Source organism: Vreelandella sulfidaeris Esulfide1, assembly GCF_054072535.1.
Map to the genome: position 1 here is coordinate 2,290,417 of NZ_CM133364.1, position 56,985 is coordinate 2,347,401.

General features: G+C 52.2%; 58 protein-coding genes and 2 tRNA genes (2 of these 60 cut by a window edge). 17 read left to right on the forward strand and 43 right to left on the reverse strand.

All coding sequences use genetic code 11. The features are described from left to right. A protein-coding gene (gene lexA / locus ACW44H_RS10695) for a transcriptional repressor LexA (protein ID WP_113269671.1) crosses the window boundary here: on the forward strand, positions 1-100 show its 3' portion. Its footprint begins 578 nt before the window's first position; only the last 100 of its 678 coding nucleotides appear in the window; the start codon falls outside the window, past its left edge; it ends in the stop codon at positions 98-100. An 8-nt stretch (positions 101-108) separates the two neighbouring features. On the opposite strand, the gene ACW44H_RS10700 is transcribed toward lexA, so the two are convergent. Continuing rightward, positions 109-780 carry an energy-coupling factor ABC transporter permease gene (locus tag ACW44H_RS10700; protein ID WP_113269670.1) on the reverse strand — a complete coding sequence of 224 codons (672 nt, stop codon included), beginning with the start codon at positions 778-780 and terminating at the stop codon, positions 109-111. Between the two features lie 24 nt (positions 781-804). Then, entirely contained in the window at positions 805-1,659 is an 855-nt protein-coding gene (gene purU / locus ACW44H_RS10705) for a formyltetrahydrofolate deformylase (RefSeq protein WP_113269669.1), read from the reverse strand. 242 nt (positions 1,660-1,901) lie between these two features. Here purU and ACW44H_RS10710 point away from each other — a divergent pair, with 242 nt between their 5' ends. After that, a complete protein-coding gene (locus tag ACW44H_RS10710; protein ID WP_457508999.1) occupies positions 1,902-3,494 on the forward strand; it encodes a ribonuclease J in 1,593 nt (530 codons plus the stop codon). On the opposite strand, the gene moaE is transcribed toward ACW44H_RS10710, so the two are convergent. The 10 genes from moaE to ACW44H_RS10760 form a co-directional block, all read right to left on the reverse strand. Continuing rightward, positions 3,491-3,946: a molybdopterin synthase catalytic subunit MoaE gene (gene moaE / locus ACW44H_RS10715; RefSeq protein WP_457509001.1), complete on the reverse strand. Its 456-nt coding sequence runs from the start codon at positions 3,944-3,946 to the stop codon at positions 3,491-3,493. The genes ACW44H_RS10710 and moaE overlap by 4 nt on opposite strands. Before the next feature lie 14 nt (positions 3,947-3,960). Next, a complete protein-coding gene (gene moaC / locus ACW44H_RS10720) occupies positions 3,961-4,758 on the reverse strand; it encodes a cyclic pyranopterin monophosphate synthase MoaC (protein ID WP_457504449.1) in 798 nt (265 codons plus the stop codon). A gap of 94 nt (positions 4,759-4,852) precedes the next feature. Further along, the gene (gene mobB, locus ACW44H_RS10725) at positions 4,853-5,389 is read right to left on the reverse strand and encodes a molybdopterin-guanine dinucleotide biosynthesis protein B (protein ID WP_457504450.1); all 537 of its coding nucleotides are present in this window, start codon (positions 5,387-5,389) and stop codon (positions 4,853-4,855) included. An 84-nt stretch (positions 5,390-5,473) separates the two neighbouring features. After that, on the reverse strand, positions 5,474-6,706 hold the full coding sequence (locus ACW44H_RS10730) for a uracil-xanthine permease family protein (RefSeq protein WP_457504452.1): 1,233 nt from the start codon (positions 6,704-6,706) through the stop codon (positions 5,474-5,476). An 87-nt stretch (positions 6,707-6,793) separates the two neighbouring features. Beyond that, a complete protein-coding gene (gene upp / locus ACW44H_RS10735; RefSeq protein ID WP_113269665.1) occupies positions 6,794-7,423 on the reverse strand; it encodes a uracil phosphoribosyltransferase in 630 nt (209 codons plus the stop codon). Between the two features lie 93 nt (positions 7,424-7,516). Beyond that, a complete protein-coding gene (gene ung / locus ACW44H_RS10740; protein ID WP_196238090.1) occupies positions 7,517-8,200 on the reverse strand; it encodes a uracil-DNA glycosylase in 684 nt (227 codons plus the stop codon). Positions 8,201-8,202: 2 nt separating this feature from the next. Beyond that, positions 8,203-8,682 (reverse strand): xanthine phosphoribosyltransferase, encoded by a 480-nt coding sequence (gene gpt / locus ACW44H_RS10745; RefSeq protein ID WP_113269663.1) that lies wholly within the window; start codon positions 8,680-8,682, stop codon positions 8,203-8,205. A gap of 5 nt (positions 8,683-8,687) precedes the next feature. Continuing rightward, on the reverse strand, positions 8,688-9,233 hold the full coding sequence (locus ACW44H_RS10750; protein ID WP_113269662.1) for an adenine phosphoribosyltransferase: 546 nt from the start codon (positions 9,231-9,233) through the stop codon (positions 8,688-8,690). Positions 9,234-9,288: 55 nt separating this feature from the next. Then, positions 9,289-10,587 carry an NCS2 family permease gene (locus ACW44H_RS10755; protein ID WP_113269661.1) on the reverse strand — a complete coding sequence of 433 codons (1,299 nt, stop codon included), beginning with the start codon at positions 10,585-10,587 and terminating at the stop codon, positions 9,289-9,291. Between the two features lie 207 nt (positions 10,588-10,794). Then, entirely contained in the window at positions 10,795-11,421 is a 627-nt protein-coding gene (locus ACW44H_RS10760) for a riboflavin synthase subunit alpha (RefSeq protein WP_457504453.1), read from the reverse strand. Between the two features lie 607 nt (positions 11,422-12,028). On the opposite strand from ACW44H_RS10760, the gene ACW44H_RS10765 reads away from it, so the two are divergent. From ACW44H_RS10765 to ACW44H_RS10780, 4 genes are all read left to right on the forward strand, one after another. After that, positions 12,029-13,087: a methionine ABC transporter ATP-binding protein gene (locus ACW44H_RS10765; protein WP_113269659.1), complete on the forward strand. Its 1,059-nt coding sequence runs from the start codon at positions 12,029-12,031 to the stop codon at positions 13,085-13,087. Continuing rightward, on the forward strand, positions 13,068-13,721 hold the full coding sequence (locus ACW44H_RS10770; RefSeq protein WP_457504454.1) for a methionine ABC transporter permease: 654 nt from the start codon (positions 13,068-13,070) through the stop codon (positions 13,719-13,721). The genes ACW44H_RS10765 and ACW44H_RS10770 overlap by 20 nt, the downstream gene beginning before the upstream one ends. A gap of 104 nt (positions 13,722-13,825) precedes the next feature. Beyond that, positions 13,826-14,617, forward strand: coding sequence for a MetQ/NlpA family ABC transporter substrate-binding protein (locus ACW44H_RS10775; protein ID WP_113269657.1), 792 nt, complete (start codon positions 13,826-13,828; stop codon positions 14,615-14,617). A gap of 161 nt (positions 14,618-14,778) precedes the next feature. Further along, positions 14,779-15,264 carry a GAF domain-containing protein gene (locus tag ACW44H_RS10780; protein WP_457504456.1) on the forward strand — a complete coding sequence of 162 codons (486 nt, stop codon included), beginning with the start codon at positions 14,779-14,781 and terminating at the stop codon, positions 15,262-15,264. Positions 15,265-15,318: 54 nt separating this feature from the next. Here ACW44H_RS10780 and ACW44H_RS10785 read toward each other — a convergent pair. Both ACW44H_RS10785 and ACW44H_RS10790 read right to left on the reverse strand, forming a co-directional pair. Beyond that, positions 15,319-15,395 (reverse strand) — tRNA-Val (locus tag ACW44H_RS10785). Between the two features lie 23 nt (positions 15,396-15,418). Beyond that, positions 15,419-15,495, reverse strand: a tRNA-Val gene (locus tag ACW44H_RS10790). A 211-nt stretch (positions 15,496-15,706) separates the two neighbouring features. Between ACW44H_RS10790 and ACW44H_RS10795 the strand changes: the two genes are divergently transcribed. Continuing rightward, complete coding sequence (locus tag ACW44H_RS10795; RefSeq protein ID WP_457504457.1) at positions 15,707-16,777, forward strand: endonuclease/exonuclease/phosphatase family protein; 1,071 nt, start codon at positions 15,707-15,709, stop codon at positions 16,775-16,777. A 13-nt stretch (positions 16,778-16,790) separates the two neighbouring features. Here ACW44H_RS10795 and ACW44H_RS10800 read toward each other — a convergent pair whose 3' ends face one another. Then, the gene (locus ACW44H_RS10800; protein WP_457504458.1) at positions 16,791-18,167 is read right to left on the reverse strand and encodes a class II fumarate hydratase; all 1,377 of its coding nucleotides are present in this window, start codon (positions 18,165-18,167) and stop codon (positions 16,791-16,793) included. A gap of 382 nt (positions 18,168-18,549) precedes the next feature. Here ACW44H_RS10800 and ACW44H_RS10805 point away from each other — a divergent pair, with 382 nt between their 5' ends. After that, positions 18,550-18,924, forward strand: coding sequence for a phasin family protein (locus ACW44H_RS10805; protein WP_457504459.1), 375 nt, complete (start codon positions 18,550-18,552; stop codon positions 18,922-18,924). A gap of 83 nt (positions 18,925-19,007) precedes the next feature. Here the strand turns inward: ACW44H_RS10805 and hda are convergent, their stop codons facing one another. Further along, a complete protein-coding gene (gene hda / locus ACW44H_RS10810) occupies positions 19,008-19,715 on the reverse strand; it encodes a DnaA regulatory inactivator Hda (protein ID WP_457504460.1) in 708 nt (235 codons plus the stop codon). Further along, positions 19,712-20,857, reverse strand: coding sequence for an AI-2E family transporter (locus ACW44H_RS10815; protein ID WP_457504461.1), 1,146 nt, complete (start codon positions 20,855-20,857; stop codon positions 19,712-19,714). Before ACW44H_RS10815 ends, hda begins: the two co-directional genes overlap by 4 nt. Positions 20,858-21,102: 245 nt before the next feature. On the opposite strand from ACW44H_RS10815, the gene purM reads away from it, so the two are divergent. After that, positions 21,103-22,170, forward strand: coding sequence for a phosphoribosylformylglycinamidine cyclo-ligase (gene purM / locus ACW44H_RS10820; protein WP_113269708.1), 1,068 nt, complete (start codon positions 21,103-21,105; stop codon positions 22,168-22,170). Beyond that, positions 22,167-22,922 carry a phosphoribosylglycinamide formyltransferase gene (purN, locus tag ACW44H_RS10825; RefSeq protein WP_457504462.1) on the forward strand — a complete coding sequence of 252 codons (756 nt, stop codon included), beginning with the start codon at positions 22,167-22,169 and terminating at the stop codon, positions 22,920-22,922. The genes purM and purN overlap by 4 nt, the downstream gene beginning before the upstream one ends. Positions 22,923-23,047: 125 nt before the next feature. Here purN and dcd read toward each other — a convergent pair whose 3' ends face one another. From dcd to cobA, 4 genes are all read right to left on the reverse strand, one after another. Further along, on the reverse strand, positions 23,048-23,614 hold the full coding sequence (gene dcd / locus ACW44H_RS10830; protein ID WP_035579668.1) for a dCTP deaminase: 567 nt from the start codon (positions 23,612-23,614) through the stop codon (positions 23,048-23,050). A gap of 11 nt (positions 23,615-23,625) precedes the next feature. After that, positions 23,626-24,426 (reverse strand): iron-sulfur cluster carrier protein ApbC, encoded by an 801-nt coding sequence (gene apbC / locus ACW44H_RS10835; RefSeq protein WP_457504464.1) that lies wholly within the window; start codon positions 24,424-24,426, stop codon positions 23,626-23,628. A 159-nt stretch (positions 24,427-24,585) separates the two neighbouring features. After that, positions 24,586-25,818, reverse strand: coding sequence for a kinesin (locus ACW44H_RS10840; protein ID WP_457504466.1), 1,233 nt, complete (start codon positions 25,816-25,818; stop codon positions 24,586-24,588). Between the two features lie 194 nt (positions 25,819-26,012). Next, positions 26,013-26,843: a uroporphyrinogen-III C-methyltransferase gene (gene cobA / locus ACW44H_RS10845; RefSeq protein ID WP_457504467.1), complete on the reverse strand. Its 831-nt coding sequence runs from the start codon at positions 26,841-26,843 to the stop codon at positions 26,013-26,015. 241 nt (positions 26,844-27,084) lie between these two features. Here cobA and ACW44H_RS10850 point away from each other — a divergent pair, with 241 nt between their 5' ends. The 4 genes from ACW44H_RS10850 to ACW44H_RS10865 all read left to right on the forward strand — a co-directional run bounded on the left by ACW44H_RS10850 (position 27,085) and on the right by ACW44H_RS10865 (position 31,170). Continuing rightward, positions 27,085-27,987, forward strand: a complete 903-nt coding sequence (locus ACW44H_RS10850) for a sensor domain-containing diguanylate cyclase (RefSeq protein WP_457504468.1) — start codon at positions 27,085-27,087, stop codon at positions 27,985-27,987. 31 nt (positions 27,988-28,018) lie between these two features. Then, positions 28,019-28,357, forward strand: a complete 339-nt coding sequence (locus ACW44H_RS10855; protein WP_113269647.1) for a 4a-hydroxytetrahydrobiopterin dehydratase — start codon at positions 28,019-28,021, stop codon at positions 28,355-28,357. Then, positions 28,358-29,548: an amino acid aminotransferase gene (locus ACW44H_RS10860; protein WP_457504470.1), complete on the forward strand. Its 1,191-nt coding sequence runs from the start codon at positions 28,358-28,360 to the stop codon at positions 29,546-29,548. It abuts the gene before it with no gap. Positions 29,549-29,685: 137 nt separating this feature from the next. Continuing rightward, complete coding sequence (locus ACW44H_RS10865; protein WP_457504471.1) at positions 29,686-31,170, forward strand: NCS2 family permease; 1,485 nt, start codon at positions 29,686-29,688, stop codon at positions 31,168-31,170. Here the strand turns inward: ACW44H_RS10865 and ACW44H_RS10870 are convergent. From ACW44H_RS10870 to leuC, 18 genes are all read right to left on the reverse strand, one after another. Then, entirely contained in the window at positions 31,167-32,501 is a 1,335-nt protein-coding gene (locus ACW44H_RS10870) for an MATE family efflux transporter (RefSeq protein ID WP_457509004.1), read from the reverse strand. The two genes, ACW44H_RS10865 and ACW44H_RS10870, sit on opposite strands and share 4 nt — an antisense overlap. A 107-nt stretch (positions 32,502-32,608) precedes the next feature. Continuing rightward, complete coding sequence (locus ACW44H_RS10875) at positions 32,609-33,208, reverse strand: YceI family protein (RefSeq protein ID WP_457504472.1); 600 nt, start codon at positions 33,206-33,208, stop codon at positions 32,609-32,611. Between the two features lie 93 nt (positions 33,209-33,301). Beyond that, positions 33,302-33,874: a cytochrome b gene (locus ACW44H_RS10880; protein ID WP_457504473.1), complete on the reverse strand. Its 573-nt coding sequence runs from the start codon at positions 33,872-33,874 to the stop codon at positions 33,302-33,304. Between the two features lie 261 nt (positions 33,875-34,135). Next, positions 34,136-35,338, reverse strand: coding sequence for an O-succinylhomoserine sulfhydrylase (locus ACW44H_RS10885; RefSeq protein WP_457504475.1), 1,203 nt, complete (start codon positions 35,336-35,338; stop codon positions 34,136-34,138). A gap of 12 nt (positions 35,339-35,350) precedes the next feature. Beyond that, entirely contained in the window at positions 35,351-36,871 is a 1,521-nt protein-coding gene (purF, locus tag ACW44H_RS10890) for an amidophosphoribosyltransferase (RefSeq protein WP_113269640.1), read from the reverse strand. 82 nt (positions 36,872-36,953) lie between these two features. Next, positions 36,954-37,529, reverse strand: coding sequence for a CvpA family protein (locus ACW44H_RS10895; RefSeq protein WP_457504476.1), 576 nt, complete (start codon positions 37,527-37,529; stop codon positions 36,954-36,956). 3 nt (positions 37,530-37,532) lie between these two features. After that, entirely contained in the window at positions 37,533-38,252 is a 720-nt protein-coding gene (locus tag ACW44H_RS10900) for an SPOR domain-containing protein (protein ID WP_457504477.1), read from the reverse strand. Beyond that, positions 38,239-39,597 carry a bifunctional tetrahydrofolate synthase/dihydrofolate synthase gene (folC, locus tag ACW44H_RS10905; RefSeq protein ID WP_457504479.1) on the reverse strand — a complete coding sequence of 453 codons (1,359 nt, stop codon included), beginning with the start codon at positions 39,595-39,597 and terminating at the stop codon, positions 38,239-38,241. The genes ACW44H_RS10900 and folC overlap by 14 nt, the downstream gene beginning before the upstream one ends. Next, positions 39,575-40,594: an acetyl-CoA carboxylase, carboxyltransferase subunit beta gene (gene accD, locus ACW44H_RS10910; protein WP_457504481.1), complete on the reverse strand. Its 1,020-nt coding sequence runs from the start codon at positions 40,592-40,594 to the stop codon at positions 39,575-39,577. Before accD ends, folC begins: the two co-directional genes overlap by 23 nt. 94 nt (positions 40,595-40,688) lie before the next feature. Then, positions 40,689-41,492 (reverse strand): tryptophan synthase subunit alpha, encoded by an 804-nt coding sequence (gene trpA / locus ACW44H_RS10915; protein ID WP_113269636.1) that lies wholly within the window; start codon positions 41,490-41,492, stop codon positions 40,689-40,691. A 23-nt stretch (positions 41,493-41,515) separates the two neighbouring features. Next, a complete protein-coding gene (gene trpB, locus ACW44H_RS10920; RefSeq protein ID WP_447045680.1) occupies positions 41,516-42,703 on the reverse strand; it encodes a tryptophan synthase subunit beta in 1,188 nt (395 codons plus the stop codon). Between the two features lie 162 nt (positions 42,704-42,865). Continuing rightward, positions 42,866-43,504, reverse strand: a complete 639-nt coding sequence (locus tag ACW44H_RS10925; RefSeq protein WP_457504482.1) for a phosphoribosylanthranilate isomerase — start codon at positions 43,502-43,504, stop codon at positions 42,866-42,868. Then, positions 43,501-44,439 (reverse strand): tRNA pseudouridine(38-40) synthase TruA, encoded by a 939-nt coding sequence (truA, locus tag ACW44H_RS10930; protein WP_457504484.1) that lies wholly within the window; start codon positions 44,437-44,439, stop codon positions 43,501-43,503. The genes ACW44H_RS10925 and truA overlap by 4 nt, the downstream gene beginning before the upstream one ends. A gap of 9 nt (positions 44,440-44,448) precedes the next feature. Further along, positions 44,449-46,578, reverse strand: a complete 2,130-nt coding sequence (locus tag ACW44H_RS10935; protein WP_457504485.1) for a type IV pilus assembly protein FimV — start codon at positions 46,576-46,578, stop codon at positions 44,449-44,451. Positions 46,579-46,761: 183 nt separating this feature from the next. Beyond that, on the reverse strand, positions 46,762-47,874 hold the full coding sequence (asd, locus tag ACW44H_RS10940; protein ID WP_113269631.1) for an aspartate-semialdehyde dehydrogenase: 1,113 nt from the start codon (positions 47,872-47,874) through the stop codon (positions 46,762-46,764). Between the two features lie 70 nt (positions 47,875-47,944). Beyond that, a complete protein-coding gene (gene leuB, locus ACW44H_RS10945) occupies positions 47,945-49,024 on the reverse strand; it encodes a 3-isopropylmalate dehydrogenase (RefSeq protein ID WP_457504486.1) in 1,080 nt (359 codons plus the stop codon). Between the two features lie 35 nt (positions 49,025-49,059). Then, complete coding sequence (leuD, locus tag ACW44H_RS10950) at positions 49,060-49,707, reverse strand: 3-isopropylmalate dehydratase small subunit (protein ID WP_457504487.1); 648 nt, start codon at positions 49,705-49,707, stop codon at positions 49,060-49,062. 3 nt (positions 49,708-49,710) lie between these two features. Then, positions 49,711-51,162 carry a 3-isopropylmalate dehydratase large subunit gene (gene leuC, locus ACW44H_RS10955; RefSeq protein WP_457504488.1) on the reverse strand — a complete coding sequence of 484 codons (1,452 nt, stop codon included), beginning with the start codon at positions 51,160-51,162 and terminating at the stop codon, positions 49,711-49,713. A gap of 159 nt (positions 51,163-51,321) precedes the next feature. On the opposite strand from leuC, the gene ACW44H_RS10960 reads away from it, so the two are divergent. Then, positions 51,322-52,206, forward strand: coding sequence for a LysR family transcriptional regulator (locus ACW44H_RS10960; protein ID WP_113269627.1), 885 nt, complete (start codon positions 51,322-51,324; stop codon positions 52,204-52,206). Positions 52,207-52,245: 39 nt separating this feature from the next. Here the strand turns inward: ACW44H_RS10960 and ACW44H_RS10965 are convergent, their stop codons facing one another. Beyond that, a complete protein-coding gene (locus ACW44H_RS10965) occupies positions 52,246-52,791 on the reverse strand; it encodes a macro domain-containing protein (RefSeq protein WP_457504489.1) in 546 nt (181 codons plus the stop codon). 97 nt (positions 52,792-52,888) lie between these two features. Beyond that, positions 52,889-53,497, reverse strand: a complete 609-nt coding sequence (locus tag ACW44H_RS10970; RefSeq protein ID WP_457504490.1) for a hypothetical protein — start codon at positions 53,495-53,497, stop codon at positions 52,889-52,891. Positions 53,498-53,627: 130 nt separating this feature from the next. On the opposite strand from ACW44H_RS10970, the gene rlmF reads away from it, so the two are divergent. Beyond that, the gene (rlmF, locus tag ACW44H_RS10975; RefSeq protein WP_457504491.1) at positions 53,628-54,572 is read left to right on the forward strand and encodes a 23S rRNA (adenine(1618)-N(6))-methyltransferase RlmF; all 945 of its coding nucleotides are present in this window, start codon (positions 53,628-53,630) and stop codon (positions 54,570-54,572) included. 224 nt (positions 54,573-54,796) lie between these two features. On the opposite strand, the gene ACW44H_RS10980 is transcribed toward rlmF, so the two are convergent. Both ACW44H_RS10980 and ACW44H_RS10985 read right to left on the reverse strand, forming a co-directional pair. Then, positions 54,797-55,099 (reverse strand): type II toxin-antitoxin system RelE/ParE family toxin, encoded by a 303-nt coding sequence (locus tag ACW44H_RS10980; protein ID WP_457504492.1) that lies wholly within the window; start codon positions 55,097-55,099, stop codon positions 54,797-54,799. After that, the gene (locus ACW44H_RS10985; protein ID WP_022990189.1) at positions 55,087-55,344 is read right to left on the reverse strand and encodes a type II toxin-antitoxin system Phd/YefM family antitoxin; all 258 of its coding nucleotides are present in this window, start codon (positions 55,342-55,344) and stop codon (positions 55,087-55,089) included. The genes ACW44H_RS10980 and ACW44H_RS10985 overlap by 13 nt, the downstream gene beginning before the upstream one ends. Positions 55,345-55,866: 522 nt before the next feature. Between ACW44H_RS10985 and ACW44H_RS10990 the strand changes: the two genes are divergently transcribed. Further along, positions 55,867-56,985: the 5' portion of a hypothetical protein gene (locus tag ACW44H_RS10990; RefSeq protein ID WP_457504494.1), read on the forward strand. The gene runs 195 nt beyond the window's last position; 1,119 of the gene's 1,314 nt are visible here — the first part of the coding sequence; the start codon lies at positions 55,867-55,869; its stop codon lies beyond the right edge, outside the window.

Consider the following 56,985-nt stretch of genomic DNA (forward strand, 5'->3'; position numbering starts at 1 on the left):
CTTTGCGCCAATCGAAATAGATCTGCGCTTCCAGTCACTCGATATCGAAGGCGTCGGCGTCGGTGTCATTCGCGGTGGTAACGGGCAGGCGCTCGGCTAAAACAGGCGTTACTGCAGGTCGATATAGCGGTGGTCATTGAAAGTGGCCACCCAATCAGGATGGTAAACTAGCAGAATACTAAGCAACATGCCGGTTAGTAACGCCTCGGATGGCATTAATAGCGGTAGGAAGCGCGCATACTCCTGAGCCAAATAGACAGCATCAGGATCAGTACCCGCGACGACTATCAGCAACACTGCAGCTAACCCTCCTCCCAGCGTTGCCAATGCAGAGCCGAAAAAGCCGCAGACAAAAAGAAATACCATCAGGTTATCCGGTAGGCGCCGATCTACCAACCGCCATACCGTGCCAATGATCGCAGCAGGCACTATTCCGGTGACAAGAATATTAGCTCCCAGCAGCATCCACTCATTGCGACCGATCAATACCATAGCAATATTGATAAGTACGTTACTGATCAGCGCTAGGGGCGCCTTAAACACAAGTGTTAGCAATACCGTAAAGACCAGGTGCAACGTTAGCCAATCAACCGCCTGAGCACGCAGTTGCCACATCAACACCACCGCCAGCGTCGCGCCTAGCCAACGGTGCTGAAGCGCGACGTCTCCCCTCAAGGCCTGCCACGGCCGCCGACTAATTACCCAAGCAACAACTCCTAACGAGAGGAGCGAGGTAAGCAGCAGCATCCAGGGCGCTAATACACTTTGCGCAAATGACATGGTGGCCTCTCGGTTCAATAACTATTAACTAAACACCACAGTTTTGTTGCCATGGACCAGTACCCGATCCTCTAAATGCCACCGCAATCCCCGAGCGAGCACCGCTTTCTCCACATCACGGCCGAAGCGTACTAAATCGGTGGGCGTATGACAGTGGCTAACGCGATGAATATCCTGTTCGATGATAGGACCTGCGTCGAGTTCCTCCGTTACGTAGTGGCAGGTAGCTCCAATCAGTTTAACTCCCCGCTGGTAAGCCTGGTGATAAGGCTTAGCGCCAGCGAACGAGGGTAAGAAACTGTGATGAATATTAATTACTCGCCCCGCATAACGCGTGCATAATTCAGGTGGCAAAATTTGCATATAACGCGCCAACACGATGCAATCAGCACGCGCATTGTCAATTTCAACCTGTACCTTCGCAAACGACGCCTGTTTGTTTTCAGGATCAACCGGAACATGATGGTAGGGAATGCCATACCATTCAGTCAGTGAACGCATATCGTCATGGTTAGAAATAACACCGACAATATCGCAATCCAGCTCACCCGCTTGCCAGCGATAAAGCAGATCTACCAAGCAGTGCGACTCTCGCGACACCATTAGCACCACTCGCCGTCGCTTCTGGGTATCGACCAGTGACCACTGCATATTGAATTCGCTGGCCACCGGTTCAAATGCAACACGTAACGCTTCTATCGACATGCCCACGGAATCCGCCAATATTTCGTAACGCATAAAAAAACAGCCAGTTTCTAAATCTGAATGCTGACTTGCTTCAGTGATGGACCCACCCTGCTGGGCAATAAAACTCGATACTCGCGCAACAATACCCACCCGATCAGGACAGGACACAACTAAACGATAATAATGAGACATGTGAGCTACTCTTGACCTGCTTCTAAGGTAATTATTACAAACCAGCGGCTTAGGATGTTAACCAGACTGCATAGTGTATCGGAAGGCCATGGATGATTGTTAGCCGCCCCTGCCTTCCCGTATAGTTAAGGCACTACTTTTTAGGCTTTTCATAACTAATGCATTCACCACGCGTTCAAATTCGTCCCCGTCGTCGTCCGCCGCTGCGCATGCTGCCGCTGGGGGGATGCGGTGAGATTGGTATGAATCTAACGCTATACGGCTATGACGATCACTGGATTGCCGTTGACTGCGGCATGATGATTCGCCAAGACCTCCCCGACTCGCCGCTCCAGGTGCCCAATGTTGATACACCGAAGGCACTGGGCATCGTGCCGAAAGCACTGTTTATCACTCATGGACATGAAGATCACATTGGCGCTGTTGCTTGGCTATGGCCGCTGTGGAACTGTCCCATTTATGCCACCCCGCTTGCGGCAGGGCTGTTACGGCTTAAATTTGCTGAACATCAACTCAGCAGCGCCGCTATCCAGGTCATCGAACCGGGCGAGGCGTTAGAAAGTGGCCCGTTCACGCTGCGCTATTTACTTTTAACGCATTCAATTCCCGAAAGCTGTGCGCTGATGATGATGGCCGGTGGCTATCGCATTTTACATACCGGTGACTGGAAACTCGATCCCGAGCCACTCATTGGCATGCCGATGAACGCAGCCCAATTCAAAGCGCTTGCCCCCATTGATTTAGTCGTGGGCGACTCCACCAACGCCCCTATGCCTGGTCACTCTGGCAGTGAAGGGGATGTTGCTCGAGCACTCACAAAGACCCTCAGCAACTGCCAGGGCCGTGTGGTAGTTTCTTGTTTTGCTAGCAACCTTGCCCGAGTGCTTGCAATAGGACGCGCAGCCCAACAGTCTGGTCGCCGTATTAGCTTAATGGGCCGCTCTATGGAGCGCATGGTCAGTGTCGCCCGCGGGCTTGGCTATATGGATGATTTACCGCCGCTGGTACCCAATCATGACCTTGGGTATTTACCCCCCAATGAAGTAGTGATTATTGCTACCGGCAGCCAGGGCGAACCCCGCGCCGCGCTACAGCGTCTTGCTCAGGGACGTCATCCTTTTGTCGATCTTCAACCAGGCGATAACGTCATATTTTCGGCTAAAGCTATTCCAGGCAACGAGCGTCCTATTGAGCAACTCAAAAAGCGCTTAACGCATCTAGGTGTCAGTATCTATGACGAGTTCAATCACCCTGAGCTGCACGCCACCGGACATCCCGCTCAAGACGAGCTCATTAAGCTTTATCAGTGGGTTAGGCCAAAACATCTTATGCCTGTGCATGGCGAAGCCCGCCATCAGCAGGCTCATCAGTCGATTGCTGGCCAGCTAGGCATTAGTGCTCCGTTGACACCCGTCAACGGCGATCTAATCTGCTTTGATAGTCATGGATTACGCTGCGAAGCACGATACCCACAGCCGCCCTGTATTGTCAGCCAAAACAGTGTAGTGCCTCATCCCGGCTTGGAAGTGAGCGACGCCAGTACGACTCGCCATGGCAGCTTGTACCTGGCACTGCCAGTAACAGCCACAGCCACAGGCTGGGCGCGTATCGGTCGTTTGATGCTGGACGCATCAGGTGCTAGCCCGCTGGATGAAGATAGCTTTAGCGACTGGCTAGATGATCAGCTTGATGAAATTGCTGCTGATACGCTTGCCGATCTGCGCCATGCGTTACAGCCTCGCCTAATTCACTGGCTAGCAGAACATATGCAGCACCTGCCCGGCGTGCACCTACAAATTATGGCCGCAGAAATGCCTGAGCTCTCCAGTCGTTAGGCCCAGCGCGCCGCGTCCTGCTGGTCGGAATGCCGCTCTTTAACCCAGTACTCGCCTTGAGTAGAGTGCTCTTTTTTCCAGAAAGGCGCCTGGGTTTTTAGGAAGTCCATTATAAAATCGCAGGCTTCAAACGCTTCACGGCGATGGGCGCTGGCAACCAGTACGCGCACAATCGGGTCGCCCGGCCCAAGATAACCCACCCGGTGGATAATACGCACTGCCTGTAACGACCAGCGCTGCCATGCCTGTTCACCTATGTCGGTCAGGGTGCGCTCGGTCATTCCTGGATAGTGCTCTAGCGTTAATCCTGTCACGTCAGGTGTTTCGTTAAAATCACGCACCAATCCGGTAAAACTCACCACTGCGCCAACATCACTGCGTCCTGCTAGCGCATCGTCATACCCATAACTCATCGAGAAAGGCGCTGCTTGAATCGCCACCTTAATATCCATCTTAGTATTCACACTCAGCCCCCTGTGACCGGTGGAAAAAACGCCACCTCATCATCGTCGGTCACTAGTGCATCATCGTTTGCCATCACTTGGTTAATGGCGCATAGCGTACGCTGATCGGTAAGCAGTTTGAACCGACCATCGCGCTCAGCCAGCGCTGCTTTTAAACCACTGATATCGCGGCTAGTAAGCTGATCCAGACCGACGATCACTTCGCTTTCGCCTACTCGCTCGCGTAATTCGGCCAAAAACTTAACCCGCACGCAGGGTGACGGGCAACGCTCACCTAAACTAACCTCTCCCGACATACCATCACCAGTGACAATTGGCGCCTGCACACTCATGCGCTGGTAATCACCGCGCTGGCCGCCCTGTTTACTGTCGAGTTGAATGGCCTCTATACACATGCCTTTATCGACCGCTTTGCACATATCATAAAGAGTCAAACAGGCCACCGAGACGGCGGTAAGCGCTTCCATTTCAACGCCGGTGCGGCCATTCAAGCGGCACAAAGAGGTTACATGAACACAAGACCCAGCCATGTCGATCTCGAATTCAACCGATACCTTTGACAGTGCTAATGCATGGCAGAGGGGAATCAGCTCATGGGTACGCTTTGCTGCCTGGATACCCGCAATACGCGCAGTGGCCAGTACATCCCCTTTGGGCAAGCCACCTTCACTAAGCAGCTTCAGCGTCTCAGGCTGCATGACAATACGTCCCGAGGCGACCGCTTCGCGGCGTGTCTCTTGTTTATCGCCGACATCCACCATATTGGCTTCGCCACGTGTGTTGAGGTGGGTTAGATGCATGTTGGTCACCTTTCCTTTTGGAAGCCAGAGTACTTATGAGCGCAGAGTTCTTATGGGCAGAGTTCTTAATTGCACGGCCCTTAAAGCAAGCGTGTTACTTTTTCGTGCTTACCCAGTCCACTATCCAGCGCGCTATTGCGTCGCTATCGTCAAGGTTTAACTGAGTCACCCCAGTGGCCAAATTGATAGGCGTTGGCGCATTCAGCGCGACCGCCTTAACCCATGGGCCGGTTAAAATGGCCTGGTCCCCAATGCCTTCACGGTAAAGCACCAGCTTAGCAATCGGCCACTCTTTAAAGCCTTCGACAATCACCAAATCTGGATTATGCGGCGCCATCATGGCCACTAACTGGGCTAAATCAGGTTCTTCAAGGCCGGGGGTCTCCTGCATTAACGCAAAGCGCTGGCGGGAGGCTATTAAAACCGGTGCCGCGCCGGCACTGCGCAGCTTATAACTATCTTTACCTGGCTGATCGACATCAAACGAATGATGCGCATGTTTAATGACAGCCACTTTTAAACCTTGCTCGCGCAAGCGTGGCAGCAGTTGCTCTAGTAGCGTCGTTTTACCCGTACCACTCCAGGCGGCAATCCCCAGAATGGGAAAGGATGCGGTTAGTTCATTAGCCATACAGCCGGCACTCCTTATTCTATTTGAGCGCTATCCTGTCAACGATACCATGCACACAATGCACAAGCGCTAAAGAGGACGACGTCACTCGCCCTCTTTTTCCTGAGGCAACAGCCAGTTCAACACAATCCCCACGAGCGCAGCCAAGCTCACGCCTTGCAGCGTAAACTGACCGCCACCAAACTGCATACCGCCAATTCCGAATACCAATATCAGCGAGACGACCACTAAATTGCGGGGTGCTGTCAGCGATTGCCCTGCGCGTACAAGCGTGTTCATACCAACGACTGCAATAGAGCCAAATAGCAGCGTCATGATACCCCCCATCACCGGGCCAGGAATGGTTTGCAGTAGCGCGCCAAGCTTAGACACAAATGCGAGCACAATCGCAATAATCGCTGCCACGACCATGTACTTGGGGTTGAACGCTCGAGTCAGCGTAACGGCTCCAGTAACTTCAGAATAAGTCGTATTGGGCGGCCCGCCGAACAGCGCAGCCACGCTGGTAGCCAACCCATCGCCTAACAGGGTGCGATGTAAGCCGGGTTTCTCCAGATAGTTTTTGCGGGTCACCGACCCTATCGCCACCATGTCACCAATATGCTCCACCGCCGGGGCAATGGCGACCGGGATCATAAATAGGATAGCGGCCCAGTGAAAACTAGGTGCGGTAAAACTGGGCACTGAAAGCCATGCCGCTTCGCGCACTGGCGTAAAGTCCACTACTCCCATCACTAGTGCTAAAACGTAGCCGGTGACAATACCGCCCATAATCGGGATTAGGCGTATTAGACCACGCCCAAAAACGGCCAGCACCAGCGTGACTAGCAAGCTGCTCATGGAGAGAAAAATCGCCGAACCATAACCTATGTTGTCACTGGTTTCACCTGTTGCCATGCTGACCGCTACAGGCGCAAGCGCCAAGCCAATGACCATAATGACCGGTCCGACCACCACGGCCGGCAGTAAGCGATGCAGCCATGCGGTTCCTTTTAATCGCACCGCTTGCGAGATAGCCACATACACTAACCCTGCCGCCATTAGGCCCCCCATCGTGGCCGACACGCCGAAACTCGCCGCCGACCCTTGAATAGGCGCAATAAAGGCAAACGATGAAGCCAAAAAAACGGGCACGGTCTGCTTAGTGACTGCATGAAATATCAACGTACCAGCACCGGCGGTGAAGAGGGCGACACTGGGGTCAAGGCCAGTCAAAAGGGGCACTAATACCAAAGCCCCAAACGCTACAAACAGCATTTGTGCACCGGTTAACACTACTTTTGGCCACGACTCAGCCTGGCTGGTAGCTTCACGCATCAGAGAATTCCTAGTGATTTTTAGATAAAGGGTGTGCAAAAAAATGCCCCTAACGCAAAGCGTAAGGGGCAAGATTAAAAAGGACGCTTAGCGCGTTCCGAAGATCTTATCGCCAGCATCCCCTAACCCAGGGACGATATAACCATTTTCATCGAGTCGATCATCGACCGAAGCAGTGTAAATTTCGATATCGGGGTAAGCGTCCTGCACCCGCTTAATTCCTTCAGGAGCGGCAACCAGGACAATGACCTTCATATGTTCGCAGCCGCGCTCCCGCAGCATATCTAGCGTGGCCACCATTGAACCTCCGGTTGCCAGCATCGGATCAATCACGATCGCCATACGCTCTTCGATATCATTGGCAAACTTAGCGAAGTAAGGAACCGGCTGAAGCGTCTCCTCATCGCGGTATAGCCCAACGACACTGACGCGTGCACTAGGGATCAAGTCCGTTACGCCTTCAAGCATGCCAAGCCCAGCGCGCAAAATTGGCACGACGGTCACTTTTTTCCCTTTCAGTCGCCGCGTTGCAATCGGCTCTCCATTCCACCCCTGGATTTCATGATCCTCTAGCTCCAGGCCTTTGGTTGCTTCGTAGGTCAACAGCTTGGCGACTTCACCTGCCAGCTCACGAAAGCTCTTGGTGCTCAAATCAACTTCGCGCATCAGTCCCAGCTTATGTTGAACAAGCGGATGGTTAATGGCGTAAACACTCATAGGACTTCCTCACTGCAGGGCGTTAGAATGGCAACCTGGGGTATATCGCTAGGCGCAAAATTGCGCATATTCTACCCACAACCACTGGCGAGGTTAAGGGTTTTCCGGCAATTGCCAATCGATGGGTGCTCTTCCCTGCGCTTGTAGAAATTGATTTGCTTGGGAAAAATGCCGTGTACCGAAGAAACCACGATGCGCGGAGAGCGGTGACGGGTGCGGAGCCTCAAGGATTAAATGGCGCCTTTGGTCAATCAGCGCTTTCTTCTGGCGCGCATGGCTTCCCCAAAGGAGAAATACACTGGGAGGCGCGTGTTCGCTGACGGTTTCAATTGCACGGTCGGTGAACGTCTCCCACCCCTTGCCGCGGTGAGAGCCAGCGTTGCCCTGCTCCACTGTTAAAGACGTGTTTAACAGTAGGACACCTTGCTTTGCCCATGATTCTAAATGGCCGTGCTGTACCGGTTTAAAACCTACATCAGTTGCCAACTCTTTATAGATATTGACCAAGGATGGCGGCACTTTTACACCAGGTTGCACGGAAAAGCTGATGCCGTGCGCCTGATGGGGGCCGTGATAGGGATCTTGCCCCAAAATGACAACTTTCACTTCCTTCAGAGGGGTCAATTCAAAGGCACGAAACCAATGAGATGAGTGCGGATAAATGGTTTTTTTAGCGGCTTTCTGCTCCGCTAAAAATTCTTTCAGCGCTAACATATAATCAGCCTGAAATTCATTACCCAACCACTGACGCCAATCTTCGGGAAGTGGGTTATTCATCATTACCTCTTCATTTGGTCGACAAGTGGCTCAACGTAAGCAATACCCATATCCCAAGGAAATTGAATCCAGCACTGCTGAGCGACTTCTGTCAGGTATTGATCCACTAAAGGGCGACCATCCGGCTTGGCATAAATAGTGACAAAATGGGCCTTAGGCAGCATCTTGCGTACCGCACGAGCCGTTTTGCCGGTATCCACCAAATCATCAACAAGCAACCAGCCTTCACCGTCATGATCGACGCCCTTCATAATATCCAGGCCACCCTGATCCATGTGGTCATAGCTTTTGATGCAGACAGTATCGATCAGGCGGATATTAAGTTCCCGTGCGATGAGCGCAGCAGGAATTAAACCGCCACGAGTAATCGCCACAATGCCTTTAAAATCGCGTTCGATCATTTGATGACAAAGGGTACGAACATCACGGTGCAGCTGATCCCAGGAGACAGTGAAATGTTGATGATAACGATCGCTGCTCATAGGGATTACTCGTTTTCGTTGAAAGAACAAACGGCGAACACACTGTAGCCCGCATCGCGAATTTTTTGAGAGCCGCCCAGCTCTGGCAAATCAATAATAGTCGCGGTTTCCACTACCTGACCACCGCTGCGCTGGATAAGGTTGGCCGCGGCCAGCATAGTACCGCCGGTTGCGATCAAGTCATCCATTAGCAGGATACGATCATCTTTCTGGAAAGCATCTGAATGTAGCTCAACTTCAGAATGGCCATATTCCAGCGTATAAGTCTCGCTAATAGTCTTGAACGGCAGCTTGCCCTTCTTACGCACCGGCACAAAGCTACATCCCAATTCGTAAGCTAGTGGCGCGCCGATAATGAAACCGCGGGCATCAATCGCCGCGATGGCATCCAGGTTCATTTCTTGATAGCGGTGTACGAAGCTATCGATCAACTTGCGAAAGGCAGCGCTATTTTGCAGCAAAGGGGTAATATCACGAAAATTCACGCCCTGCTCAGGCCAATCGGGAACCGTGCGAATAACGGACTTAATGTAGTCGCCGTAGATGCTCATCGCGTCTCTCATCGAATAGTAAAAAAGTTAAGGGGCAAGCAGATGCAAAGCCCGATCAAATTAAGAATAGGTATCTTGTTGCAAACAGCAGCGACAAAATAATGACGGCCGGATTCAAGTCGCTGAAACGGCCCGAAAGCGCCTTAATTGCCACATAGCTGATAAAGCCTAGCGCAATCCCTTCTGCAATTGAGAACGTCAATGGCATGGCCAGTGCGGCAATCAACACAGGAGCACCATCCGTGGGGTCTTCCCAGTTAGCGTGCGCCAAGCTACCAGCCATTAATACGGCCACATATAGCAATGCACCGGCCGTGGCATACGCTGGGATAGAGCCTGCCAACGGGGCAAAGAACAGACTAATGAGGAATAAACCGCCAACGATTACCGCCGTTAAACCAGTACGTCCACCGGATGCAATACCTGCAGTTGATTCAATATAGCTAGTGGTGGTGGAAGTACCCAGCGCAGCACCCGCCATAGAAGCCGTACTGTCGGCCATCATAGCGCGGCCAATGCGCGGCAACTTGCCATCTTTGTCTAACAGTTTGCCGCGGTGTGCAACCCCCACTAACGTGCCGGACGTATCGAATAAATCCACAAATAGGAAAGCAAAAATGACACTGAGCATCGCCACATCCAGCGCGCCCATCAAATCCATCGCCATAAAGGTAGGCGCAATCGACGGGGGCATCGACATCAGCCCGCCATACTCATTATGGCCAAGGACCATGGCCATCACCGTGATGCCCAAAATACCGATCATGACCGCCCCGGTAACTCTCAAATATGAGAGCGCGGTAATAACAAAGAAGCCGAGCAGTGCATAAATAGCAGGCGGCTGAGAGAGATCTCCCAATGAAACAAACGTCGCTGGATTAGCGACCACGATACCCGCATTCTTAAGCGCTATCATCGCCAAGAAAAGGCCGATACCGGCGGCAATACCGAGCCGTAACGTCATAGGAATGGAGTTGATAATCCACTCCCGAATTCTAAAAATGCTTAATAAGAAAAAGGTTAAGCCGGAGAAGAAGACAGCCCCCAACGCCGCCTCCCAGGTGTAGCCCATTCCCAGTACCACACCGTAGGTGAAAAAGGCATTTAAACCCATACCTGGTGCCTGGGCGATAGGATAATTGGCCCACAAGCCCATCACAAAACAACCAATCGCCGCGGCCAAGCATGTCGCAACAAATACCGCACCGTAGTCCATGCCTGCTTCAGACAAGATGCTCGGGTTAACGAAAATAATGTAGGCCATCGTCAGGAACGTGGTGATCCCAGCGATAACTTCTGTTTTCACATTGGTTTTATGCTCAGTGAGCTTGAAATAGTTATCCAGAAGTTTCATGAATGTTCTTATCCTTAGCGCTAACGCCGCATGGTTAGTATGCGTTCTGGTGCTGAGAAAAGCCGCACATACTACCGAAACGCTCCCCATGATGCGAGCGCCTAAGTATGGCGACCAATATACGCGGAAACAGCCCCGCCGATTATGCCAAGCAATCTTTAGGCCACGAGCTAACCGATCGGTCAATTCTGCAGCCAATAAATAACATTACCGGCGCTGCTGCGCCAATACACGCTCAACGGTTTCAACGATCACCTGGGTTTGCGGATCGATTTCTATGTTCACACTATCCCCAGGCGCTCGATTCTGGAGGGTGGTACGCGACAACGTTTCAGGAATTAAATTGACGCTGAACTCCACGCCCCCCCTATCAGCCTGCCGCACATCGCCTATGGTCAAGCTAATACCATCCACCCCGATATAGCCTTTTTCAAACACATACCGGCCGAGTCTTTCGGGTAAGGAAAACCATAATCGACGGTTATTAGGTGCCTCTTCAATAGCCACCACCTCTGCCATGGCAATAATGTGCCCCGACATGGAATGCCCACCGATCTCATCACCAAAGCGTGCTGCACGCTCTATATTGACGCACTGCCCTGGCGTGATTGCACCAAGATTAGTCAATCTCAACGTTTCACGCATGAGATCAAAACTAACGCTGTCACCGTCGATAGCCGTCACCGTTAAACAGACACCGTTGTGCGCAACAGACGCCCCAATCTCAAGCCCCTCGCGCATGCTGGGCGGCATTTCCACCACATGTACGCGAAAATCATCCAATTCATGCACCGCAATTACTCTGGCGACTCCTTGCACAATGCCAGTAAACATAGGGCTCATTCTCCTAGTGGTGAAAAGTAGTGTTGAAAAGTAGTGATGGAAATTAGTACTGAAAATAAGTGGTGAGAAAAACGAGTGTCTCAAAATAGTGGGTAAAGATAACGGAATCACTGACGCCAGCCTACATCTGGCGCCTCATGTTTTGGCGCGCCAAGGTTGCCCTCTTGGTCATCTACCTTTGGCTGTTTATTCTACGCCACTCGCTTTTCTAAAGCCGTTCACAAGCATGGATTTTTACCCAACCGAACACGTTCCAAACCATGCAAACAGGCTTAAAAACCTTAATACCAACCCACTTTAGAAAATAATACTGTTTTAAGCACTTAAACTATAAAATCAGTCCGTTATAATTGACATAGAAACTGTCTATCTCTAGAATTCTGCCGCAAATGTAAAGACGCCGATTTGTACCCAGATTGCGGGCGTCCATCGAGTCACTGACTCGGTGAAGTGCAGCTAAACGGGTGTGTCCAGCGTTGATGGCCACCCATTAGGGTGGCCTTTTTTGTTTCCCATTCGATGTTGGCCCGCCCTATACTGACCCGCCCGGTAGTTGCGCCCCGCTCTCCGTCTTCGGCCTACCGTTAAGGCAGACGCTATGATTGAACTTAGCAACGTCAGTAAAACCTATTTCAGTAATAACAAGGGCAGCGGCTCGAATACCGTCCATGCGCTTAAAGAAGCCAATCTCATCGTTCCTAAAGGCACGATACACGGCGTCATTGGTCTCTCTGGCGCGGGTAAGTCCACGCTTATTCGCTGCGTCAATCTGCTAGAGCGCCCCACAAGCGGTAGCGTCAAGGTAGATGGCCAGGAAATGACGCGTTTAAGCAACGCCGACCTAAACCGGGCACGTCATCGCATCGGCATGATTTTTCAACATTTTAATCTACTGACCACGCGCACAGTATTCGATAACGTTTCCCTCCCGCTAGAGCTAATGGGCCAAAAACGCCACACCATTCGAGAGCGCGTTATTCCGCTACTGGAAATGGTCGGCCTGGCAGACAAAGCCAATCAGTACCCTGCCCAGCTCTCTGGCGGCCAAAAACAGCGTGTTGCGATTGCCCGGGCACTGGCAAGCAAACCGCAGGTGCTGCTGTGCGATGAAGCAACCTCTGCGTTAGACCCACAAACCACTAGCTCAATATTGGAGCTACTACGCGATATTAATCATCAACTGGGCATCACTATCTTATTGATCACCCATGAGATGGAAGTCGTCAAATCCATTTGCCACCGGGTCAGCCTAATCTCTGACGGTGAACTGGTGGAGGATTCAGAAGTCGGCGATTTCTTTACTGCGCCGCGAACTCAGCTTGGCCGTGAGTTTCTCAATGACTTTCTTCAGCTAACGCCGCCTAAGGAGCTGACTGAAAGACTCATCGATGCCCCAGGCGAAAACACCCACCCGGTGGTACGCCTGACGTTCTCGGGCGATGCGGTCTCTACGCCACTGATTTCCCGTCTGGCCCGCGAGTGCGGGGTCGATGTTAGCATCCTGCAAGCCAAGGTAGAGTCGATACAGGAACGCACCCTGGGGCTGATGATTGCAGAGTTGCTAGGCACACCAGAGCAAACCCAGCAAGCCATGACTTATCTTGAATCTCATCAACTACAGGTAGAGGTACTCGGCCATGTCCAGCGCAATGATTGATCTAATTTTACAGGCGACGCTGGACACCCTTTATATGGTGGCCGTTTCAGGGCTTATTTCTACGCTTGTGGGCCTACCACTAGGGGTGATGCTCTATGTGACACGCCCACGCCAAATATTAGCGAAGCCAGTGCTCAACCAAGCACTGAGTATTATTACTAACATTGGCCGCTCTATCCCGTTTATTATTTTAATGGTGGCGATCATTCCTTTTACGCGAATGTTAGTGGGCACATCAATTGGCATTAACGCGGCCTCAGTACCCCTTACCATTGCTGCCATTCCGTTTGTCGCTCGGCTCGTGGAGGCTGCGCTGAACGAAATCTCACCTGGCTTAATTGAAGCTGCCCAGGCCATGGGTGCAACCCCATGGCAAATCATACGCAAAGTGCTGATTCCAGAAGCCCGTGGCGGGATCATGACAGGTCTAACAATCACCGTTGTTACGCTTGTTAGTTACTCTGCCATGGCAGGTGCTGTTGGTGGCGGCGGCCTGGGCGATCTGGGTATTCGCTATGGCTATAACCGTTTTAACCCCACTATCATGTTGATTACGGTGGTAATTCTGGTCGTTATGGTCCAGGGCTTTCAGAGCATGGGTGACTACCTCGTGCGCAAAAGTGATCGTAAGTAACAGCATCACAGCGCATTAATCCGTTATAACCAAATCGCATTAGACAACGAATTCTTATTGCCGCATCATTGGATAATTACTTGCAACGTTACTGGAGAAACTTCATGCAAAAATTGATTATTGGTAGCCTTACAGCGCTAGCCCTTGCGGTTAACGTCGCCAATGCGGAAACACGCAGCATTAAAATGGGCACGGTTGCCGGCCCTGAAACAGAAGTAATGGAAGTCGCGGCGCGTATCGCCAAAGAAGAATATGATCTGGATGTTGAAATCATCGAGTTCACTGATTATGTCACGCCGAATGCTGCCTTGGCCGATGGCAGTTTAGACGCAAACGCCTATCAGCATGAGCCTTATTTGCAGTCGATGGTAAACGACCGTGGCTATGATCTAGCGATTGCCGGCTATACCTTTGTATACCCGATAGGCGCTTATTCGGAAAAATACGACAGCATCGACGACTTACCGGACGGTGCGCAGATCGCATTGCCGAATGACCCCTCTAATGAGGGCCGGGCGCTGATACTGATGCACAACGAAGGCCTGATCACTCTTAACGACCCGGAGTTTCTAGAGTCCACACCTATTGATATCGCTGAAAACCCACGCGACTTTCGTTTCCGCGAAATCGAAGCAGCTCAGCTGCCGCGCGTACTGCCAGATGTCGACATGGCCTTCATCAACAATACATTCGCTCAGCCGGCAGGCTTGAGTTTGGATGATGCCTTGATCAAAGAAGGCCCTGAGTCTCCCTACGTCAACCTGATCGCTGTACGCGACGGTGACGAAGAGCGTGAAGAGATCCGCCAGCTGGTCGATGCTTATCAGCGCGATGAAGTGATCGAAAAAGCAGAAGAGCTATTCAAGGGTGCAGCGGTGCCAGGCTGGACCGAGTAACGACCAGCACTCTTATCGTTAGCTGTTCGCAGCATTAAAACGATGTAATAAGGCCGGCTTGAACGTCGACATGAACGTCGATAACTGCCGGCCTTATGCTCTGCGAAATAAAGCACTGGCTTATTGTGCTAACAGTTATGCCCTATCGCTAAGGAAGCCGTATGCAACCCTCAGTCGACTACTCCCTACTCAATCGCCAGCTTGAAGCGCTGCTCGATACTCGGGATTGGCTCACTAACACCGCACAAACCTGCGCTTTCATTCAACAGCAGCTTAGCGACCTTAATTGGGTCGGTTTTTACCTTCAGCGTCAGCCCAATGTTTTGGGCTTGGGGCCCTTCCAAGGTCAGCCTGCCTGCCACCCGATCCCCTTCAGCAAAGGCGTATGCGGTGCGGCCGCTCGCCAGCAAACGACTCAGCGAGTGGACGACGTACATGCGGTTGCCGACCACATTGCCTGCGACACCAACTCTCGCTCGGAGCTCGTGGTGCCAATTGTAGTGGATGGCCGCCTCTGGGGCGTACTCGATCTGGATAGTCCACTTCATGCGCGGTTTACCCAGCAAGATCAAGTGGGAATCGAAGCCTTGGTAACAACGTTTATGCGCCAAACTGATCTACCCGACCTGATCGAACTCGCCGCATAGCGTCCATACAAAAGCACCCCAGGCAACAATACCTGGGGTGCTTTTGACGATAGCTGGTAGGACCAGGCGGATTTGAACCGCCGACCTCCACGATGTCAACGTGGCGCTCTAACCAACTGAGCTATGGTCCTGAAAAAAGATGTTGGCGTAAGGCTGGTAGGACCAGGCGGATTTGAACCGCCGACCTCCACGATGTCAACGTGGCGCTCTAACCAACTGAGCTATGGTCCTATCTCTTTTTTGACAAAAACGTGCCGAGCAACGGATGCGTATCTTACGCGTTTATCACTGAATTGCAAGCTCTTTTACCGCAGCTGGCGAATGTATTCGTAACCTTCAACCTGTAACAGAAAACATTTGTATAACATATATTTATTTATAATATTTATGACGCTAGGCTAGGTACTTAGATATTCCTGATTTTTAATAAAGGTAGTAAACCATGCTGGATATTTTGCTAGGAAGCATAGCCATCGGTTTATTGTTAGCGACACTGATTGCACGCATTGAATTACATTGGTGGTGGATCCGTAGCTTTGAATTTCCACGCCTACAAATTGCTTGCCTGGCAGTAATTACTTGGCTTTTTGCCGCTGTATTGGCTGAAGCAGGTACTTGGCAATGGGTAGCGTTGCTTGCTTCAGGTGTCACTTTTTTGGTTCAAGGCTACTACATCTTGCCCTTTACGCCGCTGTGGCCATTACAGGTGAAGAAGGCAAAAAGTAAAGACGAAGATAAAGCGATTACGCTGCTTATCGCCAATGTGTTGACCCCTAATAGGCAAGCGCAATCCTTGATCGATATGATCAAAAAGCATCAGCCTGATATTGTATTAACCCTTGAGTCTGACCAGTGGTGGCAAGACCAACTGGATCCAGCGCTAGCAGAGCAATGGCCCAATAGCGTTAAAATCCCGCTAGACAACCTTTACGGTATGCACCTTTACTCGCGCTTGGAGCTTACTAACACCTCTGTTGAGTGGCTGATCCAAGACGACATCCCCTCTATTCACACTAGAGTGACATTAGCTAATGGCGACTCAATTCGGCTATTTGCCGTTCACCCTCGCCCACCAGCGCCCAGCGAAAGTGAAAAATCACTTTGGCGAGACGCGGAACTGTTGCTGGTAGGAAAAAAGATACACAAAGATCCCCAGCCGACGTTAGTGGCTGGAGACTTGAATGATGTGGCCTGGTCACGCACCACGCGGCTATTCTGTCGCATCAGCGGCATGCTCGACCCTCGCCGGGGACGCGGCTTGTTCAGTACTTTTCATGCCAAGTACCCTGTGTTGCGCTGGCCTCTCGATCACATTTTCGTGACCGAGCATTTCACCCTAGTCGGCATGCAGCGGCTTAACTACTTCGGTTCAGACCACTTCCCCATCTTGGCAACCTTTTGTTATCGCCCCTCGCGCAAAGACGAACATGAAACGCCCGAAGCCAATGCTGAAGAGCGTAGCGAGGCGAGTGAAACGATCCAAGAAGGTAAAGTTGAAAAGCAAGAGACCTGATCTCTTCTCCGTGCTACTCAGGGACTCCTCCTTGAGTTAGCACCGCTGGATCTAACAATCGCTCTAACGTTTCTCGGTCTAGGTCGGTCTTCTCCTCCGCGACGTCAATAATAGGACGCCCTGCATGATACGCCTCTTTAGCAATTGCTGCAGCGGCGTTATAACCAATCACCCCATTTAATGCCGTTACCAAAATGGGGTTCTTAGCTAGCGGCCCTTTCAGATTTTCTTCACGAACTTTAAAAGTAGCAATTGCGCGATCAGCCAACAGCCGAGCGGTATTGCTCATTAAGCTAATAGAGCTAAGGAGGTTGGTAGCCACTAGCGGCAGCATTACATTCAGCTGAAAATTGCCGCTTTGCCCGGCAATAGTAATCGCCGTGTCCATACCAATCACTTGTGCAGCCGCTTGGGCCGCTGACTCAGGAATCACAGGATTAACTTTTCCCGGCATAATCGAGCTGCCGGGCTGCAATGCTTCAAGCTCAATTTCTCCTAACCCAGCCAGTGGCCCAGAATTCATCCAGCGCAAGTCATTAGCGATTTTCATAACCACGCAGGCTAGACCTTTCAATTGCCCGGACAGCTCTACCGCAGCATCTTGGGAAGAAAGACTGGCAAAGAAGCTATCATTAGGCGTAAACATTAACCCCGTCTGCTCACTCAACTCCTGGGCAACCTGCTCAGCAAAACCGCTAGGCGCATTAATACCGGTGCCTACGGCGGTTCCGCCCTGCGCTAGTCGGCACAGCCTTTTCATTGCACTGTCAAAACGCTCTATGGCTTGATTAATCTGGCTCGACCAAGCGCCTAGCTCTTGATCCATGCGCAGCGGCATAGCATCCATTAAATGGGTACGACCGGTTTTAACCACATGACTAAGTTCGCTGGCACGCTGATCAATAGTGTCACGCAGGTGCACCAGAGCCGGACGTAGGGACTCATGTAGCGCAATCGCTGCCGAGAGGTGAATCGCCGTTGGGATCACATCATTACTGGATTGCCCCATATTAACGTGGTCATTCGGCGTCACCTCTACGCCCTCACGGCTAGCCAACGTTGCCAGCACCTCATTCACGTTCATGTTAGTGGAAGTGCCCGATCCGGTTTGAAATACGTCAATAGGAAAGTGATGGTCATGCTTACCCGTCAATACTTCACGGGCCGCTTTTTGGATTGCTTCGCCGCGTTCGCTATCAAGGCCTCCTAACGTCTGGTTGGCGCGTGCAGCCGCTAGTTTGATGCGAGCAACCGCATGAATAAATGCCGGGGGCATCGGCGAATGCGAGACAGGGAAATTATTAATTGCCCGTTGCGTCTGCGCGCCGTAAAGGGCATCTGCCGGCACTTCCAGTTCGCCAATACTGTCGCGTTCCATCCGTGTTGCCATTGCTGTTACTCCTATTAAGGAAAAATAGTGCTACTTCTCTGAGCGCACCGCCGCCCTATCGTTCGCTAACGATAACGTTACTACCTTCAAGTTAGTCGGTTCGGACACTAGGGTAAATGTGATCGCTCGGCCTGTGAGCTATTAGCCGCCATAAGCCAGCCAAGTCATATATCAATAAAAGCAAAAAAGCGGAATGTTGCACTGCACAAAAACAGCTGCTATGCTGCACCGCAAGATGGCTTAAAAAGCTCCTCATTCAACAAGCAGCACCCATCACAGGATAGCTGCTTCTGGCAAACGTTTTTTGAAAATAAGTTTTTGAAAATAAGGTTTTGAAAACACGGTTTTTGCCAATATTGATGCAACCCTGGAGGGTATATAAATGCGTACATTAAATACTAACGAAATGACACAGCAGTTTGATAATATGTTTATGGCACCAGCACGTGCCTATATGGCTTTGAGCGTTGATTACACTGAAAAAATGATCAATGCTCAAATGGACGCTAGCAAAGCCTATTTCGATACGGGTGTTGCCCAGATGCGTCAGGTAATGAACGTTAAAGATGCAGAAGGCCTACGCAGCTATATGGAAAGCCAGCAAAAAGTAGCGAAGGAATTGGCTGAGCGTGCAAAAGGCGATGCAGATAAAGTTGTTTCTCTGCAGCAGGATTTTATCCAGAAAAGCCAAAAAATCACTGAAGATAACGTCAAGCAAGCGCAAACTGCAGCTAACAAAATGAGCAAAACAGCTTAATTACTTATTAAGTAAGCAAGCTGGTAAGCATGCAAAAAAACGCCACCGCTGGCCCTGCCAGCGGTGGCGTTTTAGCAAGCGCTCTACCAATTGAGAGCAGATTTCACAAAAGGAATTGTCAGCTTACGCTTGGCCGACAGTGACGCTTTATCAAGTATTTCCACTGCGCGGCATAGCTCGCCTAATTCGCGCGGGCCACGATGCAAGATATAACGGCCAACGTCATCGGGTAGTTGCATTCCTCTCACGCTGGCTCGCAGCTTTAGAGCTGCCAAGCGCTCATCGTCATCGTCTAAAGGGTGAACATGAAAAGTAACGCCCCAGGTCAAGCGCGACGCTAAGTCAGGCAGCACCACATTTAATTGGCGTGGCGAAGCACTGGCGGCAATCACCAGTTTTTTGCCCGCATCCCTTAATCGATTAAAAGCGTGAAACAGCGCCTCTTCCCAGCGTTTACGCCCAATGACGCACTCTAAATCGTCAATGGCGACCAGATCCAAGCGCTCGATATCTTCCAGCATTAACGGCGGAAAGTGGCCTAAGTCATTCAGCGGTAAATAAAGTGCACGCTTGTCAGCGTCTGACGCTGCGTGGCAGGCCGCTTGAAGCAGATGACTACGGCCCACGCCAGGGGCACCCCATAAGTAAATAAACTGCTCCCCCTCAGCGCTTAATTGCTGGGTAATCCTTTCTAACAGTGGCGCATTTGTTCGTGCAACAAAGTAATTATCGAAGGTTGCGTCGTCACGTAGACCTATTCCCAATGGAAGTTGTGCCGGTACTCGGCTCATGATGACTCCCCTAGATCTCTACGACTATGCTCATCCTGACCTAACTCATCACGGTACGTAGAACCGACTTCAATTATTGTCGTTTGCTTATCGCTATTTTGGTCGTTATACAGCTCACTGTGCTGATAGCGAATTTTTACTTCTTTAAGCAGCACGAGGATTACGGCGGCAACTGGCAGCGCCAGCAACACACCCGTTAATCCAAATAGATTTCCGCCCGCTAGCACAGCAAAAATGACCGCGACCGGGTGCAGGCCAATTTTATCGCCCAGTAACTTTGGCTGCAGAATCACACTCTCGGCCATTTGACCAATACTAAATACCACGATGACCCCTAGCACTGCCCACCAAGTCGCGTATTGGAACAGGGCCACAACAAGTGCAATCACCAAGCCAACGATAAAGCCTAAGAAAGGGACAATACTCACTAATCCTGATACAAAACCAATCAACAGACCAAAATTAAGCCCCATGAGCGTCAAACCTACCGCATAAATAATTCCTAAACACAACATTACCAACAATTGCCCGCGCAAAAACGATGACAGTACTTCATCGCAGCGGCGTGCTAAGCGAAAAGTATCGTCAGCCCACTGACGCGGTACCAAGTTGGCAATATTATCGAGCAGACGATTCCAGTCCAACAACAAATAAAAGGTGACGACGGGTATCAGCGCCACGTAGGTGATCCAGGATACAAAAGCCATGCCGGAACGGCCAATTTGTCCTAACGCCTGGGCTAAGTAGCCGCCAGCATCGCGCCAGTTTTCGACCAGCGTTTCACGTGCATTGGTTAACTCTATGGACAAATCATAACCTGTCCACTCTTGCACCTGGGGAGCGAGTGTATTTTCTACCCAATTAAAAATCCCAGGGATGGCCTCTCCCAGTTGTTTAAGTTGCTGGACGAGCAATGGAATCAGTATCAGCAAGCTCACCACGAGAACAATTAGCAGTACTAAAAACACGCTACTCACCGCAAGTGGCCGATTCATACCCCAGCGCTGAAACTGGTTGGTTAGCGGGTCGGCTAAATAAGCGAGAATCATCCCGGCAATAAAAGGCATTAGTACCGCGTCTAACAAATAAATTAAACCGCCAATCACCACCAAAAATAGGACACCCCACCAAGAATTACGCATAGTTCTCTCTCAAACGTGGATTTAACCCGGCTATTTTCACTTATCGCTGCTGGCTTTCTCATTACTATTGGTTTTACTTATCCCTACTATGCCGGATATAAGCAAAATTCGCTCGTAAGCTTTACATCATGTTTGACGGCGATGCGGCCTGCGCCGCTGAGTGTTACAATCCGCTTCAGTTATCGCCCAGCACTGGCCATGTCGCCAGCACTATCAGCACCGCTATTTGCTTCACAGGATCTGTCATGACCGAGACCTCCTCTTCTTCGGCTACTCCTTCCCTCAGCTATAAGGACGCAGGCGTCGATATTGATGCCGGTAACGCCCTGGTTGACCGCATTAAACACGTTGCCAAACGCACGACTCGCCCGGAAGTAATGGGCGGACTTGGCGGATTCGGTGCACTATGTGAAATACCGGCGGGCTATCGACAACCCGTTCTTGTCTCGGGTACCGATGGCGTCGGCACCAAGCTGCGTCTCGCGATGGATCTGGGCAAGCACGACACGATTGGTATTGATTTAGTCGCTATGTGTGTCAACGACTTGATCGTGGCCGGCGCCGAACCGCTGCTGTTTCTTGACTACTATGCCACGGGTAAGCTCGATGTGGATATTGCTGCCGACGTTGTCACTGGCATTGGCACAGGCTGTGAACTGGCTGGCTGCGCCCTAGTCGGTGGCGAAACCGCAGAAATGCCGGGTATGTACGAAGGCAGCGACTATGATTTAGCAGGGTTCTGCGTTGGAGTCGTTGAAAAAGCAGATATTTTAGATGGCAGCAAAGTAGCCGAAGGTGACGTAATACTGGGGCTTGCATCATCGGGACCGCACTCGAACGGCTATTCGTTGATTCGTAAAATTCTCGAGGTCAGCAATGCCTCTCTGGAGACGGATATTGCCGGCAAGACCCTTGGCGATGCACTCATGGCGCCTACTCGGATCTATGTTAAATCCTTGCTCTCCTTAATGCGCGGAAGCGATATTACCGTACACGCACTATCGCATATTACCGGTGGGGGCTTGCTTGAAAATATACCCCGCGTACTGCCGGATGATCTCGCTGCCCATATTGATATTAGCAGCTGGCAGCGACCTGCCGTGTTTGATTGGTTACAAACCCATGGCAATGTCAATGAAACCGAAATGCACCGCGTGCTTAACTGCGGTATTGGCATGGTGGTGGTGGTGCCGCAACATCAAGCTGAGCAGGCAATGGCTCACCTGGAAGCAGAAGGCGAATCTGTTTACCGCCTTGGCCAGATCATCAAGCGCCAAGAGGAATCTGTTATTTTGGAGAACCTCCCGGCATGACCAATACGGACTATCAAAGCGATACTATTAAGGACGTGACGCCAGAGCCTCTCGGTGCACGCCGCATCGTGGTACTTGTTTCAGGTAACGGCAGTAATCTACAAGCGCTAATTGATGCCCAGTCACATGACCGTTTAGGCGGCGGTGAAATTGTCGCAGTTATCTCCAACGTCGTTGATGCCTACGGGTTAAAGCGCGCCCACGAAGCAGGCATTGAGGCAGTAGCCTTACCCCATAACGAGTATGATAGCCGCGAAGCCTATGATGGTGCACTGATCAAGGTCATCGAACGTCATGAACCAGACCTTATTGTCCTGGCAGGCTTTATGCGTATTTTGACGCCTCGCTTTGTGCAGCGCTTTTTGGGTCGCATGCTGAATATCCACCCTTCTCTGCTACCGGAGTATCAGGGACTAAATACGCACGCCCGTGCTCTGGCAGCGGGAGTCACAAGTCACGGTTGCAGCGTCCACTTTGTAACGGAAGAGTTGGATGGCGGCCCAGTAGTGCTGCAAGCTGAGCTGCAGGTCAGCCCTGACGACACAGTGGAAACACTGCAAGAAAAAGTTCGCTCTCGCGAACACCTGATCTATCCGATTGCTGTGCAATGGTTTTTAGAAGGAAGGCTGCAGTTTAGCGCCGAGGGCGCGAAGATGGACGGCCATTTGCTGCCTGCATATGGAATGCGCCTTTCTCACGCCGATGCCGCTGAAGAGCTTGACGAAGATCTGGATGACGAACTTCAAGATTAACAGCACTTTATAAGTAACTATGACAGTCTGAAGCAAAAAAGCCTGACGGTGTTTACAATACCGTCAGGCTTTTTCAATTGTCCGCAACCTCAGTTGATCTCAATTAAGCACAAGCAGCTAATGGCTTAGGTACGCGGCAAAGTGACACCGCGCTGCCCCATGTACTTTCCACCTCGGTCTTTATAAGAGGTTTCGCACACTTCATCGGATTCTAAAAACAGCATTTGCGCGACGCCTTCATGGGCATAGATTTTCGCGGGCAGATTGGTGGTGTTAGAGAATTCCAATGTCACGTGCCCTTCCCACTCCGGCTCTAGTGGGGTGACATTAACAATAATGCCACAACGAGCGTAGGTGGATTTCCCCAGGCAAATAGTGAGCACATTACGTGGAATACGGAAGTACTCTACGGTTCGCGCCAATGCGAAAGAATTTGGTGGAATGATGCATACATCGCCTTTTATATCGACGAAACTTTTTGCATCAAACGCTTTGGGGTCAACAATCGCCGAGTGAATATTGGTGAAGACTTTGAATTCATCCGAGCAGCGCACGTCGTAGCCATAACTTGAAGTGCCGTAAGAAATAACACGCTGATCATTCACATAGCGCACTTGCTCGGCTTCAAAAGGCTCAATCATTGCGTCGCTTTTAGCCATACGACGAATCCAATTATCAGATTTGATACTCATTTATTTCGTTATCACTCGCTAAAGGAAATAGTAGGGCCATCGCCTTGGCTCGCACTTACCGCTTCAGCGACTTTTTGGGCAATCGTAGCAAAGGTTTGGCTTACCGCACTGTCAGGTTCAGACACCACGCTCGGGCGACCAGAATCCGTCAGCTCGCGAATAGAGAGCGTCAACGGCAACCGCCCAAGCACTTGTGTCTCATATTCTTGCGCAATGCTATCACCGCCGCCAGTGCCAAAAATAGCGGCCTCATGACCACAATTCTCGCAGTGATAGAGGCTCATATTTTCAACCACGCCGAGCACCGGAACATTCACCTTGCGGAACATTTCGATCCCTTTACGGGCATCTAATAGCGCAATATCCTGTGGCGTCGTTACAATCACGGCACCTGATACCGGCACTTTCTGGGCCAGCGTAAGTTGAATATCACCGGTGCCTGGGGGCATATCGATCAGCAGGAAATCGAGATTATCCCACTGGGTTTGGGTTAGCATTTGCTGGAAAGCCCCCACCACCATTGGGCCGCGCCAAACCATGGGCTCGCGGGTATTGACCATAAACGCCATCGACATGGCTTGAATGCCATGGGCCTGAAGTGGCAGAAATTTCTCATTCCCTGCCGCTTGTGGACGCACACCCTCTTTAACGCCGAGCATTTGTGCCTGGCTAGGCCCATAGATATCTGCATCGAGGACGCCCACTCGGTAACCTTGTGCCGATAGCGCCAACGCCAAGTTCACGGTGACGGTGGACTTACCCACGCCCCCCTTGCCCGATGCCACTGCAATTATGTGCTTAACACCATCCATTTAACGGCACTCCTCGTTTAAGCGCTTAGTGACTGAATTAACGTTGAGTGAATGATACTCCTCGGGGCTGCAATCATAAACCAACGACAAAAAAGCGGATGCCAGCTCCCTGACATCCGCCCTCATCATTTCAACGTTAACGCATTATCGACTGAGCTCTTAGCCAGCGTTTTGCTGCTCTTGCTCACTGCCACCATCGCTATCATTGGCACTTTCATCGGATGAATTCGAATTTGAAGAATCCGTACTTGAAGAGCTCTCTTCTGCTGAGTCTTCTACAGAGTCACTGCCCTGTGAAGAACCGCCCTGTGAAGCACTGCTCTGAGAAGAACTGCTCTGCGTGGATGAGGTGGTATCACTCACGTCTTGTTCTGCGTCAGCCAAGCGGCTATCTAGCGCCGAAAGTTCATCGCGCCATTCACCCAGCTGGCTCTCTAAACGCTCCAACTGGTTTTCACGCTCTTCGATGTCATTTTCAACCTTTGACACTTCTTCACGGCCCATGTCCAGAGCGACCATGACATCATCCAGCTCGCCACGTACCTGGCTTAAACTCTCCTCTTCCTCTTCGCGTAACGCTGTTAGCGAATCAACATCACTTTGAAGTTCATCGCGCTCACTGGTAAGTGATTCACGCTCATTTTTTAACTCATCCAACTCGCTTTGGACAGTCGAAGTTTCCTCTTCTATGCCGCTTAGCTGCTCGTTGGCTTGGCTGATCTGCTCTTCAAGCGAGGACAGCTCTTCTTCAGTGTTACTCAACTCTTCAACGGCCTGCTGACGCTGCTGCTCAGCTTCCTGACGCGCGGCTTCGGCTTCCTGACGGGCTTCTTCAGCACTCTGACGTGCTTCTTCTACTTGCTGAAGGGCACTTTCAGCCTCGTCAAGCGTACTGGTTATCTCATCGCGCTCTTCACGCAACGCAGTCATCTCATCTTCTGCGTTTGTAAGCTGCTCGTTAAGAGAAGCCACTTCTTCTTCTAATGCACTCCGCTCGGACTCAAGCGATTCTAGACTTGATTGAACATCACTGACATTGCCTTGGGCATTTTCAAGCGACGAGCGGGCCTCTTCCTGCTGCGCTTGCAAAGAAGCCATTTCTTCCTGCAGCGCGGCTAAGCTGGTCTCGGCTTCTTCAATTTCAGCGATACGCTGGCTCATTTGGCTATTGTCTTGCTCAGAGCTGGCAAGCTGTTCTTCTAAGCTATCAACCCGCTCTTGGCGAGAGCCTGCATTAGATTGCGCCATAATCGCCCAGATGACCGCAATGGCAGCGATGCCAGCAATCGCTTTTACCCGATTATCTTGAAAGAGGGTTTTCATACTCTGTTTTTTTGCCGGTTCCGGCTTGTTGGCTGGCGACTGATGATCCGAGTTATTTGCGTCTGACATTATGCGTTCCTCTATAGTCTAAGCACACGTTTGCCCAAGCTAGCGATGATCAGTTGCACATAATTAACTACGTTGTTAATGCGCTAACTGTGATTGATCTCCCCTCTCAGCATACACAGCTCACTGTATCTAGCCAGCCTGTTTGTAAAAACGTGTATAAATGTTTCTATAATGTAACTGCAAAATCAGCAAAGCTAAACATTTTTTGACGACGTTGGATGTTTACCTTCGTTGAAGCCTGACGCCTGTCCATCAAGAGCATCAAACCATGCAAGTGAGGTATGTAGCGACACCACACTACCCACTATAAGCAGCGTAGGCGGTTTAATGTGTCCCGCCAAGAAAGCATCTGGCAACGTCGAAAGCGAACCAACATGCGTTTGCTGTTGGCGGGTTGTCCCCTGTTCAATTAACGCGAGCGGAGTATCAGGCGCTAAGCCGTGTTTAATAAGCGCCTGGCTAATCACTTTTACACTTCCCAAGCCCATATAAAATACTAACGTCTGCCCTGGCCGCGCTAAGGCATCCCAATCAAGTTCGCACTCACCCTGCTGTAAATGGCCGGTCACAAAACGCACCGATTGCGCATGATCGCGATGGGTCAAAGGAATACCGGCGTAAGCAGCACACCCCGACGCAGCTGTCACTCCCGGGATTACTTCCACGCTCACTTGCGCGGCTACCAATGTCTCTAACTCTTCTCCGCCGCGCCCAAAAATAAATGGATCGCCGCCTTTTAGACGCACGACACGCTTACCCTGCTGAGCCCACTTCACTAACGCTTGATTAATGCCATCTTGTGGAACGCTGTGCAGTGAACGGGCTTTTCCTACATAAAATCGCTGCGCATGGGAGGGTATATACGCAATAATCTCATCACTCACCAAGCGGTCATAGAGCACTACTTCGGCTGTCTGCAACCGTTTGTAAGCTTTCAGCGTCAATAACTCTGGGTCGCCCGGGCCTGCCCCCACTAAACTGACCAAGCCATATGGCTGAGACGTTTGCTCTTGTCGTTCTTCCAAGAAATCACCCCAGAAATAAAAGATTTTGGTAAACAATAAGTAATTAATTTTATCACTAAATGCCAACTGCTCCTCATCTATTGCAGAGAAATCAAATAAATGCATATATTAATAGAACAAACATATTCTAAAAAAATATAAACATGGGTGACCTTGTCTGCAATGGCTTACATCTTGAATGCCAATTTAGCGCTAATCTTCACGGTCAAATTTAACTTGGCATTTGCTTGGAGATTCACGCATGCCCGTGAATGATATAGACGCACCACAGCGAGTCAGTGTAGATACTTTAGTTCCTCGCATTCCTGGCGTAATCTTTCAATTCCACCGTAGTCATAACGGGCATATGCACTTCCCCTACCTTGAGGGCGGTGGCATGGCTCTCAAATATGTTGATCGTGATGTTCTCGCTCGTAATGCAGGGCAACTCGTTGAGCAGCTAACTGGCAACGACCACCCCAAAGTAATGTCGGCGATTGAACATTCCGCACGCTGTATGCTGCCTCTTACAACACGTTTTAGGTTACCCATCCCCACCGGAAAGCCTCGATGGATCGCCGTTAGCGCACAGCCAGAGTCGGCACAGGACGGTGTCCAGTGGAACGGCATAATGATGGATATAAGCGATCAAGTATCCGAAGAGCAGCGGCTTCGTAAACTGTGCGATACAGACCACCTAACTGAGTTACCCAATCGGCGAAAATTAATGGTGCATCTGACGAATGTCGCCTCACTCAGCACGCGTCACGGCACGCCACTCTCTATTATGATGATCGATATTGATCATTTTAAACGCCTGAATGACCGCTGGGGCCACCTGCATGGGGATGAGGTGCTCAAGCAACTAGCGGCGCAAGCTCAAACGCTACTACGCTGTGAAGACATGATTGCCCGTTTAGGCGGAGAAGAGTTTATGGTAGTGCTGCCGCTCACACCGCTGCAGCAATGCCATAAACTTGCCGACCGATTACGCCAAGCCATCAGTGTACGAGACTTCGGTATGGGACCAGGCCAGGTGACGCTGAGTATTGGGGTTGCCGAATACCGCTGCGGTGAACCCCTTACAAGCTTAATCGAGCGGGCCGACCAAGCGCTTTATAGTGCCAAGGACGTTGGCCGCGACTGCGTTTGCTTTCTACGCTAGAGAGTAATACCTAACTAGCAGGAGAATACCGATGACAACGCTCGCCGAACAAGTGTGCGAACCTTGCAGTAAAAATGCTCAGCCGCTAAGCGAAAAGGAAGCCAAAGAGCGGCTAAAAAGCCTCAGCCAGTGGCAGATTGTCGAGCACGATGGCATCATGAAGCTGTCGCGAAGTTTTAAATTCCGTGACTTTGCCAGCGCATTGGCGTTTACCCAGGGCGTTGGCGATATTGCAGAGCAGGCCGGCCACCATCCCGTTATCGTGACCGAGTGGGGCAAAGCCACCGTCACGTGGTGGTCTCATGCCATTAAAGGCCTGCACTTAAATGACTTCATTCTTGCCGCCAGAACCGACGAGGTAGCCGAATAAATGTTTGAGCATATTGAGCGAGTCCCAGGAGATGCCATTCTCGGGCTGATCGAAGCTTTCAAGAAAGATACCAATCCGCAAAAGGTGGATTTAGGTGTTGGTGTTTACCGCGATACCCAAGGCAATACGCCGGTAATGCGCGCCGTTAAGGAAGCAGAAGCTCGCCTGCTCAAGAATGAAACGACGAAAACCTATATCGGTTCTCACGGCTCGCCAAGCTATGGCGAAGTAGTGCTTCCCATGGTATTCGGCGCTGAATCCCCAGTACTAAAAGCTAACCGCGCTAGCGCTACCCAGTCACCTGGCGGTACCGGCGCACTGCGCTTGGCTGCGGATTTCATTGCCACACAGCTGCCGGGCAAAGGTATCTGGGTAAGTGACCCGACATGGCCCAATCATCATGGTATTTTCACCGCGGCAGGGATTGAACTGCACAAGTACCCCTACGTTGATCCTGACAACCGGCTCGACTTTGACGGTATGCGTGCAGCGCTAAAAAGCATCCCGGAAGGCGATGTAGTCGTACTCCACGCCTGCTGCCACAACCCGACCGGGTTTGATCTTTCTCACGACCAATGGCAGGAAGTGTTAGAAATTGTGCGCGAGCGCAAGCTACTGCCGCTGATCGACTTTGCCTATCAGGGCTTTGGTGAAGGCCTGGATGAGGACGCTTACGGTGTACGCCTACTGGCGGAAAACCTCGATGAAGCAATCATCACCAGCTCCTGCTCCAAGAACTTCGGTATTTATTGTGAGCGTACCGGCTGCTTGATCATGGTGGCAAAAGACAGCGAGCAGATGGATAACATCCGTTCACAGGTCGCTATTGTTGCCCGTGAAAACTACTCAAACCCGCCCGCTCACGGTGGCGCAATTGTCAGCGAGATTCTCCACGACGCAGAACTGACTGCGCTATGGCGCGAAGAGCTCACCGAAATGCGCAATCGTATCAATACGCTGCGTCGCGATTTCGTTGAAGCACTGAAACCTTATGGCCTGGACGAGAAGTATGCCTGTGTTGCTGAGCAGCGCGGTATGTTCTCCTATACCGGCTTAACGCCGGAACAGGTCGATCGTCTGCGCGACGAGTTTGGCATCTACATGGTGCGCTCGGGTCGCGCTAACGTAGCAGGATTCTCCCACGAGAACCTGCCCTACCTGGCCAAAGCGATTGCCGCTGTTAACGACTAGCTAGCAAGCATTGCCGTACTACAAACGCCCAGGCCTACCTGGGCGTTTTTGTGTGCTGAGCACTTGACCGATCAGTCAACTCTTCGGCACACTCAGCGTTGCCTTGTATACAACACACCATAATCAAGAGGCCTACCATGGCGGCTGCCAGCATCCACTACCCCTGGTACAAAAAAGAAGATACCGACGCGTTCTTCGCCCTGTTCCAAAACAATATTGCCAACTTTGTCATTATCGCGATCACCATGTTGGGCATGGGATTCCCCTCCTCCATTGTCTATGGGCAAGTGTTGCCGGGCGCGGCAGTCGCAGTAATGGTCGGTAATTTCTACTATGCATGGAGCGCGGCAAGACTGGCCCGTAAGGAGAACCGTGCCGATGTAACGGCGCTCTCTTACGGTATCTCAACGCCGGTCATGTTTGTGTTTCTATTCGGCGTACTGCTCCCCGCCAAACAGCTCACCGGTGATGCAGAAATGGCCTGGAAAGTAGCGGTCGCCGCTTGCTTTATCAGCGGCGCCATCGAAGCCGTGATCAGCGTAATTGGCCGCTGGGTGCAGTATCACCTACCCCGCGCTGCCATGCTGGGCGCCGTTGCCGGTGTTGCACTGACATTTATCGCCGGTGAAATGCTGTTTAAAACGCTGGAAATGCCGGTAATTGGATTGCTGGTGTTAGCGATCATTATCGTCGGCTTGGTAGCCAGAGTCAGCATGCCTTTTAAGCTGCCAACGTCACTGTTCGCCATTATCGTCGGCACCGCTATGGCCTATTTGATTGGCGACGCCGGTACCGAGCGTTTTAGCGATGCGTTTACCCACTTGGGCTTTTACCCATTACTGCCCAATCTTGCCTGGTTTGAAGGGCTGGGGTTGCTGCTGACCAGTATGCTGGCGGTACTCACCGTGGTGCTGCCAATTACGCTCTATAACGCCATTGAAACGATGAACAACGTCGAGGCGATGGAAGCCGCAGGCGACAAGTACGATGTGCGAGAATGCCAGGCGGTTGATGGCGCAGGCACCATGATTGGCGCGCTGTTTGGCGGTGTCTTTCCTACCACGGTCTATATTGCTACCGTGGGCGCCAAGTGGATGGGCGCAGGCCGAGGCTACAGCCTTCTCAACGGCGCGGTATATGCGCTGGCCACCATGTTCGGTTTAATCGCTGCGCTGGCGGCGATTATTCCCGTTTCGGTGGTCGCACCCATTTTGGTCTTTGTCGGCATGTCGATGATTGCCACCGCGTTTCAAGCTAACGACACACGCTACTACCCAGCTGTTGCACTTGCGATGCTGCCCTACTTCGCTAACTACGTAATGACGCGCTTTAGTCGTGGGGCTGGCGAGGTAGTGACCGATATCTCCAGTGCCATCGTTGTCATGGGCCAAGGGGCCATGTTTATGGCCATTCTGCTGGGCGCAATGACAGTATCGGTAATTGACCATCAGTTCCGACGCGCGGCGGCCTTCGCTGCCATTGCCGCGGGCTTTTCCTTTGTCGGGCTAATGCACGCCCCCGAGCTGTCACTCAATGCTGCCCCAGAGTTCGTGATGGGCTACTTAGGGATGGCGCTGCTGTTTATCTACTTCTCCTTTCAGGAAGCTGGGCGCCTGCGTTAATTAACGAATCCCGCCTGCCGATGCGGGCGGGACAAAATACGCCGCATGACTTGCCACGCCATGAAGCCTGCCAGCAGGTTACCTAATGCCGCGCCCGCCGCCAGTCCCCACCAACCAAAAAGCTGTGAGCCCAACCATAAGCAGGGTAAATAGCAAATGAACAACCGAGCGCTGGATAACAGCATCGCACGAAGTGGCCAACCTAAGGCATTGCCCGCAGAAACCACCAACATACACACCCCGAGTGCCGCATAGCTTGGCAGTAGAAAGCGAATCAGCAGCGACAGCTCGCTTTGTACGTCAGGGTTACCCGCTAAGGCCATGGCAAGCCAGGGTGCACCTAGGGCCAATAACACGCCTAGTCCTAGCTGCCACAGCACAGCTACCTTAATTGCTAACCCCATAAGCTGATGTATCTGCCCCCAGTCACCCGCACCGTAGCAACGCCCTAGCCAGGGCGGAAGCGACATGGTCATGGCAAGAATGACCATCAGAGAGAGTGTTTCCAAACGGCTCGCCAAACCCCAGGCTGCCACTTCACTTTCACCCAGGCCCGCCACCACGGAGATTGCCAACATTGCCGCCAAAGGGGGCATTAATTGGCTGACCATCGCGGGGGCGGCAATGCCTGTAAACGGCCGCCACGACTGTTTCGCCTCTAGCCACAGCCCTAGCTGAGATGCCCACTGGCGCCGTACTATTTTATGCATTGAAATCAGCAGCCCAACGGAAAAAGCAATGGCGGTTGCCCATGCAGCTCCCGGCAGTCCCCAGCCTTCCCAATCACCCACACCAAAAATCAGTAATGGGTCAAGACCAAGGTTAATAAGGCTACTGAGCACCATCATTTTGCCCGGCAACCGGGTATCCCCGTAGGCGCGAGAAACGCTGTAGCTAAAATAGAGTAATGCCCCTAACCAAGCGGCTAGCAGTTGAGGAGCCCAGTAGATATGGATATAAGAGAGCGTGGTTTCATCCGCGCCAAGCAGTTCAAAAATAGGCACTTGGAGCGCCCATAAAGCGATTGCCAATAGGCCGATCACCCCGCCACCAGCCATTAATACTAAGCTACTTAAACGCCTTGCTCGTTCTTCTTCTCCAGCGCCTAATGCACGCGAAATAAGCGCAGCGATAGCAATCCCCATCCCTACCTGAATGCCGATTATCAAAAATGAAAGCGGGAAGGTAAACGACTGCGCGGCCAACGGTGCAGTCCCCAAGCGAGCGATAAAAGCACTATCGACAAGTTGAAAACCCAATAGCGCCAATACACCAATGGCCATTGGCCATGTTTGACGCCATAAGGTTATTGCCAACTCTTTTTGATGCATGACGGCTGCCAAGCACGTTCTCCTTATTGATGGTTTAACTATTAATCGACCCAACGAAAACGCCACCACCCTTTAAAGGGCGGTGGCGTCTCTACAACAGTAAAAGTTTACTGACGAATACCTTCAAACGTGACGTACAGCTCTAACTCATGCATTGATTCGGGAAAATCACTCATATCAATACCATAATCGCCCAGTGTCAGCGTAGTGCTACCCTCGAAACCGGCACGGTAGTTGCCCCACGGGTCATCGCCCTCACCCAATAGTGTTACCGGCATTTCAATCTCTTGGGTTTCACCGTGAAGTGTCAGCTCGCCAGTAAGGACACCCTCATTGTCGCCTGTCGATTCAAACGCTGTAGAAGTGAAAGTAGCGGTAGGAAACTCGCTGGCGTTGAGGAAGTCATCGCTCAAGATATGACGATCACGCTCCGCGTGATTGCTGGACAGGCTATCTACTTGCACTTCGATTTCAGCAGAAGAAGCATCGAGATCTTCCGGATCGTAAGAGAATTGGCCATCAAACTCTTCGAAGCTACCTAGAATGTAGGAGAAGCCCAGGTGAGAAATTTTGAATTGTACAAAGGCGTGCTGACCTTCGGTATCAATTTGATAATCAGCTGCCTGTGCTTGGCTTAACGGCACCAGAGCCGCAGCGGCAATCGCGGATGCAAATACACTCTTTTTGAACGCTTTCTGTTTAGACATAGTCAATAACTCCTTGCTTTACTGGATAGGCACCGCGGACAGGAAAACCCCTTAGCCACGATGTTTAGTGAAACATATAAATCGAAAGCTTTATTATCTTGGTGCGTTGTGATCACCCGCTTGGCTATGGGCTGGGTTTAGCATACGTACCAATGTTGAATGCCGGTCGAGCCAGTGATGCTTAAATGCGGCAAGCGCGTGACCTGCCGCTAAAAACATCAATGCCAAGGCGCTATACCAATGAATATCGCCTGCAAGGCTTGCTTGGTTGGGTAAGTCGTATAGCAATGCAGGTACCTCAAACCAACCAAACACACTAATGCCACTCCCATCAGCCGTAGAGATCAAATAACCACTCACCATGACCACTAAAACAAGTACATAGAGAGCAATATGACCGAGATGGGCAGCAATAGTTTCTAATCGGCTACCCTCTGCTTGTGGTGTCGGCTGGGCGAAACGCCATACCAAACGTGCAAAGGTGGCGAACAATAGCAAGATACCAATCGAGCGATGTACCCACGGCCCCTGATTGTACCAAGGATCATAATAGCCAAGGTCAGTCATCCACCAGCCCAGAGCAAACAGACCGACAATGACCAGCGCACTTAACCAGTGAAATAAAATACTGATTAATCCCCATCCGCTACGACTGTTACGCCACATCACTCTTTTCCTTATTTATCGCTCGCTATAAGCGAACACGTTAATAGCGAAAAGCATATCGCGTAATGGCCCTTGGAACCGCTGAAAAAAGCAGAACACATCATTCGTAAAAACCACTGCTTACTAAAAGCCACTGTTTGCATGTAATGATACCGTTAGGAAGTACGACATCTTTGAGCACGTAGACTGCTTCAGGGAATACAGAAAAAACCGGCCAATGGTTAGGCCGGTTTTGCTTATGAGCGGTTCTCTACATCTAGCTTATGACTGTGCAGCCAATGTATTCAGGCCACGGGCTAGGTCACGCTGAATGTCTTCCTGGCTCTCTAAACCCACCGCGACACGAATCAACCCTGGAGAGATACCGGCAGCAGCCTTCTGGGTATCCGAAAGACGCCCATGAGTAGTGGTAGCAGGATGAGTAATAGTGGTTTTAACGTCACCCAGGTTACCCGTGATGGAAAGCATACGGGTCGCATCAATGACCTGCCATGCCCCCGCCTGGCCCCCTTTCACTTCAAAGCCCAATACGGCGCCAAACCCTTTTTGTTGCTGTTTGGCCAAGGTGTGCTGTGGATGGTCTTCCAAGCCGCTGTAGAACACTTGCTCAACCGCTGGATGGCCATCCAACCAGCGAGCTAGCTCCAAGGCGTTTTCACAGTGGGCTTTCATACGCAGCGACAGGGTTTCCAAACCCTTGGTAAAAATCCACGCGTTGAATGGGCTGAGGCAAGGTCCGCAGGTACGCACTACACCGAACACTTCTTCAAGCAGTGTATGGCTCCCTACCACCGCTCCACCAATAGCACGGCCTTGACCATCCAGGTACTTGGTCGCCGAGTGGATAACCAAGTCAGCGCCTAACGCCAGTGGCTGTTGAAGTGCTGGGGTGAGGAAACAGTTATCAATAGCCAGTAATACATCATGGCGTTTTGCCAACGCTGCCAGCGCGGGGATATCAGCAATTTCAGACAGCGGATTCGATGGCGTTTCGGCAAACATCAAACGCGTTTTAGGCGTAATAGCAGCTTCCCACGCAGCGACATTGGAAAGCTCCACGTAACGCGTGGTAATACCAAATTTGCCCAAGTACTTATCGAACAGACTGACCGTGGATCCAAACAACGACCGGGAAGCAACGATTTCATCCCCGGCTGAAAGGAGCGCCAATGCAGTCGATAGAATAGCCGACATGCCCGAGCTGGTCGCCACACAGCGCTCACCGCCTTCAAGCGCCGCTAGGCGACGCTCAAAGGTATGCACCGTCGGGTTGGTAAAGCGTGAATAAACGTTGCCCGGTTCCTGTCCACCGAATTTACGCGCCGCTTCTGCAGCGCTCTCGTAGACAAAGCTTGAAGTCGGAAAAATAGGCTCAGAGTGCTCTTGTTCAAAGGTGCGCTGATGGCCCGCACGAATCGCCAGTGTCTCTAATGACCACGCATCCTGATGATTGTCATCATACATAAGGCCTCTCTCCTAATCGTCCAGGTCATCGTCCTGATTGTGCATATCGACCAGAGCATGGTCGCCTGCGCTTTGATCCTTGGCGGAATCATTACGGCTAGCTTCAAGCGCGGCCAAGTAAGCGTCGTCGATATCACCGGTCACATAGTTGCCATCAAATACGGAGCAATCAAACTCTTCCATGTCAGGATTTACTTCACGACACGCCGCCTTTAGATCTTCCAAATTCTGATAGAAGATTCGATCAGCACCGATTAAATCACCGACTTCTTCTTCGCTACGGCCATGCGCAATCAACTCAGACGCAGCGGGCATGTCGATGCCATATACGTTGGGAAAACGTACTGGTGGCGCTGCCGAGGCAAAATAGACCTTACGAGCACCGGCATCGCGGGCCATTTGAATAATCTGCTTACAAGTCGTACCGCGTACGATTGAATCGTCTACGAGCAGCACATTCTTGCCTTTAAACTCAACATCGATGGCATTGAGCTTTTGGCGTACCGATTTTTTACGCTGGGTTTGCCCCGGCATAATAAAGGTTCGACCGATATAGCGGTTCTTCATGAACCCTTCACGGTAGGTCACCCCTAGGTGCTGCGCCATTTCGAGAGCAGATGTGCGTGACGTATCGGGGATCGGAATCACCACATCGATATCGTGATCTGGCCATTCGTTGAGAATGCGGTCACCCAACTTACGGCCCATCTGCATACGGGTACCGTAGACATAGGCACCGTCCAGCAGCGAATCAGGGCGCGCTAAATAGACATGCTCAAAAATGCATGAACGTAGCTGTGGGCGGTCAGCGCAAACCTGGGTATGGATATTGCCTTCGATATCAACAAAGATAGCTTCGCCTGGCGATAGATCCCTTTCAAGCTCAAAGCCGCCTACATCCAACGCCACGGATTCAGAAGCGATCATCACTGCCTGGCCATTTTCCTCTTCGCGAGTGCCGAAGACCACCGGACGAATACCGAAGGGGTCGCGAAACGCTACCATACCGAAGCCGTTGATGATGGCGACAGCAGCATAGCCGCCTTTACAGCGACGGTGAACACGACGAACAGCGTCAAAGATGTCTTCCGCTTCCAGATGAAGGCCTTGCTTACCCAGCTCATGTGCAAACACGTTGAGCAGTACTTCAGAATCGGAGCTGGTGTTAATGTGGCGCAAGTCGGTAGAAAACAGTTCCTGCTTCAACTGCTCGGAGTTGGTCAGGTTACCATTGTGCGCCAGAGCAATACCGTAAGGTGAGTTAACATAGAACGGCTGCGATTCGGCTTCACTTGAAGAACCTGCCGTGGGGTAACGCACATGCCCAATGCCGAGATTGCCTTTCAGGCGAGCCATATGGCGGGTATGGAAGACGTCACGCACCAATCCATTACTCTTGCGCAGTAGGAAGCGTCCCTCGCTCCATGTCATCATGCCGGCAGCGTCCTGGCCACGATGCTGAAGTACGGTCAGGGCATCGTAGATCCCCTGATTTACCGCTTGTTTGCCCAGAAGGCCCACTATACCGCACATTCACGTTACCTCGCTTAATGCCATGGCTCACCTAACTCTTTAAGCAAGCCCAAACGTTCGTAGAATCGACTTCAGTAACAGGTCAATCACCTGTTGGGATTACTTCACGCTCTGCCGTACCGGGCAGGCGCAGTTCAGGCAAAGAAATGTCACGCAGTGACGACGGCGCCTCTGGGAGTTGGCGGTCCCACTGGTTTAACTGGCTCACCGCCCAATCACGCAGCTGCATAAAGGTGGGTCGCAGCTCAGCTTGCTGCCACGCCTGAAGCTCCGCCAACGGCGTAAACGTAATCAGCACCGTCGCCACTAGCAAAATGACCGCACCGCGTGCTACACCGAAAGCGGCCCCTACTACCCGGTTCAGCAAACCCATGCCGACCCACTCTACGGCAGCGTGTACCAAGCGAATCACAATGCCACAGAGTAAAATAACGGCAAATATCACCAGCACAAAGGCGAGCACTAAACGGGCGTCAAAGCTTTCGATGAACCCGCTCATTAGGTCTGCCACTGGCTCGGCGAGCACACGGGCAACCATTAGCGCGACCACCCAGGCAGCCAACCCCAACGCTTCGCGCACAAATCCTCTTACGAAACCGGCCAGCATTGATAGCGCCAGCACGGCTAAAAAAACCGCATCAATCCACGTTAACGCCATGTTTTAGTCTCTTACTCGAACGAGCAGGCCTTGCACGTTCGCCCGCTCCTTAATCGAAGACATGGCAGACTCCCCATCTTCAGAGGTGGCATAAGGGCCAACAAACACGGTTGTCATATTATTTTCACGCTCACGCTGATACACCGTAAATCCCTGATCAGAAAGCTGCTCACTAAGCCGTTGCGCATTACCAGGCTCTCCAAAGCTGCCGACTTGCACCGCCCACTCTCCCTGAGCACTTGCTGAGGGGGTGGATGAGCTAGATGAGGAGCTTTGAGATGAACTTTGTGAAGAACTTTGTGACGAGCCTTCACTGCGGCTTTGGGCGCTGCCACTATTGCTGGCAATCAGGTCAGCAATGGGGTCGCTATCGAGAGTGTCTGGGGCTTCATCAGGCTCATTAGAGCCCACGGCTTCTGCGTTGGAAGATGATTGGTTAGACGTAGCAATTTGATCGGTTTCTGGCAAACGCGGATTGGCGTCAATAGCCATCTCATCATCACCACGGGGTACTGGCGATAATGACGGTTCGTCAATAGTGGAAGGCATTTCAGGAGCCGGTACATCCCGGCGCTCCACTTCAATCGGCTGTTCAATCACAAAATTCGGTTGAGGGCGATCTTCCCGAGGTGCAGGGTCACTCATTAGCCACGGCACAAAGATCGCCAGCAGCGCGAGTAAAATAACAATACCGCTAATGCGTTCCGTTTTACCGTATTTCATTTCCGTCTCCCTCAAGCAGCGCAACGCCTGTTGGCAGTGGCCCAGCTAACAATGCCGCTACTGTAAAGAACGACCCGGTGGCCAAGACACGATCATTGGGCGCTAATACATTGGCAAGCCAATCGGCGCCAGCTTCTGGGGTATCAGCGCAGAAGTGCACCCGCCCACCATGAGCCAGAATGCGCTGCGACAACTCGCTGGCCGGGCAACCCCGCTCACCGGTTAGTGACACACAGACCCAATCTCTGATGCGAGTCACTAATGCCTTTATAACCCCATCCAGATCTTTATCATTCAGCATGCCGATAAGCCCCCACTGGCGACCACCTTGTGGCGCAAGCGGCAAATGGTGAGCAACGTACTCAGCGGCATGTGGGTTATGCCCTACATCAAGACACCACGGCCCAATCCACTGCATTCGCCCAGCCAGTTGCACCGTACTTAGCGCCGTTTGAACAGCCGCTTTTTCTAACGCCAGCCCGGCGAGCACGAGCGCCTGTAGCGCAGTAGCCGCATTATCGATTGGGAGTCCAGGGTCGGGAAGATCGTCGATAACGATATGCTCGCCATTCGCTTGCTGCCCCTGCCAGCACCATTTAGAACGCTCGTTGGACTTCATGTGATGTGAAAATTGCTGACCCAGTACCCAGGTGGGCGCTGCCAGCGTCTGGGCGTACTCGGCGACGCTTGCAGGCAGCGTTTGACTGCCTAACACAGCAGGCTTTCCGGAACGGAAAATGCCAGCTTTTTCACGCCCAATCTGGGCTAAATCAGTGCCCAGAAAGTTAGCATGGTCCTGAGCGATGGTGGTGACAATAGCCACATCTGCATCAATGATATTGACCGCATCAAGCCGACCGCCCAGGCCTACTTCAAGCACTGCAATATCAAGCTCGGCCTGGGATAAACACCACAGACCACACAATGTGCCTGCCTCAAAATAGGTCAGGCTGATTTCGGCATCCTGTAAGCGAGCACGCTCAACATGCTCAAACCCTTTTATGAGCAGTTGATCGTCGGCTTCCTGCCCATCAATTTTGACGCGTTCGTTATAGCGCAACAAATGGGGAGAGGTATAGGTTCCCACTCGCTGCCCATGGGCACGAGCTACGCTTTCGATCATGGCAAGGGTTGAGCCTTTGCCATTTGTACCTGCCACGGTAATAACGCAGGGGGCGATAGGACGTAATAACAGCCCCATACGCCTTGCCACTTGCGAAACACGCTCCAAGCCCATATCGATCCCGACCGGATGCAGCGTTTCCAAATGGTGAAGCCATTGGTCTAAGGACAATGTGGGCAAGGAGTTAGACGGCAAAGAATCAGGCATTGCGTGAATGGTCATCACTCTTAGCGGTAGTGGTGTCCTTCTTCGGCTCCTCAACCTTCTCAAACGTGACGTCAGCGGTTTCCGCCAAGTTATCTTCCTCAACGATAGGCTCAACAACGTCAGCATCATCAGGATTGCTCGAACTCACCGGCGTTGCGGCGTGGTGCGTTAACTTACGCAACACACTGCCCACGCGGGCACGCATTTCATGCCGATGAACAATCATATCGACAGTGCCATGTTCAAGCAGAAATTCGCTGCGCTGGAACCCTTCTGGCAAGGTTTCACGCACCGTTTGCTCGATGACCCGCGGGCCAGCAAAACCAATCAGAGCGTTGGGCTCGGCAATATTTAGATCGCCCAGCATGGCTAGCGAGGCCGAAACACCGCCAAAGACAGGATCGGTCAATACCGAAATATACGGCACGCCATGTTGCTTGAGCTTTTCAAGTGCGGCGGATGTCTTGGCCATCTGCATTAGCGAGAAAAGCGCTTCCTGCATGCGCGCCCCCCCTGAGGCAGCAAAGCACACCAGCGGGATATTCTCTTCCAAAGCGACTGTGGCGGCACGAACAAATTTCTCGCCGACGACCGCCCCCATTGAGCCACCCATAAAGGTAAACTCAAAAGCAACAGCGACCACCGGCAAACCGTCTAACTCACCTCGCATCGCTACCAACGCATCCTTTTCGCCGGTATCTTTTTGCGCTGCAGTCAGGCGGTCTTTGTATTTTTTAGAGTCACGAAATTTCAATCGATCATTGGGTTCGATTTCCGCCGCGATCTCTTCTCGGCCTGGTTTATCCAAGAACCAGTCCAAGCGCTTACGCGCCGTCAAGCGCAAGTGATGATCGCACTTGGGGCAGACGCTGTTGTGTTTTTCTAGCTCAGGGAGATAGAGAACCGCTTCGCACTTGGGACATTTACGCCAGAGGCCGTCGGGCACGCTAGCGCGACGGTCTTTACGCTGGATACGACCCATGGAGGGTACGATCTTGTCTAACCAGCTCATATCAAAAAGGCTTCCATTATACGTCAACGCCTGGCAAAACCAGGCTTGATGAGTGATATCAATCTATTAAAAATAGGCGATAAAGCATTTTGCTTTAGGCATCCATCGCCGTACGCATTTCTGCTAATACACTTTTCAACTGGCCCGCGATGGTTTCAGGTGCATCGAGACTTTCTGCGATACGGTTAACCAAAGCGCTGCCTACGATCACACCATCAGCGACTTTAGCCACTTCCGCGGCGGTCACGCCATCGCGGATACCAAAACCAACACAAAGCGGCAAATCGGTCATGCCGCGCAGCGGTGCTAGGTGCTCAGCCACATCATCTGCATTTAAGGTGGCGGCGCCTGTCACGCCTTTCAGCGAAACATAGTATAGATAGCCCTCGCCATGGGCGCATATTGTAGCGGCACGCTGATGGGAAGTGGTAGGCGCAACAAGAAAAATTGCCGCTAAATCACGTGATTTCAATAGTGGCCCGATCTCATCGGCTTCTTCCGGCGGCATATCCACGATCAACACACCATCCACGCCTGCACTGGCGGCTTGGTCGGCAAAGTTCTCATAACCAATGCGCTCAATGGGATTTAAGTACCCCATCAGCACGACCGGTGTCGTGGTATCGGTTTGGCGAAATTCTTTGACCATCTGCATTAGGTCAACAAGCCGTGTGCCTTGCTTTAACGCACGTTCACAGGCTTTTTGAATAACGGGACCATCGGCCATCGGGTCGGAAAAAGGGACACCGAGTTCAATGACATCGGCACCGGCGTCTACCAGAGCGTGCATAAAGCCCACTGTATAGTGTGGCGCTGGATCCCCTGCGGTGATGTAAGGGATCAGAGCCTTGCGGCCCTGCTGTTTAAGTTCACTGAAACGCTGATCAATACGGTTCATGCTTACCCTTAAAAAAGCTGCCCTTAAAATTCAATGCCATCAATGTTGGCCACCGTCATGATATCTTTATCGCCGCGTCCCGAAAGGTTGACCACAATGTGTTGGTCAGGACGCATCGTAGGCGCCAACACCTTGGCATGGGCCAGGGCGTGTGCCGACTCCAAAGCGGGCATAATGCCTTCCATCCGTGTCAGCTCGCGGAACGCTTCCAACACTTCTTTATCATTGGCTGTCACATAGCTAACCCGCCCTACGTCTTTCCAGAGCGAGTGCTCAGGCCCTACCCCGGGATAATCCAGGCCGGCTGAAATGGAGTGAGTATCCGACACTTGGCCAGCGTCGTCTGACATTAAATAAGTGCGGTTGCCATGCAATACCCCGCGAGGCGCGTTAGATGACAGAGGCGCCGCATGGCGGCCCGTTTCAACGCCATCACCACCTGCTTCAACGCCATACATAGCGACGTCGTCATCTTCCACAAAGGGGTAGAACAAGCCCAACGCATTTGAGCCACCGCCAACGCAGGCGATCAGCGCGTCAGGGAGACGTCCGATCTGCTCCAACGATTGACGGCGCGCTTCACGCCCGACTACCGCGTTGAAATCACGTACAAGCAGCGGATAAGGATGCGGTCCAGCCACCGTACCGATGATATAGAAAGTGGTATCAACGTTGGTGACCCAGTCACGCAGCGCTTCGTTCATGGCATCTTTGAGCGTACGCGTGCCTGATTCGACCGGGATTACACGTGCGCCGAGCAAATGCATTCGGTAAACGTTCAGCTTCTGGCGTTGAACGTCATCAGCGCCCATATAGACATCGCATTCAAGACCCAAGCGAGCAGCCACGGTGGCCGAGGCAACGCCATGCTGACCTGCGCCTGTCTCGGCAATAATGCGAGGCTTACCGGCTTTTTTTGCCAGCAGCGCCTGACCAATAGTGTTATTAACCTTGTGAGCACCCGTATGGTTCAGGTCTTCACGTTTTAACCATATCTGGGCGCCCCCAAGGCTGTTCGACCAACGCTCAGCATGGTAAAGCGGAGATGGACGACCTACATAATGGGCTAAGTCATAGTCGAATTCAGCCTGAAAATCGGGATCGTCACGCAGGCTTAAGTACGTTTTCTCCAGCTCTTCCAAAGCAAAGCTGAGGGTTTCTGACACAAACCGGCCGCCATAGGGGCCAAAATGACCACGGGCATCCGGCATTCGGGTCAGGTCGCTGAACTTCGTCTTTGGGGTAGGCGTCGCAGAATCAGTCACAGAGATACCTCACAAGATCGCCAGAACAGGCAAACAGTAAATGAATTAACTTAAAAACGTCGCTCGATAAAATACCTATCAGCCATACAAGCCAACACCGGACGTGCTCTAGCGCGCGTTAGCTAGCGCCACATGACGGACGAAAGAGGCCATTTTATTAGCATCTTTACAGCCGTAAGAGGCTTCAATACCGCCGGACACATCCACCGCATAGGGCCCTACTTGGCGCACAGCGTCAGCGATGTTATCAGCAGTCAGCCCACCGGCGAGGATAACAGGTTTTGCTAGTTTTGCGGGGATTCTCGACCAATCAAACGTTTCCCCTGTACCGCCCGGCACGCCCGGTCGGTAAGCATCCAATAGTAGTGCTTGAGCCAACCCATAGCGTTCAGTTTCATGCACCAAGTCTATTTCTTCGTGCATGCGAAGCGCCTTCATCCAGGGTAGCGAGTAGCGCTGACACTCCTCGGGCGTTTCGTTGCCATGAAATTGCAGCATATCCAAATAGGGCAAACAGCGCTCAATGAACTCCGCCGGTTGATCAACAAAGAGTCCTACACGAGTCACAAACGCAGGAACCCGGGCAGACAGGCTCGCCAACTGCTCAATAGAGAGTCCGCGTTTACTGTTAGGCCACATCACAAAGCCTAATGCGTCTACTCCCAGCGACACAGCAAGGTCAATATCCTCGGCGCGAGTAAGCCCACAGAATTTAATTCGGGTGCGGGTTAGCGATAGATGACTCATGACGATGCCTCCTGTTCAGGGTTAGCTGCCTTCTTACTGAGCGAACGACTGCGTCGGTACGCGACGCGAGGCGTATCCGGCAGCTCACGCTCCCCCGTCCATTCACCCGTAAATGATAGCAAATGCGGCCCCAGCGGCTCTTTGGGTAAGTCAAAGCGCTCGTCATAAACCGAGTCAACAAAATGCAGCCCGCAAGCAGGCGCCGTCACGTCTCCTTTACGGCGATTTTTTAGCGCCAGCAACTCACCTATATATGACTCTTCCTGAGCGCCTCGCCCAACACTGACCAGCGCTCCGGCAATGTTACGAATCATATGATGTAAGAAGGCGTTGCCTTGAACATCAATCATGACTAGCTGGCCGTAGCGTTTGACATCAATAAAGTGCAGATGTCGCCAGGGCGTTTTCGATTGACAACCAGCAGCACGAAAGCTGGAAAAATCATGCTCGCCTACCAACGCCTGGGCGGCTCGATGCATAGCATCGGCGTCTAGCGGATCGCGACACCAGGTCACATTGGCGCGCTCCAATACCGGGCGGCTTATTTGATTCAGCAGTACATAGCGATAACGCCGGCCCAATGCGCACAGCCGAGAATGAAAGTCATCGCCTACCGGCTTAACCCAACGCACGGCAACATCTCTTGGCAAATGGGTGTTGGCGCCAAAGATCCAGGCCTTTTCAGAGCGCCCTACTGGCGGGTCAAAATGGATGATCTGGCGCGTCGCGTGCACACCAGAATCGGTGCGTCCACTGGCGTGAATCTGGATAGGCTCGTTGGCTACCCTGGTCAGCGCTTCCTCCAATGAAGCTTGAACAGAGGCAGCGTGCTTAAGGCGCTGAAAGCCGCAGTAACGGGTACCATCATACTCAATACCCATTGCCAGCCGACCAGTGAGCGGAATTTTCTCATCGAAGTGATAGAACAGCGTCATCAAGCCACGTCATTTTGAAGATTTTGAAGGTTCGCTATTATCCAGCCCTCGTGGCTTGAATGCTACCTCTTCAATTTCCCACTCTTCTTCAATCGGTCGACGTGGCTTTTTAACCGTGGGCGGGGGACTTTCGGTAGTAAACTCCACCGTCGGTTGCAGTAGGTTTTCGCCACGTTGCTCCACACTGCTTTTTACGGCGCCATTCAAGCTAGGTGGGTGGTAATCGACAGAGCGATGCCTAGCATCGTCAGACGCTTCGTAGCCTTTCTCTGTTGGCTGTACCTGAACCGCGGCCACTCGCTCAGTCGCCCCCAAATCCGCATTGAGAGAAGCCAGCATTTGACGCATGGACTCAGCGCTGGGCGGCGGTGCTAAGGAAACGTTTTCAGACCTGTTAACCTCCAGCCCTAAACGCTGCCGGCGCCCCTGCTCCGCCAAACCGGCTGCCTGGCTCTTTTCATAGCTCTTTTCATAGCTCTTTTCATAGCTCTTTTCATAGCTCTTTTCATAGCTGAGCGTGCCTTCATACTCAAGCGCCTGCTCTTGATCATTGACCAGCCATTGATCGGGATTGAGCGACGAAACTGGTTGAGTAGCGGGCTTATTGAATTCGGGCTTGGTCTCGAACTCGTGCTCTTCCTTAATGGCTGTTTTTTTCTCGGTCCCATTCTGCTGCGCGTTAACGTCAGCATCATTCGATTGCGCGGGATAAATGACGGGGGCAGCCTCATGCCTAACTTTTGCCTCGGCTGTTGCGCGAGGAGTGACTGCAGGCTTTACCACTGGCTCAGCAAATGAGCTATCTTCCCAGGTATCTTCCCGGCGTTTGCGTAACCATACCAACAGCGCCACCAAAAGTGCGATGGCAACTAACGCCAGAGGCCACTGGTAGCGTGCCATCAAGGCGGACACACTCTGGTCCTCCCCCATACTGGCGGCGAGCGGCGCGGGCTCTTGCTCTCGGGCAGTCAACGCCTCACTTAACGCCTGCGTCAGCGAGGCGACTTCGCCCCTAAGCTCGTTAAGTTCGGCACGCATTAATGCACGCTCTTCCAGTACTTGCTGGAGTGTCGTTTGGCTTAAGCGCAGTTGCTCGGTTAACTCTGCCCGGGTTAGCGCCTCGGGCTCATTGGTTGCCTCTTCTAGCACTGCTTGATCGTTTACTTTGGGCTCGTCCGCGTCAGGCTCACTTGGTTCAGTCCCGCCCGCAACCAGTGCACTGTCGGGCTTAAACGTGCTACTTGCTTCACCACTTTCCTCAACACTTGCCTCATCACCTTCCTCATGAAGGGTTTGGGTAGCGTCTACAGCGATGTCTGAAACAGCGATAGCTTCATTTTCAGGTAACGGCGTCGCCTGCAGTGTGCCATTGCGGCGGGCGCGCCATGCTTCATTCATCGCTTTAATCGCCGCATCCGCATCGCGATGAGGGTGCGCCAGAATACGCTCACGATCGGGTATACGCAGCGTTTGGCCTGCACGCATGTCATGTATATTCCCGCTCGGAAAAATATCGGGATTGGCTTCCAACAGCGCCACCATCATCTGTTGAACGCTAGACTGTGGCGGTTTGACGCGTTCTGCGACCCCCCAAAGCGTATCGCCACTACCCACATAGGCACTACGGTCCTTGTCAGGTTCGTTTACACGCGGTGGGGTTGTCGGATTGGCTGCAACCGTTGGCATTGCAGCAGTGGTATTTTGCGCGGTGGCAGTGGCGACTTGGACAGTAGAAGCGGTTTGCGCATAGCCCTGGGGGTCGAACAGAAGGGTCACATCATGCGCTTGCTGCCCACCAGGGTATTCAATGGTTAGTAGTAGCTCCAGCCAAGGCTCCTCCATCGCCTGCTGTGAACTTAAGCGCACTTGAAGGTGGCCCTGCTGCTCTTGAACCCGAGCGCGCACACTGGCTGCTAACGGCGTCCATTCAAGCCCTGCTGCGGCAAAATCTGACGGTTCGGCAACGCTGACACGAATATCATCAGGCGCGTAATCGCTGCTTTCCAGCAGAGGTATTGAGGCGTCTAAAGGCGCATCCAAATAGGAGCTGACATTCGCCTGCCCCAACCCAACGGCCAGCGCGAAAGGACTAACTGCACTCAGCGAGAGCCATGTAATCCATGTCAGTGTATTTTTCATGAATGTTCCCTGGTGACGCCACATACTCTTTAACCGATGAAGCAATCTTATTGTATTACTCCAATTTAATTATAACTTAACGAAATAGCGCCACTTTTCCCACTACTGTGATTAATAAAGACGTAAAAAAACGGGAAGCTGCATACAGCTTCCCGTTTTCGATTGGCGTACTACACAAGCTTTTTACTGTTCGCGTAGAATCTTCAGCATCCGCTTGAGCGGTTCTGCAGCGCCCCACAGCAACTGGTCACCTACGCTAAACGCAGATAGATATTCACCACCCATTTGCAGCTTACGCAGGCGGCCAACCGGTACCTGCAGCGTACCCGTTACGGCAGACGGCGTTAGCCCAGCGATGGTGGCATCTTTATCATTCGGGATTAGCTTGACCCACTCATTGTGCTTGGCAATACGCTCTTCGATCTCGTCTATCGGCACATCCTGCTTCAGCTTGATCGTGAACGCCTGGCTATGTGAGCGCATCGCGCCGATACGGACACAAAGACCATCAATGGGGATCGGGTTATCACCAAGACCAAGAATTTTATTGGTCTCAACGCTGCCTTTCCATTCTTCGCGGCTCTGGCCATTTTCGAGCTTGCTATCAATCCATGGCAGCAGGCCACCGGCAAGTGGCGCAGCAAAGTTGTCAATCGGGAAGTCGCCTCCCCGCATAGCGGCGGTGACTTTACGATCAATATCCAGGATCGCACTAGAGGTATCCTTTAGCTCTTCGCCTACGCTGTCGCGCAGCTGCCCCATTTGGTTGAGCAATTCACGCATGTGCTTAGCGCCCGAGCCAGAAGCTGCCTGATAGGTCATGGAGGTCATCCACTCGACCATATCGGCTTCAAACAGACCGCCTAAGCCCATTAGCATCAGACTGACAGTGCAGTTGCCACCGACAAACGTTTTAGCCCCTTTGGCCAGCTGATCGTCGATCACCTTGCGATTAACCGGGTCCAGCACGATCGTTGCTTCATCTTCCATACGCAGAGTACTGGCGGCGTCGATCCAGTAGCCTTTCCAGCCTGCGCTACGCAGATCTTTATAGACCGGTTTGGTGTAATCACCGCCTTGGCAGGTGACGACGACATCCAGCGCTTTAAGCGCTTCGATATCATAGGCGTCTTTCAGCGGAGGGACGTCCACACCGATATCGGGGCCAGGCTGACCAACCTGGGAAGTGGTGAAGAATACCGGCTCAATACCGTTAAAATCCCCATCTTCCTGCATGCGCTGCATCAGCACTGAGCCAACCATACCGCGCCATCCCACGAAACCGACTTTCAACATATGAAGTCCTCCTGTAAAGAATGAGTGCCTCTATTATACACACTTCTTTACGCTGATTTTGAAACCGCTCTTACTGCTTAGCAAAGGCTGCCAGCACTGCATCGCCCATGGCGTCGGTGCCGATAGTTTGCATACCCTCTGAGGCGATATCCGCGGTGCGCAGCCCCTCATCCAATACGCTGCCTACGGCAGCTTCAATGCGCTCTGCCATGGCATTTTCATTCAGTGAATAGCGCAGCATCATAGCTACAGAGAGCATCATCGCCAGCGGGTTAGCCACATTTTTACCGGCGATGTCCGGCGCACTACCGTGGCACGGCTCGTACATGCCCTGCCCGCTTTCGTTCAGCGAGGCAGAAGGCAGCATGCCGATGGAGCCGGTCAGCATGGCGGCGGCATCAGAGAGAATATCGCCAAACATATTGCCGGTGACCACCACATCAAACTGCTTGGGCGCGCGCACCAGCTGCATGGCGGCGTTATCGACGTACATGTGCGTTAGCTCGACGTCCGGGTACTCTGGCGCCAAACGCTCCATCACTTCACGCCACAGAATGGTGACTTCCAGTACGTTGGCTTTATCCACCGAGCAAAGCTTCTTGCCGCGCTTCTGGGCCATGTCAAACGCCACGCGACCAATACGCTCAATTTCGCTCTCGGAGTAGATATAGGTGTTAAAACCGACCCGCTCGCCGTTACGTACTTCAATGCCACGCGGCTGGCCGAAGTAGATGCCACCGGTGAGTTCGCGAACGATCATGATGTCCAGCCCAGCGACCAGCTCTGGCTTCAGGCTTGAGGCACTGGCCAACTGCGGGTAGAGCATTGCCGGTCGTAAATTGCCGAACAAACCCAGGTTTTTGCGCAGGCCCAGCAGGCCCTTTTCAGGACGCTTGGAAAGATCTTCAATTTTGTCCCACTTGGGGCCACCCACGGCACCCAGCAAAATTGCACTAGCGGCTTTGGCTTTTTCCAGTGTTTCCGGGGGCAGCGGTTCGCCGTGAACATCATAAGCGGAGCCGCCCACCAAGCCTTCTTCTACTTCAATATCCAAGCCTGCTTCTTGGCACGCTTTCAACAACCGTGCCGCCTGGGCAGCAATCTCAGGGCCAATACCATCACCCGGCAGCAATAAAACCTTATGCGTCATGCTGAATCCTTAGCATTTAATAGTTGAAGACTGACTTACGCGGACTGACGAAATAGCCAGGGGCGTGCGGCTTTATGCTTCTGCTCAAAAGCACGAATGGCGTCTTCGTCTTTTAACGTCAGACCAATATCGTCAAGCCCTTCCAGCAGGCAGTGCTTGCGGAACTCATCCACTTCAAATTCTAAAATCTCGCCGCTGGGAGTAATAACCCGCTGATTCTCCAAATCCACATCCAACGGGTAGCCTTCGTTAGCGTCTACCTCGGCAAACAGGCGATCAATTACGTCTTCCGGGAAAGTGATCAGCAATATGCCGTTCTTGAATGAGTTGTTATAGAAAATATCGGCAAAACTGGGCGCAATCACCACTTTGAAACCGAAATCTTCCAGTGCCCAAGGCGCGTGCTCACGAGAGCTGCCGCAGCCAAAGTTGCGCCGCGTCAACAGTATTTCAGCGCCGCTGTAGCGCGGCTGATTTAAGACGAAGTCTGGGTTCAGCGGGCGCTGTGAGCAATCCTGCCCCGGCTGACCTTCATCCAAGTAGCGCAGTTCGTCAAACAGGTTAACGCCGAAGCCGGTGCGCTTGATCGACTTCAAAAACTGCTTCGGGATAATCAAATCGGTATCGACGTTGGCGCGATCAAGGGGCGCTACTACGCCTTCAAAACGAGTAAATTTTTTCATGGCTTAGGCCTCCTGCGCGTGAGTGGCGTCGTTGGCGGGCAAGGTCCGCACATCAACAAAGTGACCGGCGATCGCCGCTGCCGCTGCCATCGCAGGGCTAACCAAGTGCGTGCGGCCACCGTAGCCTTGGCGCCCTTCAAAATTACGGTTAGAAGTAGAGGCGCAGTGTTCACCGGCTCCCAGCTTATCCGCATTCATGGCCAAACACATGGAGCAGCCGGGCTCACGCCACTCGAAGCCCGCTTCAATAAATATCTTATCCAAACCTTCCGCTTCGGCTTGTCGTTTCACCAAGCCAGACCCCGGCACCACCATGGCCAGCTTGATAGAATCAGCGACTTTGTTGCCTTTGGCGACCTTGGCGGCTTCGCGTAAATCTTCGATACGCGAGTTCGTGCAAGACCCGATAAAGATTTTATCCAACTTGATATCAGTAATTTTCTGGTTGGCGTGAAGCCCCATGTACTCCAGTGCGCGGGTATGGCTGCGCTGCACGGTTTCATCCAGCGCGGCGAACGGATCAGGCACTTGACCGGATATACCAGTAACCATTTCCGGGCTGGTACCCCAGCTCACCTGTGGCTCGATCTCTTCAGCCTGCAAAGTAACAACTTTATCGAACTGCGCATCGTCATCAGACACCAGATTGCGCCAATCCGCCACGGCTGCTTCCCACTGCTCAGCGGTAGGCGCAAAGGGACGCTTGCCAAGGTAATCAATGGTGGTGTCGTCGACCGCGATCAAACCTACCCGTGCACCTGCTTCAATGGCCATGTTGCACACCGTCATGCGCCCTTCCATAGAGAGCGAAGCAATCGCACTACCGGCAAACTCAATCGCATAACCAGTGCCGCCAGCGGTGCCGATCTTGCCGATAATCGCCAGCACCACGTCTTTAGCCGTGACGCCCAAACCCAGCTCGCCTTCCACGCGCACCTGCATATTCTTCATTTTTTGCGCCAGCAGACACTGGGTCGCCATCACGTGCTCGACCTCTGACGTGCCGATACCGTGAGCCAAGGCGCCGAATGCGCCGTGGGTCGCGGTGTGGGAGTCGCCACATACCACGGTCATGCCCGGAAGCGTTGCGCCCTGCTCGGGGCCGACCACGTGCACGATGCCCTGGCGTGGGTCGTTGATTTTGAACTCTTCGATGCCGTACTCAAGGCAGTTATCGTCCAGGGTCTGTACCTGAATCAGCGATACCGGGTCTTTAATACCGCTATTGCCCTCGGCGCGCTCTTTAATGGTCGTCGGCACGTTGTGATCAGGCGTGGCCAAGTTGGCATCCAAGCGCCATGGTTTGCGGTTTGCCAAACGCAGGCCTTCAAACGCTTGCGGTGAAGTCACTTCGTGCAGCAGCTGGCGGTCGATGTAGATCAACGCGGTGCCGTCATCGCGCTGCTTGACCAAGTGCTGGTTCCAAAGCTTGTCGTAAAGGGTTTGACCTGACATATGGCTCTCCTGGGCGACTGCCCTGCTAGTTCGGTATGGCAGCCTCTGCGTGCTGCTTATATTTCGATAGCACGAGTGTTACGCGACTCGTACATAAAAGCAATTCATGTTATTCATAGATTGGATTCCATATAGGAATACCTATTCAAGGATGCGTCAATGGATACCCAGAGCTTACAAGCCTTTCTGGCCGTTGCTGAGACCCAAAGTTTCTCGCGGGCGGCGGAACAGCTTTATCTTACCCAGCCCGCCGTTAGCAAACGCATCGCCACCTTGGAGTCTCAGGTGGGCGCACGCTTGTTTGACCGCATAGGGCGGCGCATTGCGCTAACCGAAGCCGGTAATGTGCTGCTGCCACAAGCGCGGCATATTCTGTTTACCGTTGAGGACAGCCGCCGAGCACTCGCCAATCTTTCTGGCCAAGTAGGCGGTAAACTCACCCTGGCCACCAGCCACCACATTGGCCTGCACCGCTTACCACCCTTGTTAAAGCAGTACACCCAGCGTCATCCAGAAGTAGAGTTAGACCTGCACTTTCTGGATTCAGAATTGGCCTACCAGGGCGTGTTGGACGGCACACTGGAAATGGCCGTGGTAACCCTCGCCCCCCACCCTCATGAGCAGCTACAGGTTGTTGAACTTTGGCGCGACCGGCTCTGTTTTACCTGCGCGAACGACCACCCGCTGGCCACCCAAACCACCGCTTCTCAAAGCCTGCTGTCGTTGGCAGATCTATGCGACTACAACTGTGTCATGCCGGGAGCAAAAACCTTCACAGGATCGCTTATCGCAAAGCGTTTTAGCGAAGCTGGCCTGCAACTACCGGTGAGCATGGCGACCAACTATTTAGAAACGCTAAAAATGATGTGCAGCGTCGGATTAGGCTGGAGCCTGCTGCCGGAAAAAATGATCGACAGCGAACTGGTGGAGCTTAGGGTAGACACCCCACCTATTTACCGACCGCTGGGCTATTTAGTGCATACCAATCGAACGCTTTCTAATGCAGCGCGCAGGATGATTGAAGAGCTTGAAGCCGCTAGATAGCTTAAAATTCGCTATCCATGTCAATAAGTGGCCCGGCAGTTAACCTGCCGGGTCGATGGTGAAGCGTTGAGCCAATGCTTGATGAAGGGTATCCCGAGCAGTTTCGTCGAACAGCACAAAGCGGATCAGGCGCACTTTATGCAAGCTCGGCAGTATTGCTTCAAGGGTAGCCGCACACACTTCGGCAGCCTCTTCCGCCGGGTAGCCAAAAGCGCCAGTAGACAGTGCCGGGAAAGCCAGCCGCTCAATACCGTGCTCGTCGGCCAATGCCAGCGCATTGCGGTAACAGTCCGCCAGCAGTTGGTCTGCTGGTTTGTCGATGCCGTATACCGGACCCAGGCAGTGAATTACCCAGCGATTAGGCAAATCATGGCCGCCGGTGAGCACCGCTTGGCCCGGAGTGATGGGCGCCATTGACTGGCCTTCTTCGGCCAGACCCGGCCCGGCGGCACGATGAAGCGCCCCGGCAACACCACCGCCGGTTCGCAATTGCGCATTGGCGGCATTGACCACCGCGTCTACATCGGGCTGTTGGGCAATATCGCCCACCACGCACTGCACGCTAATTTTGCTCTTATTGCTCATAAACACTGCACCTCCACCTATTAAGACATATCAATGATCGCCCCGGCTTCACGCATTTCGTCCAACACGGTTTCCTTACGTTTTCAGCCTTGAAGACTTACTCGCTTTTACTGGCAAAACATTTTTTGTGGCTAAATAAACGCTTAAAAAGCAAGTGAGAAGGAATATAAAGAAACACGATCAGAACGGTGGCAAGTATTACCAGATAAAGATAATCAGGTAGTACGTTTTGCTGCCCTGCCGGCCCATACACCCAGTTAACATTATTCTCCGGCTCGGTTACCCAATAGGTGACCGGCAACACCACCAGAGCAATAATAGTTTGCAGCAACAGTGCTCGCTTGTCGTATCCCAGCTTTACCAGCAGGTACAGCAACACCGGCGGTAGTGTGATGTGAAAAAGCCCTGAAATAATGCGGATATGCATCGCGGTGTCAGGATCAAACATGTAGGCACTTATCTGGATCAGGTTGCCACCCGTTAGAAAATCAAGCACCCAAGCTGACTCGAGAAAGAACACCGCCACCGCCATCGTGCTATTGATTAGCCGGTTCTCAAACCACAAAGCAGCCACCAAAGAAAAGAGCGCAATGTCCGAAAACCACAGAAAATTAGCAGGCCCCAGGTCACGCCAATATACCGGAATGATCACCAGAACCATGATGGTGTAACTGATTTTGAGCCAGAGCGGTATGTTGCCTTTCATTCTATAGCACATCCTTAGTAACGCATTTGCCAACTTTTCAGCCAAACGACCATTAAGGTTATAATCACAGGCTAAGCCAAACCCACTCAGCTATTAAAGACCAAGTATTTAAACGCCAAGCCTCGGGCCTATGACTGTGAACACCCACCATCGAAGTGACAAAAGCCGAGGCACGCCTGTTCGCAAAGGCCTGCATCCGAAGAATCTACACAACCAAGGCTATGATTTCCCAGCGCTTGTGAAAAGCCACCCAGCACTAGCCCCCTATGTGAAACCGAACGCTTATGGCGACCTTTCCATCGATTTCGCAGACCCACTGGCCGTAAAAACACTCAACGCCGCGTTATTAAATAGATACTACAACATTGTCGATTGGGATATTCCAGAGGGCGCGCTTTGCCCTCCCATCCCAGGCAGAGCCGACTATATCCATTACATGGCGGACTTAGTTGGGCTCGAACGTGAACAACGCAGCATCAAGTTGCTCGATATCGGGACGGGAGCCAATGGCATCTACCCGCTACTGGCCTGCCAAATTTACGGTTGGCAGTGTGTGGGTAGCGACATTAACGCTCAGTCGCTTGAGAACGTGGCCACGATTATTACCAACAACCCCACGCTCAAAGATCGCTTCACGCTGCGAACACAGCACGACAAAAACCATATTTTTGAAGGGATCATTCAACCTGGGGAGTTCTTTGACGTTAGCGTATGCAACCCACCCTTTCACGCCTCGCTCGATGAAGCCCTGAAAGGCAGTCAGCGTAAACTCAATAACCTTGCGCATAGTCGCGGTGAACAGAAAGCAACAACCCAATCGCCTACGCTTAATTTTGGCGGTCTGGGAGTAGAGCTCTGGTGTAAGGGCGGCGAACAGCTGTTTCTGAAGAAGCTAATCAGAGAAAGCCAGGTATATTCAACTCAATGCCGCTGGTTTAGCAGCCTGGTTTCAAAAGCCGACAATGTTAAGCCTGCAAAGAAGCTGATTCGTAAGCTTGGAGCAGTAGAGATAAGGGAAATAGAGATGAAGCAGGGGAATAAGGTGACGAGGGTACTGGCTTGGAAATTCATGTAAGCCGCTCCCAAGGTAGCGCATGATTATGTGAAAGCTGCTGTGGTATCACTTCGCTATAAGCGGATGGAAAACCGTCAAGTCTAGCTTATGCTCGACCAGTTAGTACGATGCATGTTCAACGGTGCCTGAATGAAGCTGATCTTGGTAGTTGATCACCACCATGGCATTTACCGGTGGCTTTGTGGAGCGAAACGGAAACAAAGCCATCCGAGTGACGCGCTTGGTTAGCTGTTCCCAAGCATGAAAGCACGAAGCTGCCGCTCCTCCCGCATAACATAGAGGACGAGAACCCGCTGCTCATCCTCACGATAAAAAATGCGACACGGTGGAACCACTACCTCCCTATATACCGAATTAGGAAGTTCTGGAGGAATCCGTCCGGATTGGGGAAAATCCTCCAAACGCTCGGTCTTATCGAAAACTTCCTGAACCAGATGACTAGCGGCAGCAGGATTATCCAGAGCAATGTACTCGGCGATGGCATTCAACTCTTGAAGGGCGGGCTCCGTCCAGATTACTTCAGCCATTTACTCATTTTCTCCCTGGCCTCACTCTGGCTGTACGTTCTTCCCTCAAGCACAGCGCGCTCTCCCCGTGAGAGCCCCTCAAGCAGCTCAAGTCGTCGCTGCATAAATTCGTAATCCTGCACATCAACAAGATAAGCGGATGGCTGACCATGCTCCGTGATCAGTACCGGCTCTTTGGACAGGTGCAGGTCTGCCAAGATTTTTGTAGCTTGACGCTTAAGGTTTGTAACAAGCTCAACTTTCATGGGCTCACCCTGCTTCAAATTGAAAGTGATACTATAGTATCACTTTGCCGGTGAGGCAATCACAGCTAACGAGGCTTTCGAAAACCCAGTTTCGAGCTACCTCTACCGCCTGCTGCCTTCTGATCAGCGAACTTAGGGTCTCGGCTGCGGAACTGGTTATCGAGAATGTAACCATTGATCTGTCGTTCGTGTCGCAGGAAAGGGCTTTGAAAATGATATTGGTTTCACATTAACCTTACTTTATTTATAAGTCCGCCTTAGGTCACGCGGCTATGCAAAAAAATGTTTTTTTAATCTGGGGCTAAGCAGCTAGTTTGGTTGCATTGTCTTGGCATTGCTGCGCGATGCATTCGCGGGTGCCTCGCTTCGCTCGTTACCACGCGCTACAAAATGTGGCTACGCAAGTAATGGTGCCCAGTCTTCTCGCGTGTACTAAATCTTCTTGCTTCATAACTCTCAGCTTACCGCTAGCCTTCCTCCGCAAATCCGATTAGCCTGCTAATTCACTATTAAGGGTTTGGCATGCAAGAGACGACTCTTCGGCAGCGCTTGGCGGGCGTGCTGATTTTGCTTGGTTTGATCGCACAAATTATTGGGTTTACCGGCTGGTTGAGCACCGCGCATGCGGTGAGCTATTTGCTGTGGGCGGCGGTTGTGCTGCTGTGGCGGGATATTCCAAAGCGCTCGCGCGTTCAAGCGGGCGTATTGATTGCGCTGGGCGCGGGCATGCTGCTGGTGGCCCGGTTTATTTACGGCGCTGAGGTGGATTGGCCCGCGATGTTGCAGGGCAATTCGTTTGTGGCGGCCATGCTGGTGGGCGTTAGCTTTATTTCGCTAATTGGCAAGCAAGGCAATAAGGGCGCAACGGGAACCCGAGTCACTGGGGCTGGCGGTGTACTGCGCACTTGGCTGGGCGTTCACTTTCTGGGTACGATCTTGAATCTCTCCACCGTGTTTATGGTGGGCGATAAGTTGGCCCGGCGCGGGCCATTGACAACGCCGCAGCTGTTGGCGCTTAACCGCGGGCTTTCCAGCGCAGCGCTCTGGTCGCCGTTTTTCGCGTCCATGGGCGTAGTGATCGCGCTGGTGCCTGAGGTTGAATACGCGCAAATTGCCGTAGTGGGCTTTCCCATCGCGATGCTGTCGGGGCTGTTAACCACGCTGGAGTTACGTCGCCGGTTTGATCTTAGCGAGGTGGATGGTTACTCGCTGGCGCCGCGCAGCCTGTTGATGCCCGTGGCGATGGCAGCGTTAGTGATGTTGTTTCACTTCGTGCTGACCCCTGCCCTTACCATTGTCAGCATTATTACCTTTCTGCTGCCAAGCGTAGCAGTGCTGAGCAACCTACCCCATGGGCCTCGCTTTACACTGCGGCGTGTTCATCAACACTCCACCACGCGACTTCCCGCCATGCGTGGGGAGATTTCGCTGTTTTTAGCGGCGGGTCTTTTGACGATTGGCCTTTCAACATTGGTAACAGCCGCGGCAGGCAGCGACTGGACGCTGTTCACCCGATTTGGCACACCCCAAGCGATGATTAGCTTTGTCGCGATTACCTTGAGCGCCCTAGCGGGCCTGCACCCCATTATCGGTATATCGGTGTTGGCCTCAATACTTAACTTACAGAGCGGTGAACAGACC

Coding starts and splice junctions, on each gene's coding strand:
- purM (WP_113269708.1), top strand. CDS start 21,103: ATGACCGAGACCTCCTCTTCTTCGGCTACTCCTTCCCTCAGCTATAAG.
- accD (WP_457504481.1), bottom strand. CDS start 40,594: ATGAGCTGGTTAGACAAGATCGTACCCTCCATGGGTCGTATCCAGCGT.
- ACW44H_RS10870 (WP_457509004.1), bottom strand. CDS start 32,501: ATGCATCAAAAAGAGTTGGCAATAACCTTATGGCGTCAAACATGGCCA.
- moaE (WP_457509001.1), bottom strand. CDS start 3,946: ATGGATATTAAGGTGGCGATTCAAGCAGCGCCTTTCTCGATGAGTTAT.
- ACW44H_RS10750 (WP_113269662.1), bottom strand. CDS start 9,233: ATGAGCATCTACGGCGACTACATTAAGTCCGTTATTCGCACGGTTCCC.
- gpt (WP_113269663.1), bottom strand. CDS start 8,682: ATGAGCAGCGATCGTTATCATCAACATTTCACTGTCTCCTGGGATCAG.
- upp (WP_113269665.1), bottom strand. CDS start 7,423: ATGAGTGTTTACGCCATTAACCATCCGCTTGTTCAACATAAGCTGGGA.
- ACW44H_RS10965 (WP_457504489.1), bottom strand. CDS start 52,791: ATGAGCAATAAGAGCAAAATTAGCGTGCAGTGCGTGGTGGGCGATATT.
- moaC (WP_457504449.1), bottom strand. CDS start 4,758: ATGCATCTAACCCACCTCAACACACGTGGCGAAGCCAATATGGTGGAT.
- ACW44H_RS10730 (WP_457504452.1), bottom strand. CDS start 6,706: ATGCGTGAAGCTACCAGCCAGGCTGAGTCGTGGCCAAAAGTAGTGTTA.
- ACW44H_RS10840 (WP_457504466.1), bottom strand. CDS start 25,818: ATGTCAGACGCAAATAACTCGGATCATCAGTCGCCAGCCAACAAGCCG.
- apbC (WP_457504464.1), bottom strand. CDS start 24,426: ATGGATGGTGTTAAGCACATAATTGCAGTGGCATCGGGCAAGGGGGGC.
- mobB (WP_457504450.1), bottom strand. CDS start 5,389: ATGGCTAATGAACTAACCGCATCCTTTCCCATTCTGGGGATTGCCGCC.
- truA (WP_457504484.1), bottom strand. CDS start 44,439: ATGACGCTGTTCTATCACTTCGATGAGAAAATTCCGCTCACTGGTCGG.
- ACW44H_RS10875 (WP_457504472.1), bottom strand. CDS start 33,208: ATGTCTAAACAGAAAGCGTTCAAAAAGAGTGTATTTGCATCCGCGATT.
- folC (WP_457504479.1), bottom strand. CDS start 39,597: ATGACCATTCACGCAATGCCTGATTCTTTGCCGTCTAACTCCTTGCCC.
- ACW44H_RS10805 (WP_457504459.1), top strand. CDS start 18,550: ATGCGTACATTAAATACTAACGAAATGACACAGCAGTTTGATAATATG.
- ACW44H_RS10765 (WP_113269659.1), top strand. CDS start 12,029: ATGATTGAACTTAGCAACGTCAGTAAAACCTATTTCAGTAATAACAAG.
- ACW44H_RS10795 (WP_457504457.1), top strand. CDS start 15,707: ATGCTGGATATTTTGCTAGGAAGCATAGCCATCGGTTTATTGTTAGCG.
- ACW44H_RS10980 (WP_457504492.1), bottom strand. CDS start 55,099: ATGGCTGAAGTAATCTGGACGGAGCCCGCCCTTCAAGAGTTGAATGCC.
- ACW44H_RS10780 (WP_457504456.1), top strand. CDS start 14,779: ATGCAACCCTCAGTCGACTACTCCCTACTCAATCGCCAGCTTGAAGCG.
- ACW44H_RS10815 (WP_457504461.1), bottom strand. CDS start 20,857: ATGCGTAATTCTTGGTGGGGTGTCCTATTTTTGGTGGTGATTGGCGGT.
- trpA (WP_113269636.1), bottom strand. CDS start 41,492: ATGAACCGTATTGATCAGCGTTTCAGTGAACTTAAACAGCAGGGCCGC.
- ACW44H_RS10970 (WP_457504490.1), bottom strand. CDS start 53,497: ATGAAAGGCAACATACCGCTCTGGCTCAAAATCAGTTACACCATCATG.
- trpB (WP_447045680.1), bottom strand. CDS start 42,703: ATGCCGGATGCCCGTGGTCATTTTGGCCCCTATGGCGGCCGGTTTGTG.
- ACW44H_RS10700 (WP_113269670.1), bottom strand. CDS start 780: ATGTCATTTGCGCAAAGTGTATTAGCGCCCTGGATGCTGCTGCTTACC.
- ACW44H_RS10855 (WP_113269647.1), top strand. CDS start 28,019: ATGACAACGCTCGCCGAACAAGTGTGCGAACCTTGCAGTAAAAATGCT.
- ACW44H_RS10770 (WP_457504454.1), top strand. CDS start 13,068: ATGTCCAGCGCAATGATTGATCTAATTTTACAGGCGACGCTGGACACC.
- ACW44H_RS10800 (WP_457504458.1), bottom strand. CDS start 18,167: ATGGCAACACGGATGGAACGCGACAGTATTGGCGAACTGGAAGTGCCG.
- ACW44H_RS10860 (WP_457504470.1), top strand. CDS start 28,358: ATGTTTGAGCATATTGAGCGAGTCCCAGGAGATGCCATTCTCGGGCTG.
- leuB (WP_457504486.1), bottom strand. CDS start 49,024: ATGACGCATAAGGTTTTATTGCTGCCGGGTGATGGTATTGGCCCTGAG.
- ACW44H_RS10880 (WP_457504473.1), bottom strand. CDS start 33,874: ATGTGGCGTAACAGTCGTAGCGGATGGGGATTAATCAGTATTTTATTT.
- purF (WP_113269640.1), bottom strand. CDS start 36,871: ATGTGCGGTATAGTGGGCCTTCTGGGCAAACAAGCGGTAAATCAGGGG.
- dcd (WP_035579668.1), bottom strand. CDS start 23,614: ATGAGTATCAAATCTGATAATTGGATTCGTCGTATGGCTAAAAGCGAC.
- purU (WP_113269669.1), bottom strand. CDS start 1,659: ATGTCTCATTATTATCGTTTAGTTGTGTCCTGTCCTGATCGGGTGGGT.
- leuD (WP_457504487.1), bottom strand. CDS start 49,707: ATGAAAAAATTTACTCGTTTTGAAGGCGTAGTAGCGCCCCTTGATCGC.
- ACW44H_RS10755 (WP_113269661.1), bottom strand. CDS start 10,587: ATGAAACTTCTGGATAACTATTTCAAGCTCACTGAGCATAAAACCAAT.
- ACW44H_RS10850 (WP_457504468.1), top strand. CDS start 27,085: ATGCCCGTGAATGATATAGACGCACCACAGCGAGTCAGTGTAGATACT.
- ACW44H_RS10925 (WP_457504482.1), bottom strand. CDS start 43,504: ATGAGTCATCTATCGCTAACCCGCACCCGAATTAAATTCTGTGGGCTT.
- ACW44H_RS10935 (WP_457504485.1), bottom strand. CDS start 46,578: ATGAAAAATACACTGACATGGATTACATGGCTCTCGCTGAGTGCAGTT.
- purN (WP_457504462.1), top strand. CDS start 22,167: ATGACCAATACGGACTATCAAAGCGATACTATTAAGGACGTGACGCCA.
- ACW44H_RS10865 (WP_457504471.1), top strand. CDS start 29,686: ATGGCGGCTGCCAGCATCCACTACCCCTGGTACAAAAAAGAAGATACC.
- ACW44H_RS10900 (WP_457504477.1), bottom strand. CDS start 38,252: ATGAAATACGGTAAAACGGAACGCATTAGCGGTATTGTTATTTTACTC.
- ACW44H_RS10960 (WP_113269627.1), top strand. CDS start 51,322: ATGGATACCCAGAGCTTACAAGCCTTTCTGGCCGTTGCTGAGACCCAA.
- ACW44H_RS10710 (WP_457508999.1), top strand. CDS start 1,902: ATGAATCTAACGCTATACGGCTATGACGATCACTGGATTGCCGTTGAC.
- ACW44H_RS10985 (WP_022990189.1), bottom strand. CDS start 55,344: ATGAAAGTTGAGCTTGTTACAAACCTTAAGCGTCAAGCTACAAAAATC.
- ACW44H_RS10895 (WP_457504476.1), bottom strand. CDS start 37,529: ATGGCGTTAACGTGGATTGATGCGGTTTTTTTAGCCGTGCTGGCGCTA.
- asd (WP_113269631.1), bottom strand. CDS start 47,874: ATGTTGAAAGTCGGTTTCGTGGGATGGCGCGGTATGGTTGGCTCAGTG.
- ACW44H_RS10775 (WP_113269657.1), top strand. CDS start 13,826: ATGCAAAAATTGATTATTGGTAGCCTTACAGCGCTAGCCCTTGCGGTT.
- ung (WP_196238090.1), bottom strand. CDS start 8,200: ATGAATAACCCACTTCCCGAAGATTGGCGTCAGTGGTTGGGTAATGAA.
- hda (WP_457504460.1), bottom strand. CDS start 19,715: ATGAGCCGAGTACCGGCACAACTTCCATTGGGAATAGGTCTACGTGAC.
- rlmF (WP_457504491.1), top strand. CDS start 53,628: ATGACTGTGAACACCCACCATCGAAGTGACAAAAGCCGAGGCACGCCT.
- ACW44H_RS10760 (WP_457504453.1), bottom strand. CDS start 11,421: ATGTTTACTGGCATTGTGCAAGGAGTCGCCAGAGTAATTGCGGTGCAT.
- leuC (WP_457504488.1), bottom strand. CDS start 51,162: ATGTCAGGTCAAACCCTTTACGACAAGCTTTGGAACCAGCACTTGGTC.
- ACW44H_RS10885 (WP_457504475.1), bottom strand. CDS start 35,338: ATGTATGATGACAATCATCAGGATGCGTGGTCATTAGAGACACTGGCG.